This is a genomic window from Roseibium alexandrii DFL-11 (assembly GCF_000158095.2).
Taxonomy (GTDB): domain Bacteria; phylum Pseudomonadota; class Alphaproteobacteria; order Rhizobiales; family Stappiaceae; genus Roseibium; species Roseibium alexandrii.
This window is the reverse complement of the sequence record NZ_CM011002.1, coordinates 2,861,091-2,917,524: the sequence shown is the minus strand read 5'-3', so window position 1 is coordinate 2,917,524 and position 56,434 is coordinate 2,861,091. Positions and strand designations below refer to the sequence as shown.

54 protein-coding genes (2 of these 54 only partly in view) are annotated in these 56,434 nt (G+C 57.2%); 32 read left to right on the top strand and 22 right to left on the bottom strand.

Annotated features, from left to right (window positions below; genetic code table 11):
* Positions 1–1,731: the 5' portion of an isoleucine--tRNA ligase gene (gene ileS / locus SADFL11_RS13495; protein ID WP_008196154.1), read on the bottom strand. The gene continues 1,230 nt to the left of window position 1, outside the view; only the first 1,731 of its 2,961 coding nucleotides appear in the window; its start codon is at positions 1,729–1,731; its stop codon lies off the left edge, out of view.
* Between the two features lie 373 nt (positions 1,732–2,104).
* Between ileS and SADFL11_RS13490 the strand changes: the two genes are divergently transcribed.
* Complete coding sequence (locus tag SADFL11_RS13490; protein WP_008190409.1) at positions 2,105–3,346, top strand: glycosyltransferase family 87 protein; 1,242 nt, start codon at positions 2,105–2,107, stop codon at positions 3,344–3,346.
* Here SADFL11_RS13490 and SADFL11_RS13485 read toward each other — a convergent pair.
* The 3 genes from SADFL11_RS13485 to SADFL11_RS13475 form a co-directional block, all read right to left on the bottom strand.
* Entirely contained in the window at positions 3,306–4,229 is a 924-nt protein-coding gene (locus tag SADFL11_RS13485) for a DMT family transporter (RefSeq protein WP_209002595.1), read from the bottom strand. The two genes, SADFL11_RS13490 and SADFL11_RS13485, sit on opposite strands and share 41 nt — an antisense overlap.
* Entirely contained in the window at positions 4,226–5,224 is a 999-nt protein-coding gene (locus SADFL11_RS13480) for a bifunctional riboflavin kinase/FAD synthetase (RefSeq protein WP_008193972.1), read from the bottom strand. The genes SADFL11_RS13485 and SADFL11_RS13480 overlap by 4 nt, the downstream gene beginning before the upstream one ends.
* A gap of 149 nt (positions 5,225–5,373) precedes the next feature.
* Positions 5,374–5,820, bottom strand: coding sequence for a MaoC family dehydratase (locus tag SADFL11_RS13475; protein ID WP_008193409.1), 447 nt, complete (start codon positions 5,818–5,820; stop codon positions 5,374–5,376).
* Between the two features lie 253 nt (positions 5,821–6,073).
* On the opposite strand from SADFL11_RS13475, the gene SADFL11_RS13470 reads away from it, so the two are divergent.
* Together SADFL11_RS13470 and SADFL11_RS13465 are read left to right on the top strand one after the other, a co-directional pair.
* Positions 6,074–6,457 (top strand): response regulator, encoded by a 384-nt coding sequence (locus SADFL11_RS13470; RefSeq protein WP_006935666.1) that lies wholly within the window; start codon positions 6,074–6,076, stop codon positions 6,455–6,457.
* 184 nt (positions 6,458–6,641) lie between these two features.
* On the top strand, positions 6,642–7,343 hold the full coding sequence (locus SADFL11_RS13465) for a protein phosphatase CheZ (protein WP_008188608.1): 702 nt from the start codon (positions 6,642–6,644) through the stop codon (positions 7,341–7,343).
* 135 nt (positions 7,344–7,478) lie between these two features.
* Here the strand turns inward: SADFL11_RS13465 and SADFL11_RS13460 are convergent, their stop codons facing one another.
* On the bottom strand, positions 7,479–8,492 hold the full coding sequence (locus SADFL11_RS13460) for a zinc-binding alcohol dehydrogenase family protein (RefSeq protein ID WP_008195699.1): 1,014 nt from the start codon (positions 8,490–8,492) through the stop codon (positions 7,479–7,481).
* A 23-nt stretch (positions 8,493–8,515) separates the two neighbouring features.
* Complete coding sequence (locus SADFL11_RS13455) at positions 8,516–8,806, bottom strand: putative quinol monooxygenase (protein ID WP_040452884.1); 291 nt, start codon at positions 8,804–8,806, stop codon at positions 8,516–8,518.
* A 101-nt stretch (positions 8,807–8,907) separates the two neighbouring features.
* On the opposite strand from SADFL11_RS13455, the gene SADFL11_RS13450 reads away from it, so the two are divergent.
* Positions 8,908–9,840: a LysR family transcriptional regulator gene (locus SADFL11_RS13450; RefSeq protein WP_008196159.1), complete on the top strand. Its 933-nt coding sequence runs from the start codon at positions 8,908–8,910 to the stop codon at positions 9,838–9,840.
* Positions 9,841–9,954: 114 nt separating this feature from the next.
* Here SADFL11_RS13450 and SADFL11_RS13445 read toward each other — a convergent pair whose 3' ends face one another.
* On the bottom strand, positions 9,955–10,830 hold the full coding sequence (locus SADFL11_RS13445) for a TIGR01459 family HAD-type hydrolase (RefSeq protein WP_008191123.1): 876 nt from the start codon (positions 10,828–10,830) through the stop codon (positions 9,955–9,957).
* Positions 10,831–10,942: 112 nt separating this feature from the next.
* Between SADFL11_RS13445 and mutL the strand changes: the two genes are divergently transcribed.
* Positions 10,943–12,838 carry a DNA mismatch repair endonuclease MutL gene (gene mutL / locus SADFL11_RS13440; protein ID WP_008193512.1) on the top strand — a complete coding sequence of 632 codons (1,896 nt, stop codon included), beginning with the start codon at positions 10,943–10,945 and terminating at the stop codon, positions 12,836–12,838.
* A gap of 56 nt (positions 12,839–12,894) precedes the next feature.
* Positions 12,895–13,779, top strand: a complete 885-nt coding sequence (locus SADFL11_RS13435; RefSeq protein WP_008188558.1) for an alpha/beta hydrolase — start codon at positions 12,895–12,897, stop codon at positions 13,777–13,779.
* Between the two features lie 90 nt (positions 13,780–13,869).
* Here SADFL11_RS13435 and SADFL11_RS13430 read toward each other — a convergent pair whose 3' ends face one another.
* Entirely contained in the window at positions 13,870–15,033 is a 1,164-nt protein-coding gene (locus SADFL11_RS13430; RefSeq protein WP_008189546.1) for a porin, read from the bottom strand.
* Positions 15,034–15,163: 130 nt separating this feature from the next.
* Entirely contained in the window at positions 15,164–15,631 is a 468-nt protein-coding gene (locus SADFL11_RS13425; protein ID WP_008192940.1) for a nucleoside deaminase, read from the bottom strand.
* 160 nt (positions 15,632–15,791) lie between these two features.
* Here SADFL11_RS13425 and SADFL11_RS13420 point away from each other — a divergent pair, with 160 nt between their 5' ends.
* Positions 15,792–17,288, top strand: coding sequence for a pseudouridine synthase (locus SADFL11_RS13420; protein ID WP_008193286.1), 1,497 nt, complete (start codon positions 15,792–15,794; stop codon positions 17,286–17,288).
* Positions 17,285–17,845 carry a 16S rRNA (guanine(966)-N(2))-methyltransferase RsmD gene (gene rsmD / locus SADFL11_RS13415; protein ID WP_040451548.1) on the top strand — a complete coding sequence of 187 codons (561 nt, stop codon included), beginning with the start codon at positions 17,285–17,287 and terminating at the stop codon, positions 17,843–17,845. The genes SADFL11_RS13420 and rsmD overlap by 4 nt, the downstream gene beginning before the upstream one ends.
* A gap of 12 nt (positions 17,846–17,857) precedes the next feature.
* Here rsmD and SADFL11_RS13410 read toward each other — a convergent pair whose 3' ends face one another.
* The 6 genes from SADFL11_RS13410 to purD all read right to left on the bottom strand — a co-directional run bounded on the left by SADFL11_RS13410 (position 17,858) and on the right by purD (position 25,998).
* The gene (locus SADFL11_RS13410) at positions 17,858–18,619 is read right to left on the bottom strand and encodes an MBL fold metallo-hydrolase (protein ID WP_209002592.1); all 762 of its coding nucleotides are present in this window, start codon (positions 18,617–18,619) and stop codon (positions 17,858–17,860) included.
* Positions 18,620–18,910: 291 nt separating this feature from the next.
* The gene (locus SADFL11_RS13405; RefSeq protein WP_008194832.1) at positions 18,911–19,252 is read right to left on the bottom strand and encodes a hypothetical protein; all 342 of its coding nucleotides are present in this window, start codon (positions 19,250–19,252) and stop codon (positions 18,911–18,913) included.
* 110 nt (positions 19,253–19,362) lie between these two features.
* The gene (locus SADFL11_RS13400; protein WP_008193073.1) at positions 19,363–20,217 is read right to left on the bottom strand and encodes a patatin-like phospholipase family protein; all 855 of its coding nucleotides are present in this window, start codon (positions 20,215–20,217) and stop codon (positions 19,363–19,365) included.
* Positions 20,218–20,338: 121 nt separating this feature from the next.
* Complete coding sequence (locus tag SADFL11_RS13395) at positions 20,339–23,452, bottom strand: putative bifunctional diguanylate cyclase/phosphodiesterase (protein ID WP_008194473.1); 3,114 nt, start codon at positions 23,450–23,452, stop codon at positions 20,339–20,341.
* A 278-nt stretch (positions 23,453–23,730) separates the two neighbouring features.
* A complete protein-coding gene (locus SADFL11_RS13390) occupies positions 23,731–24,648 on the bottom strand; it encodes an alpha/beta fold hydrolase (RefSeq protein ID WP_008196278.1) in 918 nt (305 codons plus the stop codon).
* Between the two features lie 78 nt (positions 24,649–24,726).
* The gene (gene purD / locus SADFL11_RS13385) at positions 24,727–25,998 is read right to left on the bottom strand and encodes a phosphoribosylamine--glycine ligase (protein ID WP_008192811.1); all 1,272 of its coding nucleotides are present in this window, start codon (positions 25,996–25,998) and stop codon (positions 24,727–24,729) included.
* 165 nt (positions 25,999–26,163) lie between these two features.
* On the opposite strand from purD, the gene SADFL11_RS13380 reads away from it, so the two are divergent.
* Both SADFL11_RS13380 and ubiA read left to right on the top strand, forming a co-directional pair.
* A complete protein-coding gene (locus tag SADFL11_RS13380) occupies positions 26,164–26,625 on the top strand; it encodes a GNAT family N-acetyltransferase (protein WP_008193757.1) in 462 nt (153 codons plus the stop codon).
* A 192-nt stretch (positions 26,626–26,817) separates the two neighbouring features.
* Entirely contained in the window at positions 26,818–27,768 is a 951-nt protein-coding gene (gene ubiA, locus SADFL11_RS13375; RefSeq protein ID WP_040452892.1) for a 4-hydroxybenzoate octaprenyltransferase, read from the top strand.
* A gap of 22 nt (positions 27,769–27,790) precedes the next feature.
* On the opposite strand, the gene SADFL11_RS13370 is transcribed toward ubiA, so the two are convergent.
* Positions 27,791–28,381: a DUF6101 family protein gene (locus SADFL11_RS13370; protein ID WP_008191310.1), complete on the bottom strand. Its 591-nt coding sequence runs from the start codon at positions 28,379–28,381 to the stop codon at positions 27,791–27,793.
* 308 nt (positions 28,382–28,689) lie between these two features.
* On the opposite strand from SADFL11_RS13370, the gene SADFL11_RS13365 reads away from it, so the two are divergent.
* Genes SADFL11_RS13365 through lpxK form a run of 6 tightly spaced genes read left to right on the top strand, consistent with a single transcriptional unit; the run spans position 28,690 to position 34,142 of the window.
* Positions 28,690–30,033 carry a TldD/PmbA family protein gene (locus SADFL11_RS13365; protein WP_008194038.1) on the top strand — a complete coding sequence of 448 codons (1,344 nt, stop codon included), beginning with the start codon at positions 28,690–28,692 and terminating at the stop codon, positions 30,031–30,033.
* Entirely contained in the window at positions 30,020–30,820 is an 801-nt protein-coding gene (locus tag SADFL11_RS13360) for a 3'(2'),5'-bisphosphate nucleotidase CysQ (RefSeq protein WP_040451553.1), read from the top strand. The genes SADFL11_RS13365 and SADFL11_RS13360 overlap by 14 nt, the downstream gene beginning before the upstream one ends.
* A gap of 33 nt (positions 30,821–30,853) precedes the next feature.
* The gene (locus SADFL11_RS13355; protein ID WP_008191070.1) at positions 30,854–31,093 is read left to right on the top strand and encodes a DUF4170 domain-containing protein; all 240 of its coding nucleotides are present in this window, start codon (positions 30,854–30,856) and stop codon (positions 31,091–31,093) included.
* Between the two features lie 32 nt (positions 31,094–31,125).
* Positions 31,126–31,824 carry a lysophospholipid acyltransferase family protein gene (locus tag SADFL11_RS13350; protein WP_008194977.1) on the top strand — a complete coding sequence of 233 codons (699 nt, stop codon included), beginning with the start codon at positions 31,126–31,128 and terminating at the stop codon, positions 31,822–31,824.
* Positions 31,817–33,136: a 3-deoxy-D-manno-octulosonic acid transferase gene (locus SADFL11_RS13345; RefSeq protein WP_008196373.1), complete on the top strand. Its 1,320-nt coding sequence runs from the start codon at positions 31,817–31,819 to the stop codon at positions 33,134–33,136. Before SADFL11_RS13350 ends, SADFL11_RS13345 begins: the two co-directional genes overlap by 8 nt.
* Positions 33,120–34,142: a tetraacyldisaccharide 4'-kinase gene (lpxK, locus tag SADFL11_RS13340; protein WP_008193082.1), complete on the top strand. Its 1,023-nt coding sequence runs from the start codon at positions 33,120–33,122 to the stop codon at positions 34,140–34,142. Before SADFL11_RS13345 ends, lpxK begins: the two co-directional genes overlap by 17 nt.
* Positions 34,143–34,156: 14 nt before the next feature.
* On the opposite strand, the gene SADFL11_RS13335 is transcribed toward lpxK, so the two are convergent.
* Positions 34,157–34,378, bottom strand: coding sequence for a DUF2093 domain-containing protein (locus SADFL11_RS13335; protein ID WP_040452894.1), 222 nt, complete (start codon positions 34,376–34,378; stop codon positions 34,157–34,159).
* A gap of 106 nt (positions 34,379–34,484) precedes the next feature.
* Positions 34,485–34,712, bottom strand: coding sequence for a hypothetical protein (locus SADFL11_RS13330; RefSeq protein ID WP_040451555.1), 228 nt, complete (start codon positions 34,710–34,712; stop codon positions 34,485–34,487).
* 507 nt (positions 34,713–35,219) lie between these two features.
* Between SADFL11_RS13330 and tldD the strand changes: the two genes are divergently transcribed.
* The 3 genes from tldD to SADFL11_RS13315 all read left to right on the top strand — a co-directional run bounded on the left by tldD (position 35,220) and on the right by SADFL11_RS13315 (position 39,406).
* The gene (gene tldD, locus SADFL11_RS13325; protein WP_133948363.1) at positions 35,220–36,644 is read left to right on the top strand and encodes a metalloprotease TldD; all 1,425 of its coding nucleotides are present in this window, start codon (positions 35,220–35,222) and stop codon (positions 36,642–36,644) included.
* Positions 36,645–36,801: 157 nt separating this feature from the next.
* Positions 36,802–37,431, top strand: a complete 630-nt coding sequence (locus SADFL11_RS13320; RefSeq protein WP_008189222.1) for a glutathione S-transferase family protein — start codon at positions 36,802–36,804, stop codon at positions 37,429–37,431.
* A gap of 184 nt (positions 37,432–37,615) precedes the next feature.
* Entirely contained in the window at positions 37,616–39,406 is a 1,791-nt protein-coding gene (locus SADFL11_RS13315; RefSeq protein WP_008192363.1) for a monovalent cation:proton antiporter-2 (CPA2) family protein, read from the top strand.
* Positions 39,407–39,457: 51 nt separating this feature from the next.
* On the opposite strand, the gene SADFL11_RS13310 is transcribed toward SADFL11_RS13315, so the two are convergent.
* On the bottom strand, positions 39,458–39,946 hold the full coding sequence (locus SADFL11_RS13310; protein ID WP_050776192.1) for an invasion associated locus B family protein: 489 nt from the start codon (positions 39,944–39,946) through the stop codon (positions 39,458–39,460).
* A 599-nt stretch (positions 39,947–40,545) separates the two neighbouring features.
* Between SADFL11_RS13310 and coxB the strand changes: the two genes are divergently transcribed.
* The 8 genes from coxB (at position 40,546) to SADFL11_RS13275 (ending at position 47,179) form a co-directional block, all read left to right on the top strand.
* The gene (gene coxB, locus SADFL11_RS13305) at positions 40,546–41,448 is read left to right on the top strand and encodes a cytochrome c oxidase subunit II (protein ID WP_008190085.1); all 903 of its coding nucleotides are present in this window, start codon (positions 40,546–40,548) and stop codon (positions 41,446–41,448) included.
* 79 nt (positions 41,449–41,527) lie between these two features.
* The gene (gene ctaD, locus SADFL11_RS13300; RefSeq protein ID WP_008192095.1) at positions 41,528–43,123 is read left to right on the top strand and encodes a cytochrome c oxidase subunit I; all 1,596 of its coding nucleotides are present in this window, start codon (positions 41,528–41,530) and stop codon (positions 43,121–43,123) included.
* Between the two features lie 150 nt (positions 43,124–43,273).
* Positions 43,274–44,209 carry a heme o synthase gene (locus SADFL11_RS13295; RefSeq protein ID WP_008196698.1) on the top strand — a complete coding sequence of 312 codons (936 nt, stop codon included), beginning with the start codon at positions 43,274–43,276 and terminating at the stop codon, positions 44,207–44,209.
* A 5-nt stretch (positions 44,210–44,214) separates the two neighbouring features.
* Positions 44,215–44,376 (top strand): hypothetical protein, encoded by a 162-nt coding sequence (locus SADFL11_RS25305; protein WP_008192755.1) that lies wholly within the window; start codon positions 44,215–44,217, stop codon positions 44,374–44,376.
* Positions 44,377–44,387: 11 nt separating this feature from the next.
* Entirely contained in the window at positions 44,388–44,993 is a 606-nt protein-coding gene (locus SADFL11_RS13290) for a cytochrome c oxidase assembly protein (protein WP_008193477.1), read from the top strand.
* A 48-nt stretch (positions 44,994–45,041) separates the two neighbouring features.
* Positions 45,042–45,902 carry a cytochrome c oxidase subunit 3 gene (locus SADFL11_RS13285; protein ID WP_008192090.1) on the top strand — a complete coding sequence of 287 codons (861 nt, stop codon included), beginning with the start codon at positions 45,042–45,044 and terminating at the stop codon, positions 45,900–45,902.
* Positions 45,903–45,997: 95 nt separating this feature from the next.
* Positions 45,998–46,399, top strand: coding sequence for a DUF983 domain-containing protein (locus SADFL11_RS13280; RefSeq protein WP_008193200.1), 402 nt, complete (start codon positions 45,998–46,000; stop codon positions 46,397–46,399).
* 15 nt (positions 46,400–46,414) lie between these two features.
* Positions 46,415–47,179, top strand: coding sequence for an SURF1 family protein (locus tag SADFL11_RS13275; RefSeq protein ID WP_008191367.1), 765 nt, complete (start codon positions 46,415–46,417; stop codon positions 47,177–47,179).
* Here SADFL11_RS13275 and SADFL11_RS13270 read toward each other — a convergent pair.
* Together SADFL11_RS13270 and SADFL11_RS13265 are read right to left on the bottom strand one after the other, a co-directional pair.
* Entirely contained in the window at positions 47,176–47,658 is a 483-nt protein-coding gene (locus tag SADFL11_RS13270) for a peroxiredoxin (protein ID WP_008192860.1), read from the bottom strand. The two genes, SADFL11_RS13275 and SADFL11_RS13270, sit on opposite strands and share 4 nt — an antisense overlap.
* Before the next feature lie 215 nt (positions 47,659–47,873).
* Entirely contained in the window at positions 47,874–48,698 is an 825-nt protein-coding gene (locus SADFL11_RS13265) for a protein-disulfide reductase DsbD domain-containing protein (protein WP_008197337.1), read from the bottom strand.
* Between the two features lie 173 nt (positions 48,699–48,871).
* Here SADFL11_RS13265 and SADFL11_RS13260 point away from each other — a divergent pair, with 173 nt between their 5' ends.
* From SADFL11_RS13260 to SADFL11_RS13240, 5 genes are all read left to right on the top strand, one after another.
* Entirely contained in the window at positions 48,872–49,468 is a 597-nt protein-coding gene (locus SADFL11_RS13260) for a YqgE/AlgH family protein (protein WP_008196976.1), read from the top strand.
* Positions 49,469–49,671: 203 nt separating this feature from the next.
* A complete protein-coding gene (gene thrC, locus SADFL11_RS13255) occupies positions 49,672–51,078 on the top strand; it encodes a threonine synthase (RefSeq protein ID WP_008190890.1) in 1,407 nt (468 codons plus the stop codon).
* Between the two features lie 4 nt (positions 51,079–51,082).
* Complete coding sequence (locus SADFL11_RS13250; RefSeq protein ID WP_008191618.1) at positions 51,083–52,372, top strand: M16 family metallopeptidase; 1,290 nt, start codon at positions 51,083–51,085, stop codon at positions 52,370–52,372.
* Between the two features lie 16 nt (positions 52,373–52,388).
* The gene (locus tag SADFL11_RS13245) at positions 52,389–53,027 is read left to right on the top strand and encodes a GNAT family N-acetyltransferase (protein ID WP_081450558.1); all 639 of its coding nucleotides are present in this window, start codon (positions 52,389–52,391) and stop codon (positions 53,025–53,027) included.
* 97 nt (positions 53,028–53,124) lie between these two features.
* On the top strand, positions 53,125–55,971 hold the full coding sequence (locus tag SADFL11_RS13240; RefSeq protein ID WP_228198201.1) for an EAL domain-containing protein: 2,847 nt from the start codon (positions 53,125–53,127) through the stop codon (positions 55,969–55,971).
* 13 nt (positions 55,972–55,984) lie between these two features.
* Here SADFL11_RS13240 and SADFL11_RS13235 read toward each other — a convergent pair whose 3' ends face one another.
* Positions 55,985–56,434, bottom strand: partial view of a diacylglycerol/lipid kinase family protein gene (locus tag SADFL11_RS13235; protein ID WP_008191469.1) — the 3' portion only. The gene runs 477 nt beyond the window's last position; only the last 450 of its 927 coding nucleotides appear in the window; the start codon falls outside the window, past its right edge; its stop codon occupies positions 55,985–55,987.

Below are 56,434 nucleotides of genomic sequence, written 5' to 3'. Positions count from 1 at the left end.
GTCCATGACCATGTTCCACTCGTCGGCCTTGTGATCATTTCCGAGGAAGCGTTCTTTTGCCCCCTCTGCGAACCAGGCATCCGCACCTTCTTGAACAAAAGCCTCAAAGATCCGCGCATTGACCGCCTCATCTTTGAGGACTTCAGATGTGTCCTTGTTGATGAAGACCGTGATTGGCACGCCCCAGGCACGCTGACGTGAGAGAACCCAATCCGGGCGGTTCTCGATCATCGAGCGCAGCCGGTTCTGACCGGAAACCGGCACGAAACGGGTTTCGTCAATCGCATTGAGGGCCCGGGTCCGCAGCGTGTCGCCTTCGCCGGACAATGTCTTGTCCATATAGACAAACCATTGCGGTGTATTGCGGAAAATGATCGGTTTCTTGGAGCGCCACGAATGCGGATACTGGTGCTTCATGCGGCCAAGCCCGATCAGAGCGCCGGCATCCTTCAGGAACTCGATGTTGGCTTTGTTCGCCTTACCCTTTTCACCTTTATGCGTGATGACCTGATTGCCCTCCAGGCCCGGGGCGTCCTTGGTGTAGAAGCCGTCATCGGCAACTGTGAAGGGGATCGCGGTGTCGATGCCGCGATCATCAAGGTCCTTGGCGTTTGCCATCCAGATTTCAAAGTCGTCGGCACCATGGCCCGGAGCCGTGTGTACGAAACCGGTGCCGGCGTCATCGGTGACATGCTCGCCGTCGAGCAGCGGCACGTCGAACTGATAGCCGCCAAGATCCAGATCACGGTAGGGGTGCGCCAGCGTGAGCGCAGCCATCTCCTCCGGTGAGACAGCGCGAACCAGTTTGAAGTCTTCGATGCGGGCGTTTGTGAAGACGTCCCCAGCAAGCGCGTCAGCAAGGATCAGAAGGTCACCTTTTTGCACCCAGTTGTCATCCGGCAAGCCGTCCTGGGTGACTTCATAAAGACCGTAATTGATCCGGGACGAGAAGCACACGGCGCGGTTGCCAGGGATGGTCCACGGGGTGGTCGTCCAGATAACAACCGAAGCGTCGAGCAGCTGCTCGGCCGCTGCTTCATCGGTGCCACCGGCCTCAACGATTGGGAACTTCACCCAGATCTGGTCTGACTGATAATCGTGGTATTCGATTTCAGCCTCTGCCAGCGCTGTCTTTTCGACAACGGACCACATCACCGGTTTGGAGCCGCGATAAAGCTGGCCAGACAGGGCGAATTTCATCAGTTCCTGGGCAATGACCGCTTCGCTTTCAAAGCGCATGGTCAGGTAGGGATTGTCCCAGTCGCCTTCGATACCGAGACGTTTGAACTCCTCGCGTTGCACCCCGATCCAGTGATCGGCGAAGTCCCGGCATTCTTTGCGGAACTCGTTTATCGGCACTTCGTCCTTGTTCTTGCCTTTGGCGCGGTATTGCTCCTCGATCTTCCATTCGATCGGGAGACCATGGCAGTCCCAGCCCGGAACATAGTTGCTGTCATAGCCCATCATTTGCATCGACCGGGTGACGATGTCTTTCAGGGTCTTGTTCAGCGCATGTCCGATATGGATGTTGCCGTTTGCGTAAGGAGGGCCGTCATGCAGGATGAATTTGTCCCGGCCGGCAGATTGATCCCGCAGCGTCTTGTAGATGTTCAGCTTTTCCCAGCGCGCCAGGATCTCCGGTTCTTTCTTGGGAAGGCCGGCCCGCATCGGGAATTCGGTTTTCGGCAGATTTAGCGTTTCAGAATAGTCGCGTTTTGGAGCGTCGGTCATCGGTGGTCGATCCGGTCAGCGGGACGAGGCCCGCAGTCAATTTTCATGAAATGTCTGCCGGCATGATGACGGCAGTCGAACGAGGTTTATCCCGGTCCCTGGCGCCGCACTTGCGTCAGCCGAGGGCCGGGCCGGTAATTCGCTTGATGTACGCCACCTTCGTCCGGGGGCGGAAGACAACCTGTTTTTGCATGGCATGGGACATAGCAGCAGTTCGGCAAGGAATAAAGAGGGGCAGGGGATTTGATCAAAGGCACGGCTGTTTCCGCATCCATGGATCCAACACAGGCATGTCAAAATTAGCGGTTCTGCAAGAATTGATGGGCATATCTGTGCGAAGTGGAACTGAAGCTCGAACGGTACGGTAGCCCGCATGGAAAAGTTGAAACACCTTGAGACGATCCTGACACCGGACCGGATCGATGTGTTTTTGCGGCTTGGCCCGATATTCTATCTCGTAGGAATGTTGGGGTATCACATTCAAGAGGCCCATTACCGCGACGCCGTGCACGGCCTGTTTCTCCTTGGAGATTACATTTGCTATTGGCTTGCGGCCGTGACTGTATTGGCGGGGACACCGTTCGACGTCTATGACAACGATGCGTTCCGGTTGGTCGCTGAGAACTTTGTTGCGGAATACGGTTATCTACCGTTCTTGTATCCGCCGACCTACCTGCTTGCCATGGTACCGTTCGGGCTTCTCCCGAACTGGCTGTCGCATATCCTGTTCTTTTCCTTGACCTTGGGCGCGTTGGCACTCGTAGGACGTATTATTTGGGGTGGCTGGAAAGGCGCACTGATTGCCTGCGCATTCCCCGGCGTTCTGGGCGTTCTGATCCATGGCCAAAACAGTTTTCTGACGGCTGCGTTGTTCGGTGGGGCACTCGCTGCGCTTGGCGGGAAACGCTACATCTTGGCCGGCATCTTGATTGGCTGCATGACCTATAAGCCGCAGATCGGTGTTCTCATACCATTTGCTCTTTTGGCTGGGCGTTATTGGACAACCTTTATTACTGCCGGAGTGACCACGGTGGTATTCGCTGCGCTACCGGCGTTGGCATTCGGGCCGGAGATTTGGCTGGCGTTCTTGGAGCAGAGCAAATTTGCCGCAACACTCCTCGATCAAGAGCTCGTCGGGCATTGGAAGTATTTGTCGATCTATACTGGTCTGAGGATAATCGGGTTGCCGGATCAACCCGCGATGCTGGCTCAGCTTTTGTTCGCAGCAGGCTGCCTTGTTTGGGTCGTGCGTCTTTGGTGGAGTGACGCGCCATTCGAATTAAAAGCGGCAGGCCTTGTCGCTGCGAGCCTTCTGGCGTCTCCTTACATGCTCACTTACGAGTACGTTATTCTGGCTGTCCCGATTCTGTTTCTCGCGCGCCATGCGGTTGACGGCAATCTGATGCCCTTTGATACGTCTCTGTACGTTTTGATCGTGCTCCTGACCCTGTTAGCCCGCGTAATTGCGGAACACACGGGGGTCCCACTGGCCAGCGCTCCGGTTCTATTGACCATGTTCCTGACGCATCGCTACTACAAACAATGGGAACATGGTCGGGCAGGCGTTGCGGGTACTATCCGGCCGCCTGTTTCCTCACCCGCTCCCGGTGCGTGATGTAAAGACCGCTGCCGACAATCAGGCCGATGCCGACCCATGTGAGCAAATCCGGGAAATCGGCAAATACCAGAAACCCGAACAAGGTCGCGCTTACGATTTCCAGGTACTGTAGAGGTGCGAGCAGGCTTGCGCTGCCACGTTGGAACGCGGCCACCACCAGTCCATGGGCGCAGAAGGATATCAGGCCAATCAATGCCAAAAGCCCTGCTTGCCAAGCATTCGGCCAGACGAAGACGACATCGCCCACGTCAAACGTGGTGGCCACGATAAGTATCGCACCCAGATAAAGGCTCCCAGCCAGACCGGCACTCAGTTGGATCGTCAGCAGATCATCCCGAACGGGGTACAGTCGGTTGAGAAGCAGATAGAACGAAAACAGCACGGCCGTTGCGACCGGCAATAGGCTCACGAGGCCGATCTCAGCAAGGTTCGGCCGCAAGATAATGAGCGCGCCAGCAAGACCAAGAGCGATCCCGCCGATCCGCCGGGGGCCGACGGGTTCTTTCAAGATGAGCGCTGCAAGGATCGTCAGGATCATCGGCTCGACAAAAAAGATCGAGATGGCTGTGGCGACCGACATGTACTTCACCGCGATGAAGAAGCACAACGACGCCGAGGCCAGCAAAATCCCGCGCAGAAAATTCACGAAGGGTTGCTGTCCGCCAGGGCGTGGCAAGCGCAACAAGATCAGCGCAAACACCAAGCTGACCAGAAACTGAAAGACAAACCGGCCAAACGTGACTTCCAGTGGATGGATGGACAACGAAAGGTATTTTGCGATGATGTCCATCACGGGCACGATCAGCATCGCGCCGGACATCAAAAGAATTGCCTGTAACGGATTTTCGCTGACGTCGATCGCAGGCGACCGTTGTCTCACGATGCGAAGTCCAAGAGTTTCAGATCGATTTCGGACAAGGGCTGCAGTGATGCCAGGGCCGCGCGCGCTTCTTCACTGTCCCGGTCCATCTGGCTGATCAGCGCTTCGGCGTTGTCGAATTTTGCCTCACCTCGAAGATAAGAGACCACGTGCACCCGCAAGGTCTTGCCATAGAGGTCACCTTTGAAGTCGAACAGGTAGACTTCAAACAGGGCTGCCCCGTTGTCGAACGTCGGCCGTCTTCCATAACTGGCAACGCCGCCATACCAGTTTTCCCCGACCTTGACCTTGACCGCATAGATGCCTTGCAGCAGCGGACAATCTTCGGGCATCCGAAGATTTGCGGTTGGGTAGCCGAGATCCCGGCCCCTTTTGTCGCCATGCTGAACTTGCGATTCGAAAAACCACCGGTAGCCGAGGAGGGCATTCGCTTCGGCCATGTCGCCGGTCGCAAGGTTGTCCCGGATGCGCGAGGACGAAATCACGTCAGCATTCTCGTCTTCTTCGCGCTGGACGATTGTGACGCCAAAGCCGTGCTGGGCTCCGGCCGCGCGCAAGTAATCCGGTGTGCCCTGGCGGGCGCGGCCGAAGTGAAAGTCGTAACCGGTAACGGCATGGGAAATGCCGAGCGTGTCGATCAGAATGTCTTGAACGAACGCGTTGGCATCAACAGCTGCGAAGTCTTTTGTAAACGGCAGGATCAGCGCGCCATCAAGACCGCAGACGCGCAACATTTCGGTCTTGAGCGGCGGTGGGGTCAGCCGAAACACGGGCTTGGCCGGATTGAACACGGTTCGCGGATGTGGTTCGAAACTCATTGCGAAGACCGGGTGATGCGTTCCGCGGCCAAGTCCGAGGGCAGCGTCAAGAACGGCCCGGTGACCACGGTGCACGCCATCAAAATTGCCAATCGCAACCACACCGCCCTTGAGACTGGCAGGAAAACTCTCCAGTGATTCGGCGATTTGAAATTCAGAGGATGGGGTGCGATTCATGCAACTGACCTATGCGCAAGGTGGCGTTCGTTCTGGCGTTCCGGAGCAGACAAGAAAATCCTGCCGGTTCCAAGCCGCGTGGAACGTGCCGCCAACACCAAAAAAGGTCAAGCTGCTCCCATGATGAAATTGAACTGGGTTTGATCAGATCAAAGCCGGGAGCGGTCTTCGGTCTTGCTCGGGACCTTGACCAAGGCTTCGCCCTCAAGCACCACGGTGTCGTCGACACTGCAAATGCAGGACAGCCGGGCCCTGTTGCCGCGCTCCATCAGTTCTTCGACGCGCACCGTCACCGTCACATCATCGCCGATCTTTACCGGTGCCTTGAAATTCAAGGTCTGCGACAAGTAGATCGCGCCAGGTCCGGGCAGGCGGGTGCCAAGAACAGCGGAAATCAGGCTTGCGGTATAAAGGCCGTGCGCGATCCGCGTTTTGAACGGCGTTCTGGCTGCAAAATGCTCCGACAGATGGATCGGATTTCTGTCGCCGGAAACTTCGGCAAAGCCCACCACGTCGGAGGAACTGACATGTTTTACGAGTTCTTCCGTCATGCCGACGGTGAGATCTTCAAAACAGAGTTTTTGCAATTCCAGCATGATGTTTTTGGCCCTGTATCTTCCGTTTTTTTGTGCGTTGGACGCTAAGCGCGCCCGGGAATTCTGACAATTATGCTTTCGGTGAAGAAAAAAAGTGTCTGTTATTAACGGTCTTTTCAGGTGCTCCCGTTAATTTGCGTTGAGTGTGGGGAGGTGAGGACACAAATAAATGTGTCGCTCTCCTTCGAAGTCATAACGCGTTTCCAACGGCCCACGGCCAGGGGCCGCGCACCTTGACAGTATGGAGTAGACAATGGCCCTTGATCTTCAGATGCCGGTCCTCGTGGTCGATGACTACAAGACGATGATTCGCATCATTCGCAACCTTCTGAAACAGCTCGGTTTCGAAGACATTGACGACGCTGCGGACGGCACCGAAGCCTTGGAAAAAATGAAGCAGCGCCGCTATGGTCTTGTGATCTCGGACTGGAACATGGAGCCGATGACCGGTTACGAACTGCTGAAGCAGGTTCGCGCCGATGGTTCCCTCAGCAAAACACCGTTCATCATGGTGACAGCTGAATCCAAGACCGAAAACGTGATTGCAGCAAAAAAAGCCGGTGTAAACAACTACATCGTGAAGCCGTTCAATGCGCAGACATTGAAAGGGAAAATTGAGGCTGTCTTCTCCGACTAAAACACTTTGGCTTGGCGGAGACCGGTGTACGTGTACGTCTCCTTCTCCGCCCTTGCCGGCATTCTTTTTCAAGTTAAGCAGTCGGGCTGGGCAGGCAGGCTGTTGCCGGACGAGTGCGCCAAAAAAGTTTTATAGCCGATCTCTCAGTGCTCGGCATCTGCTGTTTGGAGGCGGCGGTTAAGCAATGGACACCATTGAAAGGCTGGATCTCATGGCCAAAATAAAACAAGAAAATGTCGCGCAAATCATCGATTTCCTGGAACAAAACAAGACCCGGGACGGGGAAGTTTCTCTAAACGATGTGATGCATCTTGCCGAAGTGATGTCCGGGTCAATGCACGACTTTCTGTCGACGGTTCAGCCGGCTGTCACGGAAGAGCTGACAATGATCGCGAGAGAAATCACACGCATGAAGCAGGAGATTTCCGCGCTTCGTGCCAATGATATGACCGGCAACAAGATCCCGGATGCCGGCCGCGAACTCGACGCCATCGTTGAGGCGACTGAAAACGCGACCAACACCATCATGGAAGCTGCCGAAGAAATCATGGCTGCGGATCCGAGTGACGCTGAGGCCTACCAGGACCTTGTCAGCAACAAGATGATCGGCATCTTCGAAGCGTGCACCTTTCAGGATATTACCGGTCAGCGTATTTCAAAGGTGGTCCATACCCTCCGCTTCATTGATGAACGGGTGACATCCTTCATTGAACAATTGCGGATCCCGGCCGATTTTGAAGCCGAGACGGAAGAAACCGATGAAGAGCGCCGCAAGCGGGAGCTGATCCTCCACGGGCCGCAGCACTCCGGCGAAGGCGTTTCTCAAAATGACATCGACGCCCTTCTCGGTGACAGCCAGGCAGACATCGACAAACTGTTCGACTGATCATCGCCGGGCACAGAATTGAAAAAAAGGCCGCTCCCTCGGGCGGCCTTTTTGTTGTTCCATCAGAAACTTGCCAGGGCGAAAATGAGTCTGCTGCTTGGATGAGAGTGTCGAGCGAAATGCCGGTTAGGCCTCTCAGAATCCTTCGAGCACGATCTTGCCCTTAGATTTTCCGCTTTCAAGCAAAGCGTGGGCCTTCATAAGGTTTGCCGCGTTGATCTTGCCAAAGCTCTCGGCGACCGTCGATTTGATTGCTCCTGCATCAATTAAGGACGCAACTTCATTCAATATGTCTCCCTGGCGTTGCATGTCAGCTGTTCCGAACATCGGGCGTGTGAACATGAACTCCCAATGGACCGAGATCGCTTTGGACTTGAAGGGCATAATGTCGAAGGTGTCGGGATCGTCAATCAGCCCGTACCGGCCCTGTGGTGTCATGATCTCAGAAACTTCTGCGGAATAAAGATGGGAATGGGTCGTCGAGTACACGAAATCGACGGTACCGACGCGCAGAGCCTCGATCTGCGGCCCGAGGGCCTCGGCGTGACTGATAACGTGATGCGCCCCCAACTCTTCTACCCATGCCTTCGTTTCCGGTCTCGAAGCGGTCGCGATGATTGTCATATCTGAAAGAGCACGAGCCAGCTGGATGGTAATGGACCCCACACCACCCGCTCCGCCGATGACCAAAAGCGTGTTGTTGCCGCCAGGGATCGCTTCGTTTATCCGCAATCTGTCGAACAGCATTTCGTAGGCGGTAAGGCTCGTCAGCGGCATGGCGGCGGCTGCATCGGTAGGTATTGAGCTTGGCGCTTTGCCAACGATCCTTACGTCCACCAGGTGGAACTCGGAGTTTGCGCCCGGCCGGTTCACCGCACCCGCATAGAAGACACGATCACCTATCGAGAAATTTGTGACAGCGTCACCTAAACCAACAACTTCACCGGCGGCATCCCAGCTCAAGATACCGGGTTTCCCGTTCGTGGGTGCACGCCGCTGGCGGATTTTAGTATCTACTGGATTAACGGAGATCGCATCGACCTTCACCAAGAGGTCATGACCCGACGCCGTTGGCGTTTCAGTTTTGAAGTCAATCAATGCGTCGGGCCGGTCAATCGGCCCAGTTTCAAGATATCCAACTGCTTTCATGGCGTGCTCCTTTGATCTGGCGCTTAGCCGATGATGGTCATCTCGTTGAGCGTGAATTCTTCAACAGCGCCATCCGTGGCCTCCATGTATGCTGCCAGGTGTGGCGCACCCATGTGGGTCTGCCACAACTCACGGCTTTCCCAGTTCTCATAAAACATGAAGTGCGCTGGATCGTCGTTGTCCTGGTGTAAGTCGTAGTTGATGCACCCTTGTTCGGCGCGGGTGACGTCGATGAGCTTGAGAAGCTCAGACTTCACCAGGCCGATCTTGTCCGGGTAGGCTTTGATGTTGGCGACAATTGTCAGCTTAGTCATTGGAAACATCCTTTGTTTTATTCCTCAAACTGCAATTTACGAGGCCGCTTATCCGGGATAAACAGGCGTATTCCGAAAACATAATCCGGAAATGTCGGCTAATGCTTCTCGATAATCTTCGATTGTTCATGATCATCGCAGAGAAGGGCAGTCTCGCGGCAGCTGCCCGCGAAACCGGAATATCGACGACCACTGTCTCCGAACGCTTGGCTGCACTCGAAGCTCATTACGGCGTGGTGTTGTTCAATCGCACAACACGGTCCATCAGCTTAACGGAGGAGGGCCGCACGCTTGTCAACGGTGCACGTGCGGTTCTGATTGAAGTTGCGGATCTCGACACACGCATTCGTCATGGGGCCGAGACCCTCTCCGGGTTGATCCGCATCTCTGCACCTGTCGATCTGGGCCGCAGCATCATCTCACGGGCGATATCGGCATTCACCGAAGAAAATCCTGCAGTTTCTATCGAACTATCCTTGTCGGACGGATACGTTGACCTCGTCGGTCAAGGATTTGACATGGCAGTTCGTTTTGGCAATGTGACAGATTCCACCCTGAGGGTGCGGAGCCTTGGGTCTTTTCAACGCCTTATCTGTGCTGCACCTGAATATCTGAAGAGGCATGGCACCCCGAAAACCCCTGAAGATCTGATGAACCATAATTGTCTTGTCATGCGCTTTGGGGAGACCTTGGACAGTGTTTGGGAGTTCGGCAAAAAATCAAAAAAGAAACGGGTAACAGTTCGTGGGAGCCGGGTTGTCAACGATGGCTGGCTCATCCGATCCTGGGCCTTGGCAGGACACGGTATTGTTTTAAAGTCCGAGCTGGATGTCGCCGAAGACATTCGATCCGGAGCCTTGGTATCTTTGCTCTCTGAGCATTTGCCGCCGCCGAACCCGCTCCAAATGATGTTCCCGCCAGGAAGAGCACAGCCGCGACGTGTTACGGCTTTTGCTGACCACCTTCGCAGGACAGTTCCGGTTTCCCGCTTTGACGTGTCGAGTGTTCGCTCGAATATTGAGACGTATAGCTAAGGCAAATACGAGCTAAGTTTCCGCGCGAGCGGAAATTAGCTACCGCGGCATTCCCGCGGGCCGGTCATTCATTCATACCGCAACAAGTTTCCGAATTCCGCCCTGTTTAGCCCCTCACCATGATAGCCGCGGGATGGCGGCGCGGGCGCGGAGGCCTTCTTCGATCAGACGCTTGCGGATCAGGTGCTCTTCCGGGGCTTCGCTCGGTCCAAAATCTGAAGCATGAATACCGGCGGTGATGAACAGAACGTCGATGTCCTGGGACACCGCGCCGCGAATGTCGGTCGGCAGGCCATCGCCGATCGCCAGAACATCTTCCTTTGCGATTGTTGTCCCGGCGTGCTCGGCCAAGCGCCGCAGACCTGCCTCATAGATCGGCGCGTGCGGTTTGCCGAGAATGGCAACTTCGCCGCCGAGGTCTTCGTAGAGGCGGGCTAGCGCCCCGGCGCACCAGACCAAGCGGTCGCCCCGCTCCACAACGATGTCTGGGTTGGCGCAGATCATCAAAAGGTTGCGCCCCGCCAGTTTCTCCAGGCGCTCCCGGTAATCGTCCGGTGTTTCCGTCTCATCATCCCGGAACCCCGTACAGCTGATCGCGTCTGCATCCTCGTCAACGCTGGTGAAGGTCGCTTCCAGATTGTGATAGAGCGGCTGGTCGCGGTCCGGTCCGATGTGCAGCAGCGTCTTGGAACCTTGCGCTTCCAGGACTTCGCGGGTGACATCGCCTGAGCTGACGATGCTGTCGTAAGCCTCTTCCGGCACACCCATGTTCGTCAGCATTTCGGCGACATATTTTGCTGGCCGCGGGGCATTCGTTATCAGAACCACATGGCCGCCGGTTTCTTCCCGGAAGCGCCGCAATGCGATATGTGCCTCCTCGAATGCTGACACGCCGTTGTGCAGCACGCCCCAGACATCGCACAAGATGCCCTTGTACTGCGGGGCAAGGGCATGGAGCCCGTCAACAAGAAGCGGTGCAGAAACGGTCATGGCGGCTCACTCGGATGAGAAATTATCTGATAGGATTGCACGGAATCGAAGTAAATCCGGCGCGGACCATATCCGAAGCGCGCGTCAAACGGAACCAATCAAAGGGCAATTCATGCAGGTCAGGCAACTTGGCGAACAGGTGATCAACCAGATTGCCGCCGGCGAGGTCATTGAACGGCCTGCCAGCGTGATCAAGGAGCTGGTTGAAAACGCCGTTGATGCCGGGGCGTCGCAAATCGACATCGTTACCGCTGCGGGCGGCAAAACGCTGATGCGGGTCGCTGATGACGGGGCCGGCATGAGGCAGGACGATCTGAAACTGGCCATCCGCCGTCACTGCACCTCCAAGATTTCCGATGATGACCTGTTTGATATCCGCACGCTCGGGTTCCGGGGGGAGGCGTTGCCGTCGATTGGCTCCGTGGCCCGTCTCGTCATTCAGACCCGCCACGGCGAAGAAGACCACGCCTGGGCGATCGCCGTGGAAGGCGGCAAGGAACAGCCGATTGTGCCTGCCGCCCGCTCAAAAGGCACCCAGGTTGAAGTCCGTGATCTGTTCTTCGCAACACCGGCCCGTCTGAAATTCTTGAAGTCCGACCGCGCGGAAGCAGCCGCTATTACCGAGATCGTCAAGCGGATCGCGCTTGCCTATCCGCATATCGGGTTTTCACTGTCCGGTGCCGACCGCCAGCCGCAGTCCTGGCCGGCAGCGCGCGGAGACGAGCCGCATCTGGCCCGGATCGCGCAGATTTTGGGGCCCGATTTCGTCGACAACGCCATGGAGATTGATGCGGCGCGGGAAGGGGTCCGGCTCACCGGGTATGCTGGTTTGCCCACTCATCACAGGGGCAATGCCCAGCATCAATTCTTTTTCGTCAATGGCCGACCTGTGAAGGACAAGCTTCTGCTGTCTGGACTGCGGGGGGCTTATGCAGATGTTCTCGCGCGCGACCGTCATCCGGTGGTGGTTCTCTTCATTGATCTGGATCCGGCACTGGTGGACGTGAACGTCCATCCGGCCAAATCCGATGTGCGCTTTCGCGATGCGCAGTTGGTCCGCGGCCTGCTTGTCGGGGCGATCAAACATGCGCTGGTCCAAGCGGGGCACCGGTCGTCGACGTCCAACGCAGCCGTCGCCTTGGATGCGCTTCGAAAACAATCTCCACAGCCGGGATGGCCATCCGGTGCCACTGCTCCCGCTTACGGTTCTGCAGCGAGCGTATCGGCAAGTGCGCACGGGTTCGGTGCAACGGCAACAGCGGAGCGCTGGGCGCCGGAGGCTTTTCAGCCATTGGAGACGGCACCAAATCCTGTGCCGGGATTTGCTGAAGACCGGGTTTCAGAGGTCCAGAACGGCTTTTCTGCTTTGGCCACACCCTCAGCCGATGCGCGGGCGCATGATGTTCCGCTGGCCTCAGAGAAAACCGAGCTACCACTTGGCGCCGCGCGGGCACAGGTGCACGAGACTTACATCATCGCGCAAACAGAAGATGGCGTTGTTATCGTCGATCAGCATGCAGCGCACGAACGGCTTGTTTATGAGCGCCTGAAGGAGGCCTTGGCCAAAAAAGACGTTGCCCGGCAGATCCTTTTAATCCCGGAGGTTGTCGACCTGCCGGAAGAAGATGCCGCCCGGCTGGCGGACCGCGCGGAGGATCTGGAAAAGGTCGGCCTGTCGCTGGAGGCTTTTGGGCCGGGTGCCATTGCGGTTCGTGAAACGCCAGCCATCCTTGGTGATATGGACATTCAGGGCATGGTGCGCACGCTCGCCGATGAACTGGCCGAATGGGAGACCGCCGACAGTCTCCGGGAGAAACTTGACCACGTTGCCGCCACGATGGCCTGCCATGGCTCGGTCCGGGCCGGACGCCGCATGCGGCCGGAAGAAATGGATGCCCTCTTGCGCGATATGGAAGCAACACCACTTTCTGGGCAGTGCAACCATGGGCGCCCGACCTGGGTTGAACTGAAACTCAGCGATATCGAAAAGCTTTTCGGCCGCAAGTAACAGCCAATGGGAAATCCGTCCCGTACGGCGAGATCGGCAGCCGTACGGAGACTGGAATGACCGCAGAAGACAGCAACAACAGCACACCACCTGCGCAGGACGGCACGGGCACCGTGCGCAGGGTTGGCAGGACCGTCAGAAAGGTCTTGGTCGCTGGTGCGATCGCCTACGGCATTGTAGCCGGCTACATGTACCTCAATCAGCGGAATTTCGTTTTTGTCCCGACGGGTGAGCTTGAGACGCCCGGCGCAAAGGGGCTTGAGACGGTCACCGTGGAAACGGTCTCAATGCAAGACGGCACCAACGTGACCATCTGGACGTCTGAAGGGCGTGAAAACACGCCGATCGTTCTTTATTTCCACGGCAACTCCAGCAATTTGTCGACGCGTCACAAGCGCTTTGCGCAGGTTCTGGACAGTGGCTTCGGGCTCTATGCGCCGAGTTATCGCGGCTATCCGGGAAGTGAAGGCACCCCGTCCGAGGCAGCATTCATTCAGGATGCGCTAGAGCATTTTGACAGGGCTTCGGCAACTGGCAGACCGGTTATCTTGCACGGTGAGAGCTTGGGGACAGGTGTTGCCACTGCCGTCGCTGAACAGCGCCCGGATGCCGGATTGCTCGTCCTGGAAGCGCCCTATACAGCTTTGGTCGACATTGCATCCGAGCAATATCCCTGGTTGCCGGTGTCCGTGCTCATGAAGGATCCAATGCCGACGCGGGAGCGGATCCGGAACGTTCAAAGCCCGATCCTGATCGTGCACGGAACGGAGGACCGGGTGATCCCGGTGGCGCACGGAGAACGCTTGTACGAGCTGGCGCCCGAACCGAAGACACTCAAGATCGTTGAAGGCGTCAGCCACAGCGGGCTTTGGGGCAACGGTCTTTGGGAAGCCGTTCAAGACGCCTATTGCACCTCGAAGGCCGAGATGCGCGCTTGTTGAGACTGGGCGAAAACCAATGCCGAACATTGAACCAGGAATACCCGTGCGCGTCACGGACTGCGCGGTACTGCTCAAGGTATCCCGCGAGCCTTAAAACGTCCTCTGAACCCGCAATGTAGTGTAGATTTCATCGGTATCGGAAAGCCCCGAAGCTCTATCGAAATCGACGTTCCGGTATTGCATTTCAGCGCCGATATCCACACCGGAAATTGGCGACCAGACAACGTTTCCGGTCACTGTCCATTGATTGAAATCGTAGCTGTCCAATGCGGCATCGACAGTGTGGTAACCACCTTCCAGATTGGCAGTGACCGTGTCGGTTACGGCGTGACGCCAGCCTCCGGCAATGTTCCATGTCTTTGTTGTCTTGGTGGACCCGCCAACATTGATGGCGTCGGTGATCCGGCCGTTCCAACTGTCGAGTGGGAAACGGCTTGCGCCGTCAGAATAGCCCACTTGGAGAACAACTTTGTCCCGGCCACCGAGGAAAGGAACCTTGATCTCCGCGCCGGCACCGACAGCCCAGCCCAGAGCAGATTCTGACGCAGTGTCGACGGAATAGACTTGATGTAGCGCGCCCATAATTTGCGCGGATCCCCAGGCCTGATCGATCCGGATGTTGGCGACAGCGTCTGGGATCTTAAAGCCGCCATATCCGTTGGCGTTCGGAGAAATCAGTTCCACCCGCCGGGAAACCGGACTTTCGATTGAAAGGCTGGCGGACACTCCGTTGCCGAATGCACGGGTATAGGCAGCTACGTTCGATTTGGTATCGGAGTACGAGGTGACCCGCGCGCCGAATGAGTAGCCCGTCCAGAAGTCCCAAAACGATTGAGCCCGGCCAAAGGTGAACCCACCGAATTGGATGAAGCTGTACTCCAGCTCCAAAGAATTGGAGCTGCTGTCGTTGTCGTTTGTTACGTAGACGGAGTTGTAGGTGCGCAGCAGCCCGTACTCCGTCGCGGTGCGCGAGTCCAGATAGCTGTAGCCGCGAGCCCGGAACGTTGTTCCTGTCGCCGCCTTGTCTGACCAATTGTTCGGTCCGCTGCCATAATTGTTCAGCCGGTATTCGATACGAACTCGGCCTCCGACACGCAGGCAGGTTTCTGTGCCCGGCAGGTAAAAGAACCTGTTGCCGTAGGCATCACAAATCCGCAGGTAGTCTATCGGTTCCGGTGCGATTGGAAGATCGGCAGAAAATGCGGGGCCGGGGAGCAAAATTATGCTCGCTCCAATGATGGCAGATCTGATCATGACACGATGTCTCGACAGTTTAACGGTTCGCGAGCCATCACAATAGCGGGTCTTGCATGACAGTTTTCAGCGTACTCTCGGCGTTAGTAAATTCAACTGTGCTTCGTTGCAATTGAGCAACAGAGTATGGTCAGCGTCGGCCTTGAAAAAATGCTTTCAGGAGAGCTGCCGATTGGCGTTCTCCTATACCGGCATATGTCTCAGGGGCATGATGACAAATCGGTTGGTGAAAGAATCTGGTTCCATGGTCGACCGCGCCGCCCTTTTCGTCTCCGGCGCCATAATAGAGCCGGCGGATCCGGGCAAAGGAAATGGCGCCGGCGCACATCGCGCAGGGTTCTAGCGTGACATAGAGATCGCACTTCGGAAGCCGTTGTGATTGGAGGGCTGCACAGGCCGCACGGATCACCAGCACTTCTGCATGCGCAGTCGGATCGTTCAGTTCCAGGGTCCGGTTGCCGTCCCGGGCCACGATCTCTCCGTTGCGCACCAGAACGGCACCCACGGGGACTTCACCACGCTCCGCGGCTGCTGCAGCTTCCTCCAGGGCGAGATCCATGAAGGTTTTTTCGGCGGAGTTGCTGTCTTGAGATGTCATGCCGTCTTTTCCATATCCGCCGTTTTAAGGCGGTAAGGCGTATCCGTCAGCTGCAAAAGCAGGAGAATTTGGGGTCCGGATGCCGTCTTCGGGCACGATTACACGAAAATGGTGAAAACAAGCGATTCCCGAACGCGTTCTGCTCTGCTATGACGCGCCTATGACGACAAAGAAATTCCCTCCGAAACGGTCTGGCCCGGACAACGGCCGGAACCGACCCAAACGCGCAGCAGACAACCGCGGTCCGCGCAAGCCAGCGCCGCGCAAATCCGCTTCCAAAGCCGACGAGGCGGGCGATGCTCCGCGCGTGACCATTCCTGACACTGCCAGCGGCGAACGCATCGCCAAGGTCATGGCCCGTGCCGGCTTGTGCTCCCGCCGGGAGGCTGAGACCTGGGTCATGGACGGCCGGGTCGAGGTTAATGGCAAGGTACTGACCACGCCAGCAGTCACCGTCACCAGCAACGACAAGGTTCTGGTGGACGGCGAACCTCTGCCGATGCGCGAACGGACACGGCTGTGGCTCTACCACAAGCCGCGCGGTCTGGTGACGACCAACAAGGATCCGGAAGGCCGGCCAACCGTGTTCGACCGGCTGCCGGATGATCTTCCGCGGGTTTTGACCGTTGGGCGTCTCGACATCAATACCGAAGGCCTGTTACTGCTGACCAATGATGGCGGTCTTGCCCGGGTCTTGGAACTGCCGGCAACCGGTTGGCTGCGCCGCTACCGCGTGCGCGCCTTTGGCAAGATTACACAGGCCGAACTTGATACCTTGAACGACGGTGTGGCAATTGACGGCGTACTCTATGGCGCGATCGAGGCGACACTGGACAAGGAGCAGGGCGGCAATGTCTGGATGACGGTTGGTCTGCGAGAGGGCAAGAACCGCGAAGTCAAACGCGTTCTTGAACATCTGGGGATGTCGGTCAACCGGCTGATCCGTCTTTCCTATGGTCCATTCCAGCTCATGGATTTGGCCGAAGGCGACGTGCGCGAAATTCGCGGGCGTGTTCTTCGCGACCAGCTTGGCGATGCGTTGGCGGAAGAGGCTGGCGCCGACTTCGATGCGCCCATCTTTCATATGCCCAAGCAGGAAGAAGAGAAGAAACGACCGGGTCCGCGTGGCGGTAGCCGGGATAGCTCCTCAGAAAAAGGCCAGGGCAAATGGCTGACGGCCCGTGAAGGCAAGTCGGCGACGGATCGAAAGAAAGCCGCACGGAGCGACGACGGTGGCCCAAAACAGGGCAAGCGGAGAAACGAAGGGCCGCGCCGGGAGAAAGTCTCACCGCGGTCAAAGTTCCGCATGACGTCCGAACCCCGGTTCCGCAAGGATTACAACGAGGAGCGTCCGTCCCCGCCGCAACGCCGGATTTGGGGAGATGAAGGCCTCGTTGAGGACAAACAGCAGGAGCGCCGCACAAACCGCGACAAAGGCGACCGGAAGGGCGGACCTCGCGAAGATCGTCCGTTCCGCGGCGACCGGCCAGAGCGCGGTAACCGCTCAGATCAAGGCGGACGGTCAGAAGGGCGGGATCGCGCAAGCCGTGGTGAACGCCCGGATCGGGGGGATCGGTCAGGTCGCAGTGGCCGTCCAGACCGTGGCGGCCGTCCAGATCGCGGTGGCCGACCGCCGCGCCGCGGAGACCGTTCGTGAGAATAGTTGCCGGACGTTTCAAGGGCGCTGCATTGGCAGCGCCCAAGTCAAATGCCACACGGCCGACCAGCGATCGATTGCGCGAAACCGTCTTCAACATACTTGCGCATGGGCTGGAGTTCGAGATTGATGGATGCCGGGTGCTGGATCTTTTTGCCGGCACCGGAGCGCTCGGTTTTGAGGCGATCAGCCGAGGTGCGCGGCACTGCACCTTTATCGAAGAAGCCGCCGAGCCACGCGGTGTCATCCGCAGGAACATGGAAAGCCTCGGGCTCAATGGCGCTGCAAAGATTTTCCGGCGGGATGCGACAAAGCTCGGCGAGCCAGGAACGATCGAACCCTTCGATCTGGTGTTCGCCGACCCGCCTTATGACAAGGGGCTGGGAGAAAAGGCGCTCGGTTCTGCCGCAACTGGCGGATGGCTGAAACCGAGCGCCATCTGCATTCTGGAAGAGCGGGGCTCCGCGGACGTTGATGCTCCGGAGGGGTTCACTGAGCTCGACCGGCGCAAGGCCGGTGACAGTCAGGTACTGTTCCTGCGGTTTGATCAGGGGTAAGCGTGCCCTGGCCTACGCCCCTCCGGGCATCATGATGTAGACCGTTTTTTCCGCAGGCAGGGTGCTACGGCTCACGGTCACACTTGAAGTCTCTGCACGGACGATCCTGTAGCCCTGTTCCGTTGCCCGGCCCATGAACGCCGGAAGGGCCCCGGCAAAATGAAAATGCATCGGGATGATCATCGATGGACTGATGGCAGCCAGCACGTCCATGAGGCTGTCGAGCCTAAGTGTCGATGAGTTGTCAATGGCGGCGAACACGACATCAATCTGCCCGAGGCGCAGTAAATCGTTTTCTGTAAGCCGGTGATGTAAATGTCCCAAATGTGCGATGCACAAATCCGCAGCTTCAAAGATAAAGATTGAATTGCCGAGCCTGCGGCTCTCTCCATCCCAGCCACGGATGTTGGTTTGAATGTTTCGAACGCGAACATCGCCAACAAAGATATCGTGATCCATCGGGCCGCCGTTCCGGTTCCAGCCATAGAGCAGATGTTCGATATTCGGGTCCGGGTTCAAGGAGTAGTGGGTGCCATGGGCCCCGTTCATTGTGGCGATTGTCGGCGGAAGAAATGGACGGTAGATGTCGTTGTAGTCGGTTGCGATGCGGATCCCTTGGGGGGTTTCCAGCTCGAAGGTGGAATGCCCGATGTAGCGGATGCTGACTTGATCTGGCTCCAGATTGGCGTTCCACACCCGGACTTCGCCCGGCCGCAACGGCTTGTACGGGGCATCAGCGACGACTTGGCAGATCGCCAGAGCAGGGCCAGCCAACAGGATTGCCGAAAAAAAGGTGAATAGAACCACAGCGATGCCATCGAGGCCCTGGCGAAACCTGCTTGCTTGTCGGATGCAACGGATGGATTGCCACATGCTGAACGATCCCCACTCGCGAGTGTCATCCAAACAATACTAGGCTTTCAGGCAAGACCGGCAAGGAAATATGGGTGATCGTGATGAATTTGATCGGTTGGACATTCATTTGCCCAAAGAAAAGGCAACCGGCCTTTTGGACGGTTGCCAGGTGGGGGCGGGTGGGAGGAAGGACCTGCCCCGGGAACTCAATCAAACGATATGAAGGCTGACCGGCGGTCTCGTGCCGCGGGGACGTGTCTTCAGATCGTCGGTCGCCGCACCGGCGGCTTTGGATTGCAGATAGATCATTTCGCCGGCGGTTCCGGCCTCGCGCACGAGGTCGGATTGTTCGCATTGGGCGGCAAGTTGAAGGCCCAGGCTGCGCAAATGGGCGCGCCGGTAGCAGTAAACTGCCATTGCAGCGCGTTGTGCGGCTGGCCATTGGCCAGTGATCTCAGCCGTCGCGTTCAGGGCAGAATCCAGAAGTTTCTTCAGGATGTCATCCGTGACGGGGCATGTCTCTAAATCAGCTGATCCCTTTGCCATCGGCATTGCTCTACTCCTCGGTTCATAGAGAAGGATCGCGAAATTCAGTTAATTGAGTCTTAAGTATCCACAGTCGGTAAATTAAGCGAGGGAAATTGCTTGAATAGTATTAGAGATTATTTGATGGAATCGCTCGTTGTATTTAGCAGTTCTGTCAGTCTGGCCCGTGTCACACCACGTAAGGTTTCGGACTTTTCCAGAATTGCTCCTGCTTTCAGAAAATCGAGAACGCGGGTGTTGTCGTGCTGCGGGCGGATCAGGATATCCGGTTGATCCAGCTTGAGTTTTTGCGCCGTTATCGTCTGCATCAAGATTTGCGAAGACCCGAAAATCGAGTCCAGCATGCTGATGTCAGCCGGATTTGAGCGCGGAACCGGGGCGCCGACAACATCGACCGCGACCACAAAATCGCACTCTTCCCGCAAACCGTCGAAGGGCAACGGATTTACAACACCCCCGTCGATTAGAAATCTTCCCTGATGCCGGACTGGGCGGAAAACGGCCGGGATGGAAATGGAGGCGGCAATTGCCGGTAAAAGCGGCCCCGTTTCGAAATCCACCTCGGTGCAGCCGAAATAATCGGTTGCCAAGATTCGTAATGGGACATCGAGATCTTCAAACCGGGGTGGCAAGTGCTCTGCGACAAAGGCCTCCAGCACACCGACGGGGTCGAATTGGACCGGCCCGGCACGGAAGAGATCCCGGATGCGTTTTGGTCCAAGTTTCCAGAAGCGCGAGAGGACTTTGTTGCTGTCGGCAAACAAGTCCAGCGCGATCGCGCGCAGATCCTCACCGCTGTGCCCGGCAGCATAGCCTGCCCCAAAGATCGCACCGATAGATGTTCCGGCGATTTTGTGGGGTCTGATCCCCAAATCGTCAAACGCCTCAAGAACGGGAATGTGGGCAAGGCCCCTTGCTCCTCCGCCGCCTAGGGCAAGGCCGATTTTGGGATGCGACGCATTTTGAAGCATGTGGCCCAATGCCTCGGTTGGTTATTCGGCGGGTGTCGGGGACGTATTGTCGCCGAACGGCCCTTTTGCCACTCGTTGCCTGATCATAACGTCAGTAGTGTGACGGTGTGAGGGGCAGGTCCTAAAATACGAAATAGAGGTCTTCAGCGGTTTCCGACATCCAGTTGGTGGCGTCTTCGAACCGCAATGGCCGGGCAATGAGGAAGCCTTGCACAGCAAAATCGCCCATCATGCGCAAGCGGTCGTATTGCTCTTCTGTCTCCACACCCTCGCAAACAACCGAAATATTGAGCGAACGGGCCAGATGGATCAGCTGGTTGATGAGGATTTCCTTGCGGTCGTCCTCAAGCATCTGCTGGGTAAACGAACGGTCGATCTTGAGGCCGTTGATCGGAAGATCGACCACATGGGTGAGCGACGCATACCCTGTGCCGAAATCATCCAGCTCGACATGCACGCCCATTTCATAAAGGTCTTTGAGCGTCGATAGGTGACCTGATTTGTGGTCGTCCAGGAACACCGACTCCAAGACTTCGGCTGTAATCCGTTCTGGTGCCAGATCATGCCGTTCCATCGCGGTTTTGAATTGCTCGAACAGCATGCCGGAGGACAGGTGCGCCGGAGAAACGTTTACCGAGATCCGGCCGAAATCCAGCCCTGCATCCTGCCAGGATTTGGCTGCCGCGAACGCCTTGTCGAGAACGATTTCTCCAAGAACAGCGGCAAAACCCGTCTTTTCAACGACGGGCAGGAATTCCCCTGGAGAGACGACGCCGCGTTCCGGATGCTGCCAGCGGACAAGCGCTTCGACCCCGACGACCTTGTGGGTGCGCATGTTGACCTGCGGTTGGAAAACAAGAAAGAACTCGTCGCGCTGAGCCGCCATGTGAAGCTCACGTTCAAGCTCTGTTTCCTTGTCGCTGACAGACTGCAAATCTGATGAGTAGAACGTGAACCGGTCCTTGCCGCTGTGTTTGGACCGGTAAAGTGCAAGGTCCGCATTCACCAGAAGTGTTTCGAAGTTCGTGCCATGGTCCGGACATAGGGCAATCCCCATGCTGACGGTCGGCCAGAAGGTTGTACCGTTGAACTCCATCGGGGCACGCATCAGCCGGCGCGCGCGCTCACACAATTCGTTCGGGTCGGAGTCCGAGGAATTCGCCAGAATAACAAACTCATCGCCGCCCCAACGGTAGGGTGTCCCGAGCCCACGGCTGACTTCGCGCAGGCGGCGTCCTGTTTCCGCAAGGCAGTAGTCACCGGCCAGGTGCCCCAGTGTGTCATTGACACGTTTGAAATTGTCCATGTCCACATGGATGAGAAACGCGGGTTTTTCGGTTTTGGCGAACCGCTTTCCGGCATCGCGCTGACAACCAGCGCGGTTAGAGAGTTTCGTCAGCGGATCAAAATAGGCAAGGCGCTCCGCACGTTCCTTTGCGTCCCGGGTTTCAGATTCCCTTTGGACCCGGTCAGAAATGTCATTCGCCATGGCGACGATGCGATTGCGGCCCTGGTCGCGCACCATCTGGATTTGGAAGTCGACCGGATAATCCGTTCCATCCTTCCGGCGCTGTTGGGCTTCGCCTGTGATATTGGCCTCTGTACCCTCGGCCAATGGAACGAGTTTTTCGGCAATAGTGGAGCGGCTGAACTCCTGATTGATGTCCCAGAGTGTCAGATTTTGCAGCTCGGTCAGCGTGTAGTCGAGGTTCGTGATCGCGCAGGCGTTTGCGTATTCTACCTTGTAGGTATCCGCGTTGAGGACATAGATCTCGTTGAGCGACGTCTCAAGGATCTTTGCCATAAGCCTGTTCTGGCGTTCTGTGTTGGATCGTTCCGTTATGTCGTGGACAGTTCCGATACCCCGAACGCTTCGGCCATTTTCACCTTTGAATACACGCCCCTTGGTGTGGATCCGTGCAAGCGAGCCATCAGCTCTCAAGATCGAATGCTCCAGATCAAAAGGCTGGCATTGTGCGAGAGCATGATGAACGACTGACTTGACCCGGGGCAAATCAGTTGCAGGCACGCGTTCGATCAATTGCTCGAGCAGATTGCCAGACGCTGTCGTGGGCGAAATCCCGGTAATCCGGAAAAACTCTTCCGAGGCAGAGATCTCTTTCGTGCTGACATCGCACTCCCAGCTGCCGATTGAGGCAATCGCTTGAGCCTCAAGAAGCTGGGCACGGCTGCGTTCAAGTTCCTTGGTGTTCGAACTGACTGCTTCTTCCAGGCTGGACCATGTGCGGCCAATTCTGCGTTGAAGCCGGGCCAGGAGGCGCTGCATGAGAACCCAGGCGAGGATGGCGAAGCCGAGGCTGACAAGCAGCACGACGAGAGTGGTCTTGAAAAACGCTGTGGCTGCAGTCGTGACGTCCCGCTGCAGCATGATTTTCGAGCCCGGCGCAGCATTCGCCAATGGAAGAGACAAGCTCTCGGTCATGAGAATAGTGTCATCTTCCTTGAACAGCAAAGGAACAGCGGCAGATGCTGCTTGTGCGTTCTGCGCGTTGGAACGGGCGGTGGACGCAGCGGTTACCGGCCCGCCGGTTTTGAGGATTTTGCCGTTTATGGCAGCACTCAAATGCATCATATGGGTTTCGATACTGGAACTTAAATCCAGATAGCCGAGCAGCCGGCCCTCATGCACCAAAGGTTCTGTGCTGCGAACCACAATGGTTCCGGCTTGATCATATTCTAGGCTGTTGGCGACACGCGGCGAAACTACATGATTGTCGTCTCCGGTCATCTCTGACGAGATCTTCAATGCGGCTGCCGGAGGACCCTTTCGGTACAGAACCGAATGGTCAAGTCCATAAACTGCCAACCGGTAAGGCCCCTCGTTGCCGTTGAAGGTTTCAAACGCACGCTCAGCATAAAGCGCAACAGATGCGGGATCATTCTTGACCATCGCCGAAGTCAGATTGTAATCGGACGTCAAACGGTCTGCGAGCGTTGCAAGAGCCTGGGCATTTCGCTGCTGTTCCTGGTGGACCAGCTTTTTGGAAGCTGATTGCACTCGATCAAAAGGCATCTGCAGTCGGGCGACTTCAGTGACGATGTTCTGGAGCGTAAGAATGCAAACGATGAGCGCTAGAAAACCAATAAAAACAGCTTTAAGCGGGCGTTCAATCCGAGCGCCATCGTCGCTCCATTGAGCGGCGATATGATCCAACCGGGATTCCACAGTATCGAGAAAATGATATCCGGACCGTTTCACTTCGGTGTCCCGCATACTCCGCTCAACCACGCCAAACCTTCAACCGTTGCGTACGGTTGCCCCTCCGCACCTTGTCAGGCAGTATCCTAGAATTCTGGCAGCCAAGATGGCGCCGATCAGATAGGAATAGTCCCTGCCATAATTATCGATAGCGGGTATTCGTTAAATTGCGTTGAATAAGAGTGTTAAGAAAATTAAGGACTTTCACTGAAAAGCGCTGCATTTTAACAGCTTAACACCATGCGCATTCAAGCTCAGCAGGTTTGGCTGAAGTTGGAGGTCGATTTTTTTTACTATGGTATTTTCTGCAATGAAAAGAATTCGAGTATCTCCTGCGTGATTTCTCTTGGTGACTCTTCCGGCAGGAAATGTCCGCCCTTAATCGCCTTACCTTTGGCGTGAGGACACCACGTCTGCCAGATTGACAGCGGGTCTTCGATACTGGCCGCAATTCCCTGTTCGCCCCACAGCGCAAGAAACGGTGGGTTGATGGTTCTATTTGCCCGCCGATCCTCCGCGTCATGATCATAGTCGATATGCGCCCCGGCCCGGTAGTCCTCGCAGCTCGCCGCTATGCGCACCGGATCGCTAAACCAAGCGCGCGTGTGCTGAAGCGCGCCCTCAGAGAAAGGCGACAGGTCCTTTGCCGCACTCCAGCTTGCGAGCTTGTGCTCCAGAAACGGGATTGGGTCGGCGGCAATCATGTTTTCAGGAAAGGGCGCCGGTTGGGCCAAAAACGCCCAATGATAGATCTTCAGTGCAAAGGTGCGGTCAAGATGGTTCCAGTAGTCAAATGTTGGCAGGATATCGAGAACCGCAGCGCTAGAAATTCGATCGGGCATGTCCAGCGCCATGCGGTAAACCACACGCCCGCCCCGATCATGTCCAACCGCCCCAAACTGTTCATGGCCAAGATGAGACATGACCTCGACCATGGTCTGCGCCATGGTTCGTTTGGAGTAGGCGGCATGATCGGCACTCAACGGAGGGATCACGGACTGACCGTATCCTGGAAGATCCGGCATCACGAGAGTGAAAGACTTGGCAAGGCCCGCAGCGATCTTGTGCCAAATCACATGTGATTGAGGATAGCCATGCACCAGCAAGAGCGCCGGACCGGTGCCGCCTGTCCGGCAGAAAATCGGTCCTTGCGCAGTTTCGACGAAATGGCTTTCGAAACCTGGAAACAGGTCTGGCAGTGTCTTGACCAAAGAATCCTCCCAACAATAGTCGCTGGGCAGAACCTAATAATCTGAGACGTTTATGGCTATCAATCTCTTGGCCTAATTTCAGGTTTCACGCGCGACTGCCCGCCAGCCGATGTCGGACCGGCAAAAACCTTCTGGCCAATCGATTTTTGACACGGCCTTGTAGGCAGCTGCCTGTGCGTCTTTCACCGATGTGCCGAGCGCCGTTATGTTCAGAACGCGGCCGCCATTTGCAAGGATTTTGTCGCCGTCGGACTTTGTTCCTGCGTGAAAGACTTCAGCCTCATCAGATGATATGACATTCAAGCCTTTGATCTCCGTACCCTTTTTATAAACACCCGGATATCCCTTGGCAGCCATGACAACCGTTAATGCAACATCATCGTGCCAGTCGGCGTGGGATTGATCGAGTGTACCGTCCGCGCTGGCGATCATCAGTTCCAGAAGATCGCTTTTCAGGCGCATCATCAGCACTTGGCACTCCGGGTCGCCAAAGCGCGTGTTGTATTCGATCAGTTTGGGGCCGTCCGATGTGATCATCAGGCCGGCGTAGAGAACGCCCTTGAACGGCGTGCCACGCTTGGACAACGTTGCGATTGTCGGCTCAACGATGGAACGCATCACATCCGCAACGAGGTCATCTGTAAGAACTGGAGCCGGGGAATAGGCGCCCATGCCGCCTGTGTTCGGGCCTTCATCGCCGTCATAGGCCCGCTTGTGATCCTGTGCTGTTGCTAGCGGCAGCGCGTTGATGCCGTCAGACAGGACAAAGAAGCTCGCTTCTTCGCCTTCCAGGAACTCTTCGATCACGACTTCTGAGCCCGCCGCACCGAACGTGCCATCAAAACAATCCGTTACGGCAGCTTCCGCATCCGCAAGTGTCATGGCGACCACGACGCCTTTGCCGGCAGCCAGGCCGTCCGCCTTGATGACGATGGGCGCACCTTTTGTGCGCACGTAATTCAGGGCATCCGCAGCGTTGTCGAACCGGCCATATCCTGCAGTCGGGATGTTAGCTTCGTCGCAAACAGCCTTTGTAAAGGCCTTGGATCCTTCAAGCTGGGCGGCGGCTTTGCTTGGACCGAAGGCCTTGATGCCCGCCGCGTCCAGATCATCGACCAGTCCTGCAACAAGGGGAGCTTCTGGGCCGACGACGACAAACTCGATCTGCTTGTCACGGCAAAAGGTGATCACGGCTGCATGGTCTGAAACGTCCAGATCGGAGAGCTCTGCATGTGCGGCAATGCCGGCATTCCCGGGAGCGGCATAAAGCTTTGTAAGCTTCGGTGATTTCGCCAAGGCCCAGGCAAGGGAGTGCTCACGGCCACCGGATCCGATCAGGAGTACTTTCATGAAATGCCAATCTCACATGCATCAACAAGAAGGGGAGCGGATGTTGGGGCCAGCAGGGCCGCTTCCGCAAGTTAGGCGCGGTCTACCATGCTGGCGCCGGTGCCGCAATTGGGCCGGACGTGTGCCGCTGCCCGACAAGATCACCATAAGCTTAAAGGAGAGGACATGAGCCGCACTTGGCAGGTCGTATTGGGGTCTCCGGTCAACCGGCGGGATGTACTGGGCATTGTCCGCAAATGCCGGGAAGAGACGGGCCGGACTTTCAACAAGCATTATGAGAGTGCCATCAGCTGGTTTCTTGTCGATGCATCGGCCGGCCGGATCTACCTGATTGATGTGCGCGGTGTACCCGCGGGATTTGCCAGCGTGTCGTTTCAGCAATCCGTTTCGTGGGGAGGCCGGCTGGCGGTGCTGGAGGAGCTGCAGTTGCTGAAGGCTTATGAAGGGCAGGGGCTTGCCCAGCGGGTTCTCAGGGCAATCATTGGCGACCTGGAAAATTTCGGTCCGGACGTGGTGGTCGCCTATGTAAGAGAAGACGATCCGCTGGCAGCGGTATACGAGATCGAAGGGTTCTCCCGGACTGCTCTCATTCGTTATTCTGATCAGGAAAGTGAAGAAACCGGCTGAGGGTCGCTCCGAAATGGTCTTATGGGACGGACTGCGTCAGTTATGCCTCTCGCGAATGGATCTCCGGAGCTTTACTGTGTGAATTGCGGCCTGGGGGTGATTTTCGTTTGCGCAGCCGGTAAAGCTGCGGGAAATCAACCGCGGGCTCGGCGCAATATTGTTACGCGCGAAACGTCAATCAGGGACCACACCATGTTCTTTTCCACCCGGGATACCGGCCCGGTCGCAGATGCGGTCAAGAAGCATTGGGTCGACACCCGCCTGCCTGCGGGTTTGCGCCCTTACGCCCGTTTGGCCCGCTGGGAGAGACCTATAGGGTGGTGGCTGCTGCTTTGGCCTTGCTGGTGGTCCGCAGCGCTTGCCGCGATCGCGGCGGGCAACAGCTGGCCGAATCCCTGGCATATGCTTTTGTTCCTGATCGGTGCCATTGCAATGCGTGGTGCTGGATGCACCTACAATGACATTGTGGACGTTGATATCGATGCTCAGGTAGAGCGGACGCGCTCCCGGCCGATCCCTGCCGGGCAGGTGAGCAAACGTCAGGCAAAAATTTTTCTTGTGGTCCAGGCGCTGGTCGGTCTGCTGGTCCTGCTGCAATTCAACAGCTTCTCGATTGCGCTCGGTATCGCGTCGCTGATCCCGGTCGCGATTTATCCGTTTATGAAACGGATAACCAACTGGCCACAGCTGTTTCTGGGGTTCGCATTTTCCTGGGGCGCGTTGATGGGATGGGCCGCTGTTTTTGGAGATCTGTCGCTGGCGCCAATCCTGCTCTACATCGGCGGGATATGCTGGACCATCGGTTATGACACGATCTATGCCCATCAGGACAAGGAAGATGACGCCCTAGTTGGTGTAAAGTCTACAGCCCGTTTGTTCGGCGATCGTACCCGGCTTGCGCTGATCGTGCTCTACGCTTTGGCGTCCATACTTTTTGCCCTTGCTGCAGCCTTGGCCGATGCCGGACCGGCAGCTTTCCTTGGGATTCTTCTGGGCGCGATCCATCTTGGCTGGCAGATCGTCATCATCGATATTGATGACGGGGATCAGTGTCTCCAGCTGTTCCGCTCGAACAAGATCTACGGCTGGGTCCTGTTTATCGGCTTCGCAGCAGATGCAATGATTTCAGGGATATTCGCGTAACAGGAAATCGAGAAGCGCGGGGTTAGTCCCGCGCGATGATCTCGCGTTCGTGCGCGTAACTCGAAGACACTTTGCCAAGTGATCCTGTTTGCCGCCGGTTCAGAAAGCGCGGGCGGCGGCCAGTCAGGAGGCGCAGTTTCCGGCGAGGCGCCGGGGCAGCAGCCGGGTTGGCCTGAAAAGCTTCAATCGGTTTGACGGCACCACCGAGATCACACACCAGCATGGGCAAGGACAAGACTTGCGCCCAGCGGCTCCAATGCGTTGCCAACTCGTCAGACGAATGAGTTTCCACGAGTGTGATCGAAAGCGCGCTGTCGGGATGTTTCAGGATCAAACTGGCCAGGATCTCTCCCGGCGTGTTGCCTGGAACAATGCGCACCATCACGCCGTCAAATCCGTGCATCGGCACAACAATTGTGACCGGCAGACCACCAACACGGCGCTTGATGATTGCTTTTTCGCGATCAAGAAAGATATCGGCCGGAAGGGAGGTTGTTCCGGGCCGGGCTTCCAGGCGTTGCTGGAACTGGACTGGGAGGCAACCGGGATGCAGCACCTGTTCGGTGCCGATCCCGGCCGCTTGTGTCATCTGGTTTTCTGTTTGACGCTTCACTATGACTTCTCCACCGGGCCTTTTGGCCTCTTGATGAAGTCACTCTACACACCGAGAGTCGTGATCTGCTTAAGAGATACGGTTAAAAAACTGTGATTTTAAAGAGGGTTACTGGAGTGTAACGAGCCCGCTAACACTCTGTTGAGCATAACGGCTTGGCAACAGCAACGTGCAGCCCCAATTTCCATTCACATCGGTTTTCGTTCCACCGCAGGCCGATAGTTATCCTCCAACGGTTGCGGCTCTTTCCTGCGGAGCGTAAACAACAGCCCAACATCAGGCGGTATGCCAACACTAAGGCGGTATGAATGTCCGAATTGATTGATCAAACTGAACTCCAGTCCCGTGCCGAACGTCTGGTTGCCGCGGCCCGCAATGCAGGCGCAGATGCCTGCGACGCAATCGCTGTTACCGGTGTTTCTCTGGGCGTTGAGGTCCGGGACGGCAAGGTCGAGGAGACCGAACGGGCCGAGGGGGATGACGTTACCCTGCGCGTTTTCGTCGGAAAACGCAGTGCAGCTGTGTCGGCAAATCAGTTGGACAATCCGTCAGATCTTGCGGAACGCGCTGTCGCCATGGCCAAGGTGGCGCCGGAGGACCCGTTTGCGGGCCTCGCCGATCCGGATATGCTGGTCAAGCAGCTGCCGGAACTGGAGCTGTTGGACAGCAAACAATTGTCCGCGGATGAGCTCACCAACATAGCGCTCGAAGCAGAAGCTGCCGGCCTCAGCGTGGAGGGTATCAGCAAATCCGGTGGTGCATCGGCATCCTGGCGCCTTGCCGGTGTCGTGATGGCCACCAGCCATGGATTTCAGGGGGCTTATCTTTCGTCTCGTTTCGGTATGTCCATGACGGCGGTTGCCGGTGATGGCACAGCGATGGAGCGGGACTACGATTTTGACAGCCGGACATTCTTTGAAGATCTCGACGCGCCAGCGGATATTGGCCGCCGTGCCGGGGAGCGGGCTGTTCGCCGGTTGAACCCCGACAAGATTTCCACGCGCACCACGAATGTCATTTATGAAGCGCGGGCCGCCCGCAGCATCCTCGGACATCTGGTCGGCGCGATAAACGGCGCGTCAGTGGCCCGGAAGACCAGCTTCCTGATGGATCACATGGGAGAGGCGGTTTTGGCGCCGGGCCTGACGGTTGTTGACGACCCGTTCAAGCGCCGCGGCGCGGCAACCCGCCCGTTCGACGGTGAGGGAACCGAGGCCAGCGTTCTGAACATGGTTGAAGACGGCGTCTTGCAACACTGGTATTTGGATGGAGCCTCGGCAAGAGAGCTCGGGTTGACCCCGAACGGCCGCGCCCGGCGTGCAGGCAGTGGCACGTCTCCGGGCTCCACGAATGTAACGTTGATGCGGGGAGAAAAGTCTCTGGAAGAGCTGATGGCGGACGCGGGCGACGGTCTTCTTGTGACGGATCTGATCGGCCACGGCGTGAACGGCCTCACTGGAGATTATTCACGCGGAGCTGCCGGTTTCTGGTTCGAAAACGGCAAGATAGTTAGACCCGTCAGCGAAATCACGATCGCAGGCAATTTGAAGGACATGTTCAAGCGTATGGTGCCCGGCAGCGATCTGGACAACCGCTATGCAGCTGCGGCCCCTTCAATCCTGATTGAAGGAATGGCCCTTGCCGGGAATTGATGCTGCCGCGTTTGAAGCCGACCTGAAGCTTTTGGAAGATGCAGCGCTGGAGGCCGGTGAGCTGGCGCTGACCTTTTTCGGCCGCGACCCGGAAACCTGGTTCAAGGGCAACAAGTCTCCGGTCTCGGAGGCTGACATCGCCGTCGACCGTTTTCTCGGCGAAACCTTGCGCGCAGCCCGGCCGGACTACGGCTGGCTGTCAGAAGAAACCGCTGACGATCCGATCCGGCTGCAGCATGACCGCGTGTTCATCGTGGATCCGATTGATGGAACCCGCGCTTTCCTGGCGGGCGGTGACGAGTGGACTGTGTCCGTCGCAGTTGTCGACAAGGGGCGGCCTGTCGCAGGCGCGGTCTATTGCCCTAGACGGAAGGAAATGTTTCTGGCGGCCAAAGGCGGTGGGGCGTCCTTGAACAAGGATGAGATCACGGTCTCAGACAGAACCGAAACGGCTGGCGCCCTGTTAACGGGCCCCTATTCGATTGCCGCCAACAAAGACATTCAAGCGGCCGGTTTTGAGGCAACGGATGTGTTGCGGTCTCTGGCCTACCGGCTCGCCATGGTGGCCTGTGGCCGGGCGGATGTCGGGGCCGCGCGCGGTGGTCCAAGTGATTGGGATCTTGCAGCCGCCGATCTTTTGGTGCAGGAAGCGGGCGGAACTCTGACCGATCTGTCGGGTGAGCAACTGATTTACAACCGCGCGAAAACGCGCCATCCCGCACTTGTTGCAGCCCCTGTGCAACTCAGCGGGCCGGTTCGTAACGTTCTGGGAAAGCTGATTGCTTAAAGCCTCGAGGATCCAGGCAAACAAGGACTGTTCATGAGCGATACAGAAGCACCGAAACAACTCCTGCATCTGGTCTTCGGCGGCGAACTGGAAAGTCCCGACGGTCTGACATTCCGCGATCTGGATGAACTGGACATCGTCGGGATCTATCCGAATTATGCGGAGGCTTACACGGCTTGGAAAGCCAAGGCGCAGGCCACCGTCGATAATGCGCACATGCGCTACTTCATTGTACACATGCACCGCTTGCTGGATCCCGACACGGCCAGCTGACGGCGCCGCTCCATACTTGGGCAAAAAGAAAAATGCTAAAACGCATCGGCCGACATCCGCTTGTTCTTTCGGCAATCGGCTCCCTGCTCGCTGGATATTTGAAGCTGGTTTATTACACGAACCGCTTTACGACAGAACCTGTCACCATCCACGAAGACACGGACAAGGACCTGCCTGTGATCGTGGCCATGTGGCACGGCCAGCACTTCATGGTGCCGTTCGCCAGGCCACCCCATTGGCCGGCCAAGGTAATGATCTCCAAATCCGCGGATGGCGAAATCAATGCAATTGCCGCCCGGAAGCTGGGCATGGGATTGATCCGGGCCTCTGGCGGGCGGACTGCGCACCAAATCAAGAAACGCGGCGGCATGCGCGGCTTTATCGAGGCGGTGAGGGCGTTGAAGGACGGATACTCCATTGCCATGACCGCGGACGTTCCAAAGGGTCCCGCCCGGCATTCCGGAGTTGGCATTGTGCAGCTTGCCAAACACTCCGGCAGGCCGATCCTGCCCGTCGCCGTGGCCACGAGCCGCAGCATCGAGCTGAACAGCTGGGACAAGGCGAGTGTTAATTTGCCCTTTGGCCGGGGCGGTATTGTGGGCGGTGACTTGATCTGGGTGCCGTCTGACATGGATGATGAAGGACTTGAGGCCTACCGCCAGAAAGTGGAAGACGGTCTGAACACCGCAACGCGCCGGGTCTACGAGCTTGTCGGAAGGCCGAATGGCTGAGCGGCGCCCCATCGCCTTGACGCTTTACCGGGCCCTTGGACGGGCATTGACGCCACTTCTGCATCTTTTGTTCCGGCGGCGCGCTGCAAATGGCAAGGAAATCGAAGGCCGTAAGGGTGAGCGCTTCGGTGTTCCTGGCGTGCCGCGGCCAAAGGGATCTCTTGTTTGGATCCACGCTGCCAGCGTCGGCGAAACGATGTCTGTTTTGCCGTTGATCGAACAGCTCGCACGCGACGGCCATTCGGTGCTTTTGACCAGTGTTACGGTGACGGCTGCTGAACTCGCCGAAAAGCGATTGCCGGAAAACTGTATTCATCAGTTCACGCCCTATGACACGCCGGATTGCGTTTCGAGCTTTTTGGATCATTGGCGGCCCGATCTGGCCATGGTGGTGGAATCCGAGATTTGGCCCTGCATGTTCGACGAGGTGCATCAACGCGGTGTCCCGTTTGCACTTCTGAATGGCCGGATGTCGGAAAGTTCGTCGCGAAACTGGATGAAAGCGCCGAAAACTTCTGGCTACATCTTCAAGTGTCTCGATCTCGTTCTGGCGCAGAGCGATGCAGACAAGCAGCGGTTCTTGAAGCTCGGATGCCGGCACGTCGAAATGCCGGGCAATCTAAAGTTTGATGCTGCAGAACCAGCTGCTGAAGAAGATGACCGCCGCCAGCTTGCCGATCAAATCGGCGATCGCCCGGTCTGGATGGCGGCCCTCACGCATCCGGGTGAAGATGAAATAGCGCTGAAAGCGCATGCGCGACTTCTTGAGGAATATCCAGGCTTGCTTCTGCTGCTTGTTCCCCGCCACCCGGCCCGCGCCGATGATGTGGCAGCACTTGTCAGGGAAAGTGGTCATGCTTTGGCCCGGCGGAGCTGCGGAGATCCGGTGGTTGCTGAGACCGGGGTCTACTTGGGCGATACTCTCGGCGAAATGGGGTTGTTTTACCGCTTGGCTCCGGTGACATTTCTCGGTGGGTCATTCAACGACGCCGGTGGACACAATCCTGTCGAAGCAGTCCTTCTCGGATCGGCGCTGGTCACAGGGCCAAGGGTTGCCAATGCCCGGGCCGTTTACAAGGATCTTTGGGAACAAGGCGCAGCTCTAAAGGTCGCAGAGCCTCCTGAGCTTGCCTCGGAAATCGCCCGCCTCATGGACCACCCTGATAGCCGCAAGGAGCAAGTTGACCGGGCGATGAACCTGGTCATCATGGGGCGCGGCGCCTTGACCCGGACAGCAGATTTTCTGAGGCCCATGCTTGCAGGAGCATCTCAGGCCGACATGATGGAGAGGGGCGATGGGCAAGGCGCCTGATTTCTGGTGGACACCCAATCGCAGCGCGGCTGCATTCGCCCTTGCCGCTGTTGGCTGGATTTATGGCCTCATCGCTGGCCGCCGGATGGTGCAGCATTCAAAGGCAAGAAGCGCGTTGCCGGTCATCTGCATCGGCAATTTTGTGACCGGCGGAACCGGCAAGACCCCTTTCGCGCTCCGCCTGTCGGACCGTTTGGTCAAGGAGGGTTACACGCCCGGTTTTTTGTTGCGCGGCTATGGTGGGCGTCTCAAAGGGCCCGTGCTCGTTGACCTGGCACAACACTCTGCGGCGGACGTTGGCGACGAAGCACTGCTTTTGGCGCAAGCTGGGCCAACAGTGATTTCTGCAGACCGTCCGGCCGGAGCTGAATTGCTGGAAAAACAACAGGTCGACATGATCCTGATGGACGATGGTTTCCAGAACCCGTCTTTGCACAAGGATCTCAGCTTTGTCCTGGTGGACTGCGCGACAGGTTTTGGCAATGGTCTGTGCTTTCCGGCCGGACCGTTACGTGCGCCAGCAGAAAAACAGATCGTCAAAGCCGGCTGCCTTGTCTTGGTCGGAGAAGGTGAGCGGGCGGCAGACGCCGTGCATCTGGCGGGCCGGCGCGGATTGCCTATCCTGCACGCGCATATCGTTCCGGAAGAAAACAACGCTCTCTCGGGCCAAAATCTCCTGGCCTTTGCGGGCATCGGCCGGCCTCAGAAATTCTTCAAGACCCTCACTGATCTCGGTCACAAGGTGGCAAAGTCGCGGGAGTTTGCCGATCACCATGATTTCAGCGAAGCAGATGCCCGTGAACTATTGACGGTGTCCGATCGTGAGGGCCTGCAACTCGTCACCACGGCAAAGGACATGGCGCGCATCACCGCACAGCGTGGTGAAATCTTCCATTGGCTTGCTGCCAAGGCGGAAGTTCTTGATGTGCAGATGGAGATCCCGGAGGAGGACCGGCTGGTGTCCCTGATCAAGGACTGCCTGAGGAACCGCGCCTTTAAATCTTGACCCTCGGAATGGACTCAGTTTTTGCCCTGCGTTTCCAGGTAGCGTTTCATGGACGCGTGGGCGTCGACATACGGCTCTTGCAGTTCGACCGACCAGTATTTCAGCTCATCCAGCGGGATCGCGGTGCCCGTCACGGCGCAGCGCACGAAGGTTCCCGGCGTCTCAACCTGATAATCTCCATCGAGATAACGGATGCGGGCTTCGCTCGGGATGCGCGGGTTTTCGTAACGGTTCATGGTGGCCTGATGTTTCTGTTCCGGACGTTTAACATCCTCATGCGCCTGTTTATGGCACATTGGGCGGGTTCGGCAAGTCCGGTCCGGTTTGCAGAGAGGATGTTACCTAGAAAATTGGCGCTGTGCGGGCATCCGGTGCGATCGTGTAACGGAAACTTGACATGACAACGGTCTCGTCAGGAAGGTTGTCCCGGGCCCGGTCCATTTCGGGTTCACGGGCAATCTGACAGGCGTCCATATCCTCCCAGTACTCTCGGGAGGCGGACAGATCCTCGCAGATGAGAAGATTTGGCTGACATGCGACCAGAGGAAGGGCGATCAAAACGCCGTTCATGACCTTTCAGATCCCGTTTTCTGATCAGGCGCTCCAATTCTTGAAAAACACACGCGCACCACGTTATCGGCAGTTTCAGATGGAAGAGGCTGACCAGAGACAGACCCTGTCTTGGCCAACGCTTCGGCAAGCCGCGGATGCAAGCCATTTCCACGGGCTGCGGCCAAGTTGTTGAATGGAACTAAGCTGGACGGCAGCGGTCGTCCGGTCTGATCAGTCATGGCGCAAGCCTCTTTGCTGCGGGTAGGCCGCAGTCGGTTTTTCAGGATTTTGGGGGTCTGGCTTGGGCCTTCGGAAGACGCCCAGCTGGATCAGTGGCAGAAAAATTATCTCCACTTAAACTTGAGTAATATAGTCATATTAAAATTATGCCAAGTGGATTTCTTAGCTTTTGGGGTGATTTGCCTCGCCAAATCCCTATGTTGTTCTCAAGAAGACATACATGCCGCCCGGTAATCAGCTGAGTCTGGTATTTGGCAGCGGCACTGGATCAACAAGGAAACTCTGATGGCTCTGTCCAGTTCTGATCTGATTGAAACATCCGGCCTGGGCTTGGAAACAGCCAGACGCATCACCAAGGAAGCGCTGGCCAATGCCGATGATGGCGAGCTCTTTGTTGAATACCGCCAGACAGAAGGCCTCGTTTTTGACAACGGCCGTCTGAAAGGCGCCAACTACGACACCGCGCAAGGCTTCGGTTTGCGGGCTGTGGCTGGAGAAGCGGCCGGTTATGCGCATGCAGGGGACATCTCCGAGGCGGCGTTGAAACGTGCGGCCGATGCAGTAAGTGCTGTGTCGAAAGGCTATTCCGGGACGTATGCCGCTGCCCCGGCGCGTACAAACCTGTCGCTCTATACCGACGCCAACCCGTTGGGCGGCCCAAGCTTTGAAGACAAGGTCAAACTTCTGCAGGAAATCGATGCCTATGCACGGGCAAAGGACCCACGCGTGCGTCAGGTCTCCGCATCGCTTGCCGGGTCGTGGCAAGTGGTCGAGATCCTGCGTGCCGACGGGCATCTTGTGCGGGATGTCCGCCCGATGGTGCGCCTCAGCATCTCCGTGGTCGCGGGCAATGATGATCGTCAGGAAAGCGGCTCTTACGGGTGTGGCGGCCGGGAAGGGTTCGAGCGGTTCATCACCACGGAAAACTGGCAGGGTGGTGTTGATGAAGCGCTGCGCCAGGCGCTGGTCAATCTGGACGCCATCCCGGCCCCGGCGGGTGAAATGGATGTCGTCCTTGGGCCAGGCTGGCCGGGCATTTTGCTGCACGAAGCCGTTGGTCACGGCTTGGAAGGCGACTTCAACCGCAAGAAAACCTCGGCCTTTGCCGGTCTGATGGGCGAGCGGGTGGCGTCACCTGGTGTGACGATTGTCGATGACGGAACGATCCCGGATCGCCGTGGATCTCTGTCGGTCGATGATGAAGGCACGCCAGCGGCCCGGACCACCCTCATCGAGGATGGTATTTTGACCGGTTACATGCAGGACCGCCAGAATGCCCGATTGATGGGGATGGAGCCGACCGGCAACGGCCGCCGGCAGTCCTACGCCCACATCCCGATGCCGCGTATGACCAACACGGTCATGATGAACGGAGACAAGGATCCGGAAGAAATTCTCGCTTCCGTGAAGGACGGAATTTACGCGGTCGCCTTCGGCGGTGGTCAGGTCGACATCACATCCGGAAAATTCGTCTTCTCCTGCACGGAGGCCTACAAGGTCGAAAACGGCAAGGTTGGCGCGCCTGTCAAGGGCGCCATGCTGATTGGGAACGGTCCGGATGCTCTGACCCGTGTTGAGATGATCGGCAATGATATGGAGCTTGACCCTGGTATGGGGACGTGCGGCAAGCAGGGGCAAGGCGTCCCGGTTGGCGTCGGCCAGCCCTCCATGCGGATCAATGCCATGACAGTGGGTGGCACTGCGGTCTAACTGACCCACAACTTCGATCTGAACAATGTAAGTAGGGTCTTCAGTGAAGCACTGAAGACCCTTTTTGTTTTGCAATCGCCGGCGCATCGCAGTAGCAACAAAACCTCTCTTGTGCTGGCAGTCTTGCCAGCAGTTTTCGATTTAGGGTGATAGGGAAATGGCGTCAGACATAATCGTCTGGGGACGGATCAACTCGTCCAATGTGCGCAAGGTTCTGTGGTGTCTGGAAGAGCTCGGCCTGGACTACGAGCAGATCGATGCCGGCGGGGCCTTTGGCGTTGTCGATACGCCCGATTATCTCGCGCTGAATCCGAATGGCCGTATCCCTTGCCTGCAAGACGGGGACTTCACCATTTTTGAATCCAACGCAATCTGCCGCTATCTGGCCAAAACCTATGGCACTGCGCCATTTGTCTCCAACGATCCGAACAATTGGGCGCTCGCCGATCAATGGATGGACTGGACGACGTTTTCCTTTGGCATGCCGTTCAGAAACCTGTTCTGGAATATGGTCCGAACCGCTCCGGGAGACAAGGACCAGGCGGCTATCACGCATGGCATCGCGCATTGTTCCGCTCAGTTTGCGGTCGTGGACGCGCTGCTGAAAGACCAGCCTTATTTGTCCGGTCACGCCTGCGGGGTTGGCGACATCCCGCTCGGGAGCCTCGCCTACGCTTGGTTCAATATGGACTTCGAGCGTCCGGACCAGCCGTATCTTGCGGCTTGGTACCAACGACTGACGGAACGTCCAGCCTACCAGAAGGGTGTGATGAGCCCGCTCACCTGACCCCTTTTCTTAGCAGGAGATGGTCGGGCGATTGCTTGGCAGCACGGTTTTGCCGTAGAAGCTGCCCGCCTTGGCCTATCTCAATGTTTCTTTCCGGCAAATCGCTAAAATGTTTAGGAATCTTTCGAGATTTCCGCCGTTTAATTGGGTAAGATGAAACACCAGGCTGAGGGCCGGAGAGAGCATGGCAGCAGAAAGTGCGCCTCCCTTATTTGCTGAAGCGATAATCTTTCTGTCGGCGACCGTTGTGGCGGTGCCGATCGCGAAGCGTCTCGGCCTCGGCTCCGTGGTGGGCTATCTGGCGGCAGGCGCTGCAATCGGACCGCATGGTCTTCAGCTCCTGGGCTCCGGTGAGGATGTGCTGCACGTCGCCGAGCTTGGCGTCGTCCTGCTGTTGTTTGTCATCGGTCTTGAGCTGGATCCCCAAAAACTTTGGCGCATGAAGCGTGACATCTTCGGCCTTGGCACAGCGCAGGTGATGTTGACCGGGTTCTGCCTCTTCGGCTTTGCGCAACTTGCCGGAATGGGCCAATCAGCGGCCCTCGTCGCTGGGTTCGGCCTCGCGCTGTCCTCAACGGCCTTTGCTCTGCAGATCTTACAGGAGCGGGGGCAGCTTTCATCCGAATATGGTCAGCGAGCTTTCGGCATCTTGTTGTTGCAGGACATTGCCATCGTTCCGCTCTTGGCCATGGTTGCCATTTTGGCGCCCGGAGAGGGGCCATCCACCACGGCGGAAATCGTACAGGAAGTTCTGATCGTTCTGTCAGCTGTCGCCGCGGTTATCCTGACCGGGCGATATCTGATTTCGCCGGTGTTTTTGCTGCTTGCGGCCACGCGGGCCCGCGAGGTGATGCTGTCTGCGGCCCTGTTGGTAGCGCTCGGCAGCGCCGGGATCATGCATACGGTCGGCCTGTCGATGGCGCTGGGCGCGTTTTTGGCCGGCGTACTTCTCGCTGAATCGAGTTTCCGTCACACGCTTGAAGCCGATATCGAACCATTCCGATCGCTTCTGATGGGCCTCTTCTTCGTGGCCGTTGGTATGTCGCTCGACTTTTCACTCGTCATGGCGAACTGGGCTTACATTGCTGGCGGTGTGATGGTCGTCATGGTCGTGAAAGGACTTTTCTTGTGGGGGCTGTCGCGGGGGACCGGGTCCAGCAACTCCGATGCCATGCGTATTGCCGTGACACTTCCGCAAGGTGGTGAATTTGCATTTGTCTTGTTCACCGCGGCCGTGGTGAATTCGATCTTCGACTACGAGACCGCAAATCTTTTGAATGCGATTGTCATTCTGACAATGCTTCTAACCCCGGTTGCCTGTCTGGGGTTGGATGTACTGGCCACGCGGGCCAAAGCGCGTGGTGTTGAAAACCCGTCCATTGAAACATTCGATGAGGCAACGCCAACGGTACTGGTCGTCGGTTTTGGCCGGTTCGGCATGGTCGTTGCACAAATCCTTACCTCCGAAGGCCTTGAGATCACCGCGATCGACAACCGGCCGGACCGGATCGCCTATGCCCGGAAGCAGGGCTACAGGGTCTATTATGGGGACGCCACGCGGGCAGATGTCCTGGAAGCTGCGGGCGCCGGAGATGCGGCTCTTGTCGCCATGTGCATTGAAAACGATAAGGTGATGGCGCAGTCGATCGAGATGATCCGCGAGGACTTCCCTAAGGCGTTGATTTTCTGCCGTGCCACCGACCGGGCCCATGCTATGGATCTCACGAAGCAGGGCGTCGATTTCCAGATCCGCGAAACGTTCGAATCGAGTGTGGTGTTCGGCCGGGCCGCTTTGGAAGCTCTTGGAACGCCGCTCGATCGGATAGATCAGATTGAGGAAGATGTGCGGTATCGCGATGAACAGCGCTTGGCCGAGCAATTATCCGGCGGCATGTATGCCGGTTCGGATAAGCTGCACCGGGTGACGCCGCGCAAGACGGCCGAGGCGGCCAACCCGGACGCTGCAGCAGAATAAAAAGGCGCCTGATGAGGGCGCCTTTTCGATCTCACACCATCGATGGGTCGTCTAAGGCAGGGCGTCAAAGCCTGCAGAGAAGCCGTTCAACGAGATCGGGATACCGATCCCTTCTTCGGGTGTCTGAAAAATAATGAAGGTCGCTTGGGAACCGGACTTCAATTGGTTCAGAAGCTCATCTTCCAGAATCACCTCCGCGATACAGCCATTCGGCAGGCAGCGGACAAATCCGGCCCGGCCGATGTCTGCGCCGTCAACCTTCAGACCGAGGCCGGAGGGTAGGAGCACTCCAAGCGGTGCCAAAACCCGCAAGATGCGCGCCTGTTTATCAGCGGTCCGTAAAATGATGACGGACAAACCAACATTTTCCCGGTCTGCTGCTGTCACGTTCTGTATAAGTGCACATTGCTCACCGGTCGCGCCGGGGGGCGTGTCGCAGCGCATCTGCCAATCGCCGTGATTGGCGCGGATCTCGCCCTGGGCAGTGGCAGGCTGAAGGCTTTGGGCGAACGCGGTCACACAGATCGCGGCAGCAGCCATCAGCTTCGGCAAAGTGGTTAAGGTAGAGCGCTTTGGGCGCTGTTGCGGCAACTGGGTCGACAAGAATTCCTCCAGCCGTTTGTGTTCAGATCCGGCTTTTGCGTGTTTTGAAACGCGCTCAATCAAGCGAATCACGTGTATTTTGTAGCCAGACATTGACGTATGAATGCGGACGATTCCAGTCACCGCCGGTGCAAAGCTCTTAGATAGCCGGTTTTTTTGTCGAAAATCGGCCTGTCCTTGATTTCTCTCAATTGGAAAAATATCCGAGCTACTTGTGAAATCGCGCAAATTTCGTTGCAGCGCACGGCGTCTTGTGGTTTTTGTGCGGCCAAAAGGGGCCGATGAAAAGATGCGGCAGATCGCCGCCCTAGCCGATTGGTAGCATCGCTCTTTAACCGTAGATGTGGTTATATCCGGCAATCCTTTACAAGGACGACCGGGTTCAGGACCGGCAGTTTAAGCTTGCGGAGTTCCGGCAAGCCTATTACTGCGGGACTTAGGTATTCGACCGGGCAGGGTCCGGAAATTTGCATGCGCCGCCATATGGGCGGCTGAGGGAAGGGAGCGCGGACGTGAAGGCAGTCTTCAAGCGTCTCATGAATTTGGTCACGATGGCGACCGCATTCGCCGGTGTTTCGACAGCGGCATTGGCAGCAGAACCAGGGTTCAACAACTGGCAGCTCGGGTTTCAAGCCTCAACCAGCGATGTGATGGACGACATCACTTGGTTCAACAACTTCACTCTCATCATCATCACAGTCATTACGGTCTTTGTTTTGGCGCTGTTGATGTATTGCGCCGTGAAGTTCAGCGCCAAGAACAACCCGGTGCCGTCACGCACATCGCACAACACGACGATCGAGATCGTCTGGACCGTTGTGCCGATCCTGATCCTGGTCATCATCGCCATCCCGTCTTTCCGTCTGCTGTACAAGCAGCTCGAGATCCCGGAATACGACATGACGGTCAAAGCGATCGGCTACCAGTGGTACTGGGGTTACGAGTACACTGACGAAAACATGGGTGAGCTCTACTTCGACTCCATCATGGTCCAGGATGCTGACCGGCAGGAAATCGCAGACGCGCGCGGTGTGTCGATCGACGAAGTGCCACGCCTGCTCGCAGTCGACTACGACCTGGTTATCCCTGTCGACACGACAGTGCGCCTTCAGGTCACCTCTGAAGATGTCATCCACGCATTCGCAATGCCGACTTGGGGCGTCAAAATCGACGCAATCCCGGGCCGCTTGAACGAGACCTGGTTCCATGCCCGAGAAGAAGGCGTCTACTACGGTCAGTGCTCCGAGCTTTGCGGCAAGGACCATGCCTTCATGCCGATCGCTGTCCGTGTGGTTTCTGCGGATCAGTTCCAGCAGTGGGCTTCTGCGGCGCAAGACGACCTGGACGTTGCCAACGAGCAGCTGATGGCCTCCATCGCGCAAGCGAAGAAGTTGGCCGCTCAAGGTGAGCTCAACGAAATCTCCGTCGCCGCGAAATAACGCGGCGGCGGGCCAATTTGGCGATTGCGCGCGATTTGACACGCAGCGCCGCTGAAAACGACTAAAGAGGGAGCCCTAAATGGCTGCGACCGACGCACATGCGGCACATGACCATCCTTACGGATGGCGTCGCTGGGTCTATTCGACCAACCACAAAGACATCGGCCTGATGTATTTGTACTTTGCAATTTTCGCTGGGATTATCGGTGGCGCTCTGTCCGTCGGTATCCGGATGGAGTTGCAAGAGCCGGGCATGCAGATCTTTGCAAATGCCCACACTTTCAACGTGTTCACCACGTCCCACGGCCTCATCATGATCTTCTTCATGGTAATGCCGGCGATGATCGGTGGGTATGCCAACTACTTCGTGCCGATCATGATCGGTGCGCCGGACATGGCGTTCCCGCGGATGAACAACATCTCCTTCTGGCTGCTTCCGCCGGCGTTCCTTCTTCTGATCCTCTCTCTTTTTGTTGAGGGTCCTCCGGGAGCCAACGGTGTTGGTGGTGGATGGACGATCTATCCGCCGCTGTCCACATCCGGTCAGCCAGGCCCGGCAATGGATCTTGCGATCCTGTCCCTGCACATTGCAGGTGCCTCCTCGATCCTGGGTGCGATCAACTTCATCACGACCATCTTCAACATGCGCGCACCGGGCATGACCCTGCACAAGATGCCGCTGTTTGCCTGGTCCGTTCTGATCACAGCCTTCTTGCTGCTCCTGTCCCTGCCGGTTCTGGCTGGTGCCATCACCATGCTTTTGACCGACCGTAACTTCGGCACGACCTTCTTCGATGCTGCAGGCGGTGGTGACCCGGTTCTGTTCCAGCACTTGTTCTGGTTCTTCGGCCACCCGGAAGTGTACATCCTGATCTTGCCAGGCTTCGGCATCATCAGCCACATCATTTCCACGTTCTCGCGTAAGCCGATCTTCGGTTACCTCGGCATGGCCTACGCCATGGTTGCGATCGGTGTTGTCGGTTTCATCGTGTGGGCCCACCACATGTATACAGTCGGCATGTCCGTTGAGACGCAGGCTTACTTCGTGGCAGCGACCATGGTGATTGCGGTCCCGACCGGGGTGAAGATTTTCTCCTGGATTGCGACCATGTGGGGCGGCTCCATCGAGTTCAAAACCCCGATGGTCTGGGCAATCGGCTTCATCTTCCTGTTCACCGTTGGTGGTGTGACAGGCGTGCAGCTGGCCAACGCTGGTCTCGACCGTGCTTTCCACGACACTTACTACGTGGTGGCTCACTTCCACTACGTTTTGTCGCTGGGCGCCGTGTTCGCGATCTTTGCGGCCTGGTACTACTGGTTCCCGAAGATGTTCGGCTACATGTACAATGAGACGATCGGGAAGGCGCACTTCTGGATCACCTTCATTGGCGTGAACCTGATCTTCTTCCCGCAGCACTTCCTCGGCCTGAACGGCATGCCGCGCCGCTATGCCGACTACCCGGATGCGCTGGCTGGCTGGAACTTTGTTTCCTCCATCGGATCGTACATCTCTGCCTTTGCTGTGCTGGTGTTCATCTACGGTATCGTCGAGGCCTTCTCCAAGAAGCGCGTCGCCGGCAACAGCCCATGGGGTGAAGGTGCAACGACCCTGGAGTGGACCCTGTCTTCTCCGCCACCGTTCCACCAGTTCGAAACCCTGCCGCGGATCAAGTAATTCCGCGGCCGGAAGGCCCGGCCTTCCGCTCTGAACTTACGCACCGCGCCGGACACCGGCGCGGTGCGCTCTTGAAAACAAACTGTCTGGCCTAGACACCGAAGATCGGTAGCAGACTCGGCAGAAGATAAAGAATTAAGGGACGCGCCGATGTCGCTCGCAGAGCGCCAGGATTTGATGGATCAAAGCAGCACCGTTTGGAACGGCGGCGAAGGATCAGTGAGCGACTATGTGGCGCTTCTGAAACCGCGTGTGATGTCTTTGGTGATCTTCACCGCTTTTGTCGGCATGATGCTGGCACCGGGCTCCATCCATCCTGTTCTCGGCGCCGTGGCGATCCTCTGCATAGCCATTGGCGCTGGCGCTTCCGGTGCCCTGAACATGTGGTATGACGCGGACATCGACGAAGTAATGTCGCGCACTGCAAAACGGCCGATCCCGGCCGGAAAGATCACACCCGAAGAAGCGTTCGCATTCGGCATCACATTGTCGATCGGGTCCGTTCTAACACTCGGTCTTCTGGTCAACTGGTTTGCCGGCGCCTTCCTCGCTTTCACGATCGCATTTTACGTTGTCATCTACACAATGTGGCTGAAGCGCTCGACACCGCAGAACATTGTAATTGGCGGTGCTGCTGGTGCATTCCCTCCGATGGTCGGTTGGGCGTCCGTGACAGGCGGCGTCAGCTTGGAAAGCTTCGTTCTCTTCCTGATCATCTTCATGTGGACCCCGCCGCACTTCTGGGCGCTGGCGCTGTTCAAAAAAGGCGATTACGAGACAGCCGGTGTTCCAATGCTGCCGGTGGTCGCCGGTGAAACCAACACCCGTCATCAGATCCTGATCTACTCCATCCTGCTCGCACCCATTGGCGTGGCACCATACTTCATGGGCTATGCCAGCCTGTTCTACGGTGTTGCATCCGGGCTGCTTGGTCTGGCTTTCGTTGCGATGGCTGCCGACATCTGGCGCAAGCGGGAGGGCGACGTTGCGCGCAAAGCCTGTATCCGTCTCTTCAAGTTCTCGATTTTTTATCTGTTCATGCTGTTTGCACTTCTTCTCGGCGAAAGTCTGGTAGCGGGGATCTGACGGAAATGGACAACAACGAACAGGGTATTGTTCTCACCGACGAACAGAAAAAGAAGCGCCGCTCCCGGTCGATCGCGATCGCGGTTGTGTTGGCTGCTCTGGTCTTGCTGTTCTACCTGGTGACGATTGTTAAGCTGGGGCCTGACATCATGAACCGAGCGTTGTAACGAGAGGTACGATGACCGAAGCCAACGATCAGAACAATCTGTCCCGCAGCAATCGCAAGGTCGCGTTTGCCTGCCTGGGTATGTTCAGTTTTATGATCGCTGCTGCCTACGCAGCCGTCCCACTCTATGATCTTTTCTGCCGGGTCACCGGCTTCGGCGGCACGACACAGGTCGCGGAACAGGAAAGCGAAATGGTGATCGATCGCGTGATCACTGTTCGGTTTGACGGCAACGTCAATCACGCGCTTCCCTGGGACTTCAAACCTGCTCAACGCTCAGTCACGCTGAAAATGGGCGAAACCGCGCAATTGCCGTACATTGCGGCAAATGTCAGCGATGGGCGGACTGTTGGAACGTCGACGTTCAACGTCACTCCGACGTCGGCGGGCGTCTACTTCAACAAACTGGACTGTTTCTGCTTCACCGAGCAGGCGCTGGAACCTGGCGAATCAGTCGAAATGCCGGTCGTCTTTTTTGTCGATCCGGAGATGGACAATGATCCCATGCTGGAGCATGTGAAGGAAATCACTTTGTCCTATACCTTCTTCCCGGTAGAACAACCGGAACAACCTGTTGCGGCGCGGGCAGATTCGCCTGCGGCTGAAACGAACTTGTAAGAAACTGGCGCTTTGCGCCTGTACAGAATGTGTTTGGGGAGCTTGCCGATGGCTGGTGCACATACCAAGAACCACGATTACCACCTGGTCGAACCCAGTCCGTGGCCGTTTATAGCGTCCATTGGCGCTTTCATACTCGCACTCGGCTCGATTGCCTGGATGCGCTACGCGTCCGGCAACTCTTTCGAACTCTTTGGCCTTGAGTTGTCCGCTGCGAAATGGATGCTGTTCGCAGTTGGCCTGCTGATTGTTCTTTACGTGATGTTCGCCTGGTGGCGTGACACCATCAAGGAAGCGCATGAAGGTCATCACACACGCGTTGTGTCGCTGCACTTGCGTTACGGCATGATCCTGTTCATCGCCTCTGAAGTAATGTTCTTTGTTGCCTGGTTCTGGGCCTATTTCGATGCGGCCCTGTTTGCTGGCGAGGCAATCAACTTTGCCCGTGCTGAGGCAACGGGTGGTGTCTGGCCACCGGAAGGCATCGAGACGTTTGATCCGTGGCACCTTCCGCTGCTCAACACGCTGATCCTGCTAGCATCCGGTACCACCGTTACCTGGGCACACCATGCGCTTCTGCATGACGATCGCGAAGGTCTGAAGTGGGGTCTGACGCTGACGGTTCTGCTCGGTGTTCTCTTCACCATCTGCCAGATCTACGAGTACACCCACGCAGCCTTCGGTTTCAGCGGCAACATCTACGGCGCAACCTTCTACATGGCGACAGGCTTCCATGGCTTCCACGTCGTCGTCGGAACGATCTTCCTCGCGGTTTGCCTGTTCCGTGCACTTGCTGGCCACTTTACTAAAGAGCAGCACTTCGGTTTCGAAGCAGCGGCCTGGTACTGGCACTTCGTTGACGTTGTCTGGCTGTTCCTGTTTGTCGCCATCTACATCTGGGGCGAATAAGCCGGAAGACGTTCTTAACGAACACTGGAAAAACAAGCGCCCGGCGGATCATCCGACCGGGCGTTTTTCAAATCCGGCCCTCGGAGCCTCAAAAGATGGAAGACAAGGCACATTTCCCACCGGTAAACCCGGTCACAGCCGGATTATCGGGCGCTTGCCCTCGTTGCGGACAGGGAAAATTGTTCGACGGGTTCTTGAGCGTGAAAGGGTCGTGCTCCACCTGCGGGCTCGATTACAGTTTTGCCGACAGCGGGGACGGGCCAGCCGTCTTTGTCATCATGATAGTCGGGTTCATCGTCGTAGGCTTGGTGCTCTTTGTTGAATTGTCTTTTCAACCACCCGTTTGGGTCCACCTGATCCTTTGGCTGCCTCTGACCGTAGTGCTTGCGGGCGGCATTTTGCGCCCCCTCAAAGGCTTGATGATCGCCGTGCAATACCGGCATAAGGCAGAAGAAGGCCGTCTGGACACCGGCGGCGATCAAACAGACCAGTTGTAAGAAAGAAACTTGCCAATGGGCCGCGCCCGAAAACTCATCATTCCCGCTATTGCAGCTATGATTGGATTGGCAATCCTGTTGAACCTTGGTTTCTGGCAGGTTCGGCGGTTGGCTGAAAAAGAAACGCTGATTGAACAAGTTGAGACAGGTCTGAAATCGGCCCCTGTGGCCGCGCCCGGCGTTGCAGTTTGGGAAGGGCTCAGTGATGAGGACGATTACCGCCGGGTCTCGGTCACAGGCCGTTTCCTGGAGCAAAACGTTTTCTATTACATTTCGCTCACCGATCCGGTCGGTACATATGGCGGGCCGGGCGAACTGGTCTACAGTCCATTCGAAACGGCAGAGGGATGGACGGTCTTGATCAACCGGGGGTTTTTGCCCGACGGCGTTCCGGACGAAATCAAGCGTGAAGCTCTCACGCCACCATCAGGAGACCAGATGCTGGTCGGACTTTTGCGGCTGAGTGAGACACCTGTCTGGACCACGCCGGCACCGGACCTGAATGCAAAACTCTGGTTTGCCCGCGATACCGATGCCATGGCGGAGGCAATGAACGTCGGCGGAAACCTTGCGCCCTACAGCATCGACCTGGAAGCCGGGCATACGCCAGAAGGTGGTTTACCGCAGGCCGGTGAAACCCTGGTGCGTTTCAAGAACGATCATCTGGGATATGCGCTGACCTGGTTTGGTCTTGCCGCAACCCTCATAGGGGTTTTCTTGGCTTACGCGGCCGCCGTATTGTGGCCGCGTAAGCAGGAGCATTCAGCAAACGTGGATTAAAGCGCTTCCAGGATCGCTGCAGCGCCGGTTTTGGTCGCATCGCCCGGGCTGTCTTCGACGGCAATGAAGCTCACTTCACCGTCTTTTGCAATCAAAGCAAACCGCTGGGACCGCAGGTGACCAAAGATTGGTGCCGGGCCAAGACCAAGACCAGCTGCTTCGACAAACTCTGCACCGGTGTCAGCGAGGAAAGTGATCGCATTGGCGTTGGAGGCCTTCTGCCACGCGTCCATGACAAACACGTCGTTGACAGACACGACAGCGATTGCGTCGATACCTTTGGATTTCAGTGTATCAGCATGCTCGACAAAGCCGGGCAGGTGGTTCATGTGGCACGTCGGCGTGAAAGCGCCTGGAACACCAAACAGGACAACTGTTTTGCCGGACGTCAGGTCTGCTGTTGAAATTTCACCAGGACCATCTGAAGTCATGGTCTTGAATGTTGCATCCGGCAGCTTGTCGCCCACCTTGAGTGTCATGTCTAAATCCCCTTGTTAAAAAACTGCTGCCATTTATTCCGCAGCCCGCTGGAGAGATAGGGCTTCCAGAGCGGACCGTCGAGGGAGAGCCGAGAAATCTTTGAGAAAGATGTTAGATCAGCGGGCGCTAAATCGGAATCGATTCAGCGCCCAAAGCTGTTCGTTTCAGAAGTGGCCGAGCATCTTTGGGCGTTTCCAACAAAACGCCCAATGCTCTAATCCAACCAATCCGGTTGAATCGGTGCCAGGTGTTCCAACGCGTTTTCGCCATCGGACAGAACGAGGCGCAGGTTCGTATCGGAAGCTGTTGTTTTCAGGCCCTTCGTCGACAAGTGCCAAACAGGATTGCCGGTTTCACCTTCGGCCAGTTTCGGGAGTGCGATGTAGGAGCCTTCGGGCCCCGCCGCAAAGAGATCCGGCGTCCCCGCTGATCCGGTTTCAACTTCAATCCTCAAACGCTTGCCATCGCTTTCGACAAGCGTGACAGAGACAATATCCAGCCCTCCAGATGGAGCAATGCCGGGGACGGCCTGCAAATCGCGTTTGATCAGTTTCGCTGAGAGGCTGTCTGGGCGGGTATCCGGTTCAAGTTGAAGGGACAAAGTGGCCTCGCCCGGCACGCAAATGTCATTGCAAACGCCAAAAAACAGCTCAAGCGAAATCTGCGCGGGCTTGGAGGCATCTTCCGGCGTGATCTTTAGCGGCAGGATAATGCCGTCGTGGTAGACGATGGAGTCTGAGAACCCATCGCTGTATCGCTCTGGAACCGGGTAGAGAACTGTTTTGTTCTTTATGTTGGACGTGTTCGTCCAGGTGATTTGCGGCGGTATGCCAGCTTCGCCCGGATAGCGCCAATAGGTGTGCCAGCCCGGTTCCAGTTGAAACTCCAGTCCGGCCCAGTAAGTGCCGTTTTCAGGCGGTCCGGTCGTGATCAGCCGAACGGCGCCACCTTTGACGGTTACCCATTCACTGGCCGCAGCAAGAGCTGTGGTTGGGAGTGTGATTGCCAGAAAAAAGAGGAGTGCCAATGCTGATTTCATGGACCAACAGCTACACCAAAGCAGAAGGCGCGTCAGCATCGCACAACGCTCGGATGGTCATATCCTCGTGACGCGATTGTGAGCATGCGACTCAATCAGTCATTAACATGAAGTCCTATTGGGGCTATGCTGAGTAATGAAGGCGGTGGGCGTTGAACAGTAACGAGGTGCGTATGTCCGAAATCGGAGCAGCAGACACCCTGGAGGGTCAATTCCTGATCGCAATGCCCAGCATGGCGGACAGCCGCTTCGAGCATTCGGTCATCTATGTGTGTTCTCACTCTGAACAAGGCGCGATGGGGCTGATCGTCAATCAGGTGGCAAAACATCTGTCTCTAGAAGACTTGCTGATCCAACTGGACATCGTAAATGACGATGATGCGATCCGCTTGCCACCTCAGGTGCAGGGTATGAGTGTTCACAAGGGCGGACCGGTTGAGGTTGAGCGTGGCTTCGTCCTGCACAGCGATGACTTTCAGCTTAATCAATCGACCCTTGCGATCGACAACGGGATTTGCCTGACGGCGACGCTGGAGATTTTGAGAGCCTTGGCCGAAGGCACCGGGCCGCGGCAGGCCATGCTTGCGCTCGGCTATGCCGGCTGGGCCCCCGGCCAGCTGGAAAATGAAATCCAGTCAAATGGCTGGCTGACCGCCCCAGCGGATCGGGACATTCTTTTTGATGCGAATTCGGAAAAAAAATGGCACCGGGCCCTCGGCAGTCTGGGGATTGATCCAGCCATGTTGTTTTCAGACGCAGGACACGCCTAAGGCGTCACCGGTCAGCAGGATTGCCGGAAATCGGACACTTTTTTACCGACCTGTGGCTTGCGTCCGATTAGGATGGCGCGTAAGTCGCTAGACTGGCTTGCTTTGTTCCAAAGCTGATTAAATTCGGGTAGGGTTGAGGCTTACGGTCAGGAAAGGGCTCTGATGCCTCTAACCCGGATGGAAACACTAGAGGAAGTGACGCGGTGAAATACAGCAGTACGCGCGGTGATGCACCTGTATTGGAGTTTTCGGACGTTTTGCTCCAGGGACTTGCCCGCGATGGCGGTCTTTATCTTCCAGAAACATGGCCGCAGTTCGATGCTGAGACCATCGCTTCTTTCGCTGGAAAATCCTATGAGGAAGTCGCGTTTGAGGTGATCAGCCCGTTTGTCGACGGGGCCATCCCGGATGCGGATCTGAAATCCATGATCGCGGAATCCTATTCCGGCTTCCGGCACCCGGCGGTCACACCCCTGGTTCAGACAGGCTCCAACACGTTTATCCTTGAGCTATTCCACGGCCCAACCCTGGCGTTCAAGGATGTCGCCATGCAGTTGCTTGGCCGGATGATGGACTACGTGCTGACGCAGCGGGGCTTGCGCGCAACCATCGTCGGAGCAACCTCGGGTGACACCGGCGGGGCGGCCATCGAAGCCTTCCGCGGCCGGGGCCGGACGGACATTTTCGTCCTCTTCCCGGACGGCCGGGTTTCAAACGTTCAACGCCGTCAGATGACAACGCCGACAGAGGCGAACGTTCACGCCTTGGCCTTGACCGGCAACTTTGATGATTGCCAGGCAATCGTCAAAGGCATGTTCAACCATTTCAATTTCCGCGACCGCGTGGCCCTGTCCGGGGTCAACTCGATCAACTGGGCGCGGATCCTGGCTCAGATCGTCTACTACTTCGTGGCAGGCGCCGCACTCGGCGCACCGCATCGTAAAGTGTCCTTCACCGTGCCGACCGGCAATTTCGGCGACATCTTCGCTGGCTATGCCGCCATGAAGATGGGCCTGCCGGTCGACAAGCTGGTGGTGGCCACCAACGTCAACGATATATTGGCGCGGACGCTTGAGACGGGACGCTATGAAAAACGCGGCGTTCACCCGACGATTTCTCCATCGATGGACATTCAGGTGTCGTCCAACTTTGAGCGTCTGCTTTCAGAAGTGAACGGGCGTGACGGAGATGTCGTGCGCCGGATGATGAACCAGCTGAACCAGTCCGGCAGCTTTACAATCGAAGACGGGCCTCTCGCTGAGATGCGTCAGCATTTCGCCGCTGGCCGCTGTGATGAAGAGGCGACCTCGGCAACCATTGCTGAGCTCTGGACAGAGGCTGGCTATCTGCTGGATCCGCATACGGCAATCGGTGTGCATGTTGCCAAAGCGCACACGAGCGGTGAAACGCCGATGGTTGTCTTGGGCACCGCCCATCCGGCCAAATTCCCGGATGCGGTCGAAGCAGCAAGCGGCGACCGTCCGGATCTGCCGGAAAATCTGAAAGACATGATGTTTGCCGAGGAGCGCCAGCAGGTTCTGGCGGCCGAACAGGGCGCGGTCGAACAATATATTGAAAAACACGCCCGTGCCGTAGGGGCAGGGGTGTAACTGAATGAAAGTAGAAACGACAGTTCTCGAAAATGGCCTGACCGTCGTCACCGACCAGATGCCGCACCTGAAGACAGCAGCACTTGGTGTCTGGGTCCGCACCGGATCCAGAGCGGAAAACGCGGATCAAAACGGCATTACGCACCTTCTTGAACATATGGCGTTCAAGGGGACGAAGAGCCGGTCGGCACGCGGGATTGCGGAAGAAATCGAGGCTGTTGGCGGCGAACTGAACGCGTCTACAAGCATTGAACACACAAACTACTATGCGCGGATCCTGGCGGAAGACCTTCCGCTCGCCGTGGATATTCTGGCGGACATTCTGCAGAACTCGACCTTTGAGGCCGAAGAGCTCGTGCGCGAGCAACACGTTATCTTGCAGGAGATCGGTGCATCCAACGATGCTCCGGAAGATCAGGCATTTGATCTGTTCCAGGCGACAGCCTGGCCGGAACAGGCAATTGGCCGTCCGATCCTGGGCACACCGGAAACCGTGCAAGGCTTCGGCCGCGACAGTCTCAACGACTATTTGGCAAGCCGCTACCGGGCACCGGACATGGTTCTGTCGGCTGCAGGCGCGGTGGACCATGACGAGCTTGTTTCACTCGCTCGCCAAAAGTTTGGTGCCATCAACAGCGAACCGGCCGCCCCGGATCCTGATGCTCGGTATTCAGGTGGTGAAAAGCTGCTCAACAAGGACCTGATGGAAGCTCAAGTCCTAATCGGCTTTGAGGGCCGTCCTTACAAGGCCAAGGACTACTACGCCATCCAGATTCTGGCGTCCGTGCTGGGCGGAGGTATGTCGTCGCGCCTGTTCCAGGAAATTCGTGAAAAGCATGGCCTGTGCTACGCGATTTACAGCTTCCACTGGGCGTTTTCCGACACAGGCCTCTTCGGTATTCACGCCGCAACGAGCCACGAGGACCTAGGCGCTCTGATGCCGATGATTGCAGATGAGCTGGTGTCTGCCGCCCATACGATCACCGAGGACGAAGTAGCGCGCTCCCGGGCGCAGATCCGTGCAGGTTTGATGATGGCTCTGGAAAGCCCAGCGGCCCGGGCCGGTCAGATTGCCCGTCAGATTCTGGTGCATGGCCGGGTCCTGGCTCCGGATGAGATCTCGGCCAAGATCGAGGCTGTCACGGCGGCTGACATTCGCGAGGCGGCTTACAACACCTTCGTTGGCACAACGCCGACACTGACGGCAATCGGCCCGATCAACGGCATCATGACTGCCGATGAGCTGGCGGCGCGGCTTCAGCAGGCGCCGGTCCGGCAGGCTGCATCAATGTAATAAGGCGAGGACCGGCATGTCTCTGCTTCGCCCAGGTCCGCCTCCTGACGCCGAGCTTCTCATCGAAGCTGGCGCGCATTATCTGCGCCCCCCAATCATGAGCGACTTCAAGGTCTGGTGCTTGCTTCGCAGCGATAGCCGGGCCTTTTTGACGCCATGGGAACCGTTGTGGCCGTCTGATGATTTGTCCAAGTCCGGCTTCCGCCGCCGCTTGCGCCGCTATGCGCGGGACCGCAAGGAAGGGCGCAGCCTGACCTTCCTCCTTTTCAACGCGCGCAACGACGATTTGCTGGGCGGACTGACGCTCAGCAACATCCGGCGCGGGGTCAGCCAGTCGGCAACGCTTGGCTACTGGATGGGGGAGCGTCACGCGTGTAAAGGGCACATGTCAGCGGCCGTCGCCATGATCTTGCCGTTTTGTTTCGACGTTCTGAACCTTCATCGCATTGAGGCTGCTTGCATTCCGACCAACACCCCGTCCATCCGGCTCCTAGAAAAGGCGGGGTTCAACCGGGAAGGATATGCGCGTAACTATCTGTTAATAAACGGAACTTGGCAGGATCATCTTTTGCTCTCCTGTTTGGCGGAAGACTACGCGGCGCGCCCGGATGCGGTGTCTCCGCTTGTCGAAGGAATTTTGAAAGACTTCTTGTGACATGTGCTCCAAACCGGTAGTTCTTCGCCCCATGTCGATTTCTGTGCCGGTCCATATTTTCAATCTGATCCGAAGCGCCATTTTAGTGGCCGCCGCAATGATGCTTATCGTTGCGCCGCAGGCGGCCCGTGCGCTCGAGCCGATTTCTGTGCCCTTGGATATTGAGGCGCTGGACATCACCAATGCAATTGACATGCACCGGGACGCCGGAACCCGTTTGCAGGTGTCAACCGCGCCGGGTGCGGACGGAATTGTCCGGCGGATCGAAGTGCCATCGCGCAGCGGCGAAAACACGAACTGGGCAGTCTTTGCGCTTGCCAACACCAGCGATGAGCAGGTCGACCGCCTGATCGTTGCGCCAAACTACAAGTTTGTGGGGTCCGATCTGTTCTGGCCGGATCTCGGATCCTCGCGGATTGCCAGCATTACCCCAAGCCAAGGGATTGCGCCCTCCCGCCAGAAGAGTCTCGAAGCTGATGTCTTCCTGGTCACTTTGGACCCCGGTTCTGTCGTCACCTTCGTGGCTGAGCTCACAACGCCGAACCTGCCGGAAATCCGGGTTTGGGAGCCGGATGTCTACAAGGAAACGGTCAACGCCTATTCATTGTATCGCGGCATCATTCTCGGCATTTCGGGCCTGCTTGCCCTCTTCCTGACGATCCTGTTCGTGGTCAAGGGCACGGTCATGTTCCCGGCAACGGCGGCTTTGGCCTGGTCGGTCTTGGCTTATCTCTGCATTGATTTCGGCTTCTGGGGCATGGTCTTCAAGCTGGAAGGCGGCAGCAGCCAGTTGGCCCGGGCATCTGCGGAAGTCATGCTGGCCGCTAGCTTGATCATCTTTCTCTATGCCTATTTGAACCTGAACCGCTGGAACATCCACTATTCCCATCTGGCGTTGACGACCTTGATCCTGTTGCTCGGCCTTCTCGGGGTCGCGGTTTGGGATCCGTCGATTGCAGCCGGGATTGCCCGTCTGTCTCTGGGCATCATCGGCCTCCTGGGTTTCGTCACAATCGCCGTGCTGGCGTATCAGCACTACGACCGGGCGATCCTGTTGATCCCGACCTGGTGTTTGCTGATTGCCTGGTTGATCGGTGCGGCCATGACGGTGACGGGCCGACTGTCGAACGACATTGTCCAGCCCGCGCTTGGTGGCGGTCTGGTTCTCATTGTTCTACTGATCGGGTTCACGGTAATGCAGCACGCATTTGCCGGTGGTGCAATCGCCCAAGGGCTTATCTCTGATGTCGAGCGCAAGGCCCTTGCCTTGACTGGTGCTGGAGACATCATTTGGGATTGGGACATCGACCGTGACAAGATTTACACGGGCAACGAAGTCGAAGACCTGTTGAACCTCAAGCACGGCACCTTGGAGGGACCTGCGCGAGACTGGCTGGAGATCTTGCACCCGCAAGACAGGGACAGGTTCCGGGCGACGCTTGATGCGGTGATTGACCAGCGCCGTGGCAAGATCCAGCAGACATTCCGTCTGCGGTCTGAGGACGGTCACTTCCGGTGGTTCCGCCTGCGCGCGCGGCCGATTGTGGGCGCGGATGGCGAAGTTATCCGCTGCGTCGGCACGATGCTCGATGTCACCGAAGAGCGTACCGCTGAAGAGCGCCTGTTGCACGATGCTGTCCACGACAATCTGACCGGTCTTCCAAACCGCGAATTGTTTGTTGACCGCTTGCAAACCAGCGTGGTGCGGGCTCAGGCGGAAGAGACAACCAAACCAACCGTGCTCGTCATCAACCTGGACCGCTTCAAGCAGGTCAATGACAGTATTGGCCTGTCCGCCGGCGACAGCATTTTGTTGACCGTGGCACGGCGCCTGGGCCGTTTGATTGGCCAGCAGGACACGTTGGGACGCTTGTCCAGCGACCAGTACGGTCTGGTGCTCTTGTCAGAGAATGAGCCGGACCGGATCGTTGCCTTGGCCGATGCGCTGCGCAAGGCTGTGCGCGCACCCATTACCTTTAGCGACCGTGAAATCTTTTTGACGTGCTCTGTTGGTATTTCCTTCTTTGAAGGCGGCAAGCAGGCGGTTGAGGACATGCTGACCAACGCCGAAATCGCGCTGAACCATGCCAAGCGCCTTGGTGGTGACCGTCAGGAAGTCTACCGGCCGATCCTGCGTCCGCTGGGCAAGAACATTGTCGATCTGGAAGCAGACCTGCGCGAAGCGATCAAAAAGGAGACACTCGGTGTCTTCTTCCAACCGATCATACGGCTGGAGGATCAGGCGATTGCCGGATTTGAGGTGCTGGCGCGCTGGAACCATCCGAAGCGCGGCAAGATTTCACCTGCCGAGTTTATTCCGATTGCTGAGCAATCCGGACTGATCAACGACCTTGGCATGTACATGCTCGACAAGGGCGCCAGCCAGCTGGCTTTCTGGCAACGCGAATTTCCGATGCCGCGTCCTTTGTTTACGTCCGTGAACCTGTCTTCCCGGCAGCTTTTGAAGCAGGATCTGATCAATGATGTGAAGGCGATCCTATCCCGGAACTCGCTGGAGGTCGGTACGCTGAAGCTGGAGCTGACGGAATCACTCGTCATGTCCAATCCGGAGTACTCGGCGAAGGTTCTGGAGCGGTTACGCAGTCTCGGTGCCGGTCTGTCGCTGGACGATTTCGGCACGGGCCACTCATCTCTGTCCTATCTGCAGCGGTTCCCGTTCGACACGATCAAGATTGATCAGGCCTTCGTCAAACCCGATGGGTCTGCCGCGCGCCCGGTGCTGTTGCGAACGATCGTTGCCATGGGTCACGACCTCGGCATGTCCGTGGTCGCCGAGGGCGCGGAGAGCGAAAACGACGCGCTGGAGCTGTTCCAGCTCGGCTGCCAATATGCACAAGGGTTCTATTTCGGCGAAGCCGTATCGGCCGCAGAGGCAACCAAGATGCTGCGCAAGATGCCGGTGGCGGAAGCGGCTTCAGCTTAAACAGCCTCAGCCGTTAGGGAACGAGAATCGGAACAGAATTTGCCGCGGCCCGGATGTTCAGCGGGGTTACCGCGAACGGATCACCATCCACTTGCGCGGCAACTGGTTCAGGACTGGAAATAACCGCTTCCTGAAAGGCTTGAACAGTCGCGCCTTTGGCTTTTGAAATTCGGCCCAGCATCAACGCGATGCTGTAGCGGATGGATGACCATGGGTCGTCCCGCTCCAAGATCAGCATATGCAACCCCGGATCTGTCGCTCCACCGGGGCAGATGACGAACGGGCCGCCGTAGTGCCGGGCATTGCTGGCAACGGCAAAGCGTCCGTAAACCGGCGCAGCGCCATCCAGGGAGATCGTCAGTGGCGTCGCCTTGCGTGTCAGACCGATCCGGATTGCGGTGATCACATAGGCAAACTTCTTCAAGCGCCGCTTCAAGTCCAGCGGGACCGCGTGGACGACTTC

Bases quoted from the DNA above. Each gene is read 5' to 3' on its own strand.
- SADFL11_RS13490 (WP_008190409.1), top strand. From the start codon at position 2,105: ATGGAAAAGTTGAAACACCTTGAGACGATCCTGACACCGGACCGGATC.
- SADFL11_RS13480 (WP_008193972.1), bottom strand. From the start codon at position 5,224: ATGAATCGCACCCCATCCTCTGAATTTCAAATCGCCGAATCACTGGAG.
- SADFL11_RS13475 (WP_008193409.1), bottom strand. From the start codon at position 5,820: ATGCTGGAATTGCAAAAACTCTGTTTTGAAGATCTCACCGTCGGCATG.
- SADFL11_RS13470 (WP_006935666.1), top strand. From the start codon at position 6,074: ATGGCCCTTGATCTTCAGATGCCGGTCCTCGTGGTCGATGACTACAAG.
- SADFL11_RS13465 (WP_008188608.1), top strand. From the start codon at position 6,642: ATGGACACCATTGAAAGGCTGGATCTCATGGCCAAAATAAAACAAGAA.
- SADFL11_RS13460 (WP_008195699.1), bottom strand. From the start codon at position 8,492: ATGAAAGCAGTTGGATATCTTGAAACTGGGCCGATTGACCGGCCCGAC.
- SADFL11_RS13455 (WP_040452884.1), bottom strand. From the start codon at position 8,806: ATGACTAAGCTGACAATTGTCGCCAACATCAAAGCCTACCCGGACAAG.
- SADFL11_RS13450 (WP_008196159.1), top strand. From the start codon at position 8,908: ATGCTTCTCGATAATCTTCGATTGTTCATGATCATCGCAGAGAAGGGC.
- SADFL11_RS13445 (WP_008191123.1), bottom strand. From the start codon at position 10,830: ATGACCGTTTCTGCACCGCTTCTTGTTGACGGGCTCCATGCCCTTGCC.
- mutL (WP_008193512.1), top strand. From the start codon at position 10,943: ATGCAGGTCAGGCAACTTGGCGAACAGGTGATCAACCAGATTGCCGCC.
- SADFL11_RS13435 (WP_008188558.1), top strand. From the start codon at position 12,895: ATGACCGCAGAAGACAGCAACAACAGCACACCACCTGCGCAGGACGGC.
- SADFL11_RS13430 (WP_008189546.1), bottom strand. From the start codon at position 15,033: ATGATCAGATCTGCCATCATTGGAGCGAGCATAATTTTGCTCCCCGGC.
- SADFL11_RS13425 (WP_008192940.1), bottom strand. From the start codon at position 15,631: ATGACATCTCAAGACAGCAACTCCGCCGAAAAAACCTTCATGGATCTC.
- SADFL11_RS13420 (WP_008193286.1), top strand. From the start codon at position 15,792: ATGACGACAAAGAAATTCCCTCCGAAACGGTCTGGCCCGGACAACGGC.
- SADFL11_RS13405 (WP_008194832.1), bottom strand. From the start codon at position 19,252: ATGCCGATGGCAAAGGGATCAGCTGATTTAGAGACATGCCCCGTCACG.
- SADFL11_RS13400 (WP_008193073.1), bottom strand. From the start codon at position 20,217: ATGCTTCAAAATGCGTCGCATCCCAAAATCGGCCTTGCCCTAGGCGGC.
- SADFL11_RS13395 (WP_008194473.1), bottom strand. From the start codon at position 23,452: ATGCGGGACACCGAAGTGAAACGGTCCGGATATCATTTTCTCGATACT.
- purD (WP_008192811.1), bottom strand. From the start codon at position 25,998: ATGAAAGTACTCCTGATCGGATCCGGTGGCCGTGAGCACTCCCTTGCC.
- SADFL11_RS13380 (WP_008193757.1), top strand. From the start codon at position 26,164: ATGAGCCGCACTTGGCAGGTCGTATTGGGGTCTCCGGTCAACCGGCGG.
- ubiA (WP_040452892.1), top strand. From the start codon at position 26,818: ATGTTCTTTTCCACCCGGGATACCGGCCCGGTCGCAGATGCGGTCAAG.
- SADFL11_RS13365 (WP_008194038.1), top strand. From the start codon at position 28,690: ATGTCCGAATTGATTGATCAAACTGAACTCCAGTCCCGTGCCGAACGT.
- SADFL11_RS13355 (WP_008191070.1), top strand. From the start codon at position 30,854: ATGAGCGATACAGAAGCACCGAAACAACTCCTGCATCTGGTCTTCGGC.
- SADFL11_RS13350 (WP_008194977.1), top strand. From the start codon at position 31,126: ATGCTAAAACGCATCGGCCGACATCCGCTTGTTCTTTCGGCAATCGGC.
- SADFL11_RS13345 (WP_008196373.1), top strand. From the start codon at position 31,817: ATGGCTGAGCGGCGCCCCATCGCCTTGACGCTTTACCGGGCCCTTGGA.
- lpxK (WP_008193082.1), top strand. From the start codon at position 33,120: ATGGGCAAGGCGCCTGATTTCTGGTGGACACCCAATCGCAGCGCGGCT.
- SADFL11_RS13335 (WP_040452894.1), bottom strand. From the start codon at position 34,378: ATGAACCGTTACGAAAACCCGCGCATCCCGAGCGAAGCCCGCATCCGT.
- SADFL11_RS13330 (WP_040451555.1), bottom strand. From the start codon at position 34,712: ATGAACGGCGTTTTGATCGCCCTTCCTCTGGTCGCATGTCAGCCAAAT.
- tldD (WP_133948363.1), top strand. From the start codon at position 35,220: ATGGCTCTGTCCAGTTCTGATCTGATTGAAACATCCGGCCTGGGCTTG.
- SADFL11_RS13320 (WP_008189222.1), top strand. From the start codon at position 36,802: ATGGCGTCAGACATAATCGTCTGGGGACGGATCAACTCGTCCAATGTG.
- SADFL11_RS13315 (WP_008192363.1), top strand. From the start codon at position 37,616: ATGGCAGCAGAAAGTGCGCCTCCCTTATTTGCTGAAGCGATAATCTTT.
- SADFL11_RS13310 (WP_050776192.1), bottom strand. From the start codon at position 39,946: ATGGCTGCTGCCGCGATCTGTGTGACCGCGTTCGCCCAAAGCCTTCAG.
- coxB (WP_008190085.1), top strand. From the start codon at position 40,546: ATGAATTTGGTCACGATGGCGACCGCATTCGCCGGTGTTTCGACAGCG.
- ctaD (WP_008192095.1), top strand. From the start codon at position 41,528: ATGGCTGCGACCGACGCACATGCGGCACATGACCATCCTTACGGATGG.
- SADFL11_RS13295 (WP_008196698.1), top strand. From the start codon at position 43,274: ATGTCGCTCGCAGAGCGCCAGGATTTGATGGATCAAAGCAGCACCGTT.
- SADFL11_RS25305 (WP_008192755.1), top strand. From the start codon at position 44,215: ATGGACAACAACGAACAGGGTATTGTTCTCACCGACGAACAGAAAAAG.
- SADFL11_RS13290 (WP_008193477.1), top strand. From the start codon at position 44,388: ATGACCGAAGCCAACGATCAGAACAATCTGTCCCGCAGCAATCGCAAG.
- SADFL11_RS13285 (WP_008192090.1), top strand. From the start codon at position 45,042: ATGGCTGGTGCACATACCAAGAACCACGATTACCACCTGGTCGAACCC.
- SADFL11_RS13280 (WP_008193200.1), top strand. From the start codon at position 45,998: ATGGAAGACAAGGCACATTTCCCACCGGTAAACCCGGTCACAGCCGGA.
- SADFL11_RS13275 (WP_008191367.1), top strand. From the start codon at position 46,415: ATGGGCCGCGCCCGAAAACTCATCATTCCCGCTATTGCAGCTATGATT.
- SADFL11_RS13270 (WP_008192860.1), bottom strand. From the start codon at position 47,658: ATGACACTCAAGGTGGGCGACAAGCTGCCGGATGCAACATTCAAGACC.
- SADFL11_RS13265 (WP_008197337.1), bottom strand. From the start codon at position 48,698: ATGAAATCAGCATTGGCACTCCTCTTTTTTCTGGCAATCACACTCCCA.
- SADFL11_RS13260 (WP_008196976.1), top strand. From the start codon at position 48,872: ATGTCCGAAATCGGAGCAGCAGACACCCTGGAGGGTCAATTCCTGATC.
- SADFL11_RS13250 (WP_008191618.1), top strand. From the start codon at position 51,083: ATGAAAGTAGAAACGACAGTTCTCGAAAATGGCCTGACCGTCGTCACC.
- SADFL11_RS13245 (WP_081450558.1), top strand. From the start codon at position 52,389: ATGTCTCTGCTTCGCCCAGGTCCGCCTCCTGACGCCGAGCTTCTCATC.
- SADFL11_RS13240 (WP_228198201.1), top strand. From the start codon at position 53,125: ATGATGCTTATCGTTGCGCCGCAGGCGGCCCGTGCGCTCGAGCCGATT.